The following is a 51,920-nucleotide window of genomic DNA, read 5'->3' as shown; positions in this document are numbered from 1 at the left end:
GAAGCTTGAACAGCTATACGGTGAGCACTATACGTTGCATCAGCTGTAAAACTAAACCACACATCATCATCTGCATTTCCTGGTGTAATCGCAGAACAAGCAGTAATGGCTGGTGTAGCTGTAGCATTTTTACTATTGTAAACATTACCACATACGGTTGTACATGGATCAGAACTTACACCAATTACAAAAGCACCAGCAGGATTATCATTAGCCGGAACAGTTGTTGGTGCAGTACCTCCACTGTAGGCAGCAGCCGGTACAAAACGAATTTGTGAATTACATGCCGGTGACAAACGTAAATTTGTTTGTGAAGCAGTACCAAAATTAGCACTATCCGTAAACTGTTGAATCAATCGATTAGAAGTGGTAGCCGTTGCCGGAGAAGTACCATTCATACCTACTGTATAAGTAAAGGTAGCTCCATTGGTATTTCCGTTAAACAATTGCATAGTACCATAATTAAACTCAATTGAGTTATCGCTTTCACGTAAAACAACTTGGAAATTCATATTAGGATCTCCATAAGTGAAACGTTCCATTTCAGCCCATTCTACAGTAATCACAGCAGAACCGCTTCCAAGCACACCATCCACTTTGTATTTCATGGAAGTGTCTTTGTTCGCTAAACTGTTTCCTTGAATAACTAAGTCATCCCAGAAAGGAGCCAATACATTGTTCTGACCGGTTGAAGTCAAATCGTTAATATATTGAGCAGAAGTTTGAGCTGTATTGAATGTCATCCAACCATTACTGGTTGCATAGAATCCGGTAACAGCCGCTCCATTATATTTAAATGTTGATCCTGCTAAACTCACTATATTAGTTCTTCCATCATCTGCAGATGTTAATGAACTATAAGCAGTACCGGTACTCATTACTGAATTATAAGTAATACCTGTATTTCTTGTTACGGTATAATTACAGTTATTCACTGTAACTGCTACTGTTGAAGAAGGAGTTGACAATCCTGAATTAGTACAAGTCACTAAGTTATAATACTCAGAACTTACTGTTAAAGCAGGAGTAGTGAATGTTGCTAAGTTTGCACCACCAATTGGAGCAAAAGTTCCAGCCGGTAATTCTCTGCTATACCATTGGTATGTTAAACCAAGTTCTGCCGGTACACCTGTTAAACCTAAGTTTACTGTTGAACCACTACAAACACCAGCTGAAGTAGTTGTTGCAGTAGTAGCAATAGGAGTTCCCGCACAAGAAGGAGCAGCAATGATATTTACAGTATAATCTTCAAAAGTTCCCCAAGAACCTGTATAACAAGGAGTAGATGGGCCTGAATCAGTATCAGTTCCTCCAATTCTCATTCTAGTAATTCCTGATGGAATTCCAATTGGCAATGTAATTGAACCTGAAAGCGTTGTTGGATTAGCACTTGTTGATAAACCAAGATAAACTTGCTCACCTACATCTACAAAGTCACCGTCTTTATTAAAATCAATCCAGATTTTTGTTCCATAAGTATATCCAGTTTGATAAGTAATACTGAAAGGAACAGTTCCTCCTTCATTTAAATCAGTTGACAAGTTTGTGTAGTTACCATAATTTCCAACTTCACTACCTGTAGTATTATTAATTGTACCAATAGTAACATTAGTAATACCACTTCCATCAACAGTTGATGGTGCCGGTACACAGTAATCATTTACTGTCAATAAAGCTCCAACAGAGTTTACCACACAAGTACCAGAAGTTACTTTTAATCTGTAAAATCTTCCACCACCTGTTGCAGCACCTGCAGAAGTGATAACACTTAACGATGCTGTATCAGCACCAGCGTAAGTAATTCCAACCGGTGTAGCATCCACTACCGGAGCATAAGTACCTCCTAAAGTAGTTGAAAACTCCCATTGGTAAACCGGAGCATCAGCCACCACTGTAGAAGTGAATGTAGCCGTGTTACCTCTTACGATAGTAGCGGCAGCAGGATTACTCACTGTTGGGTTATTGATTGTTAAAGAAGCCACATCAGACGTTGCGGAAGGACAAGAACCTGCACCATTTAAAACAACTTGATAGTAATAGGTACTAACAGGAGTTGAACTAGTTGTAGCTACTTGTAAAGAAGTGGCTGTTGCAGTATAAGTCGCTGCAGTTGGAGTTCCATTAGCAACAGCAGTCCAAGGACCCATCGCTGAGGTAGCATATTGCCACTCAAAACTACCTACAGTACCGCTTGATTCAATTGTAAACGTTGAAGTTCCACCAGAAGCACAATTCACCGCGTTAGACGCTTGAACCGTTACAGCAGGAGTTGAATTTACAATTAAACTAGCTGCAGAAGAGAATACAGTATTGGCAGGACCATCTACTTGCACATAATAAGAATAACCATTGTTTGCAGCAGTTATTCCACTTACTGTTAAAGAGGCTGTTCCGTCTCCTGAATAAGACAATCCACTGGTTGAAGTTGAAACCGGTTCAAAACCTAAACCTGAATCTTCATACCAAGTATACCCACCTGGGTTAACGTCACCCGAAGTAACAACAGTGAACATAGCAGAACCATTATCACATATTGTTTGAGTAGTTGGTTGTGCTGTAATCGCTGTACTTCCAACTGAAAGCACCGTACTTCCAGAAATTTCAGAACCACAAGGAGCAGCACCGGACACTTCACAATAAAACTCTGCCCCGTCAAGTGTTTCAGGGGTATTTGTAATAACTAATGTGGCTGTGTCAACATCACTAAAAGTAGCATCTGCCACAACCTCTACATACTCATCTAAATCAGCATCGTAAATAAACCATTGGTACGTTAATCCATCTCCTGTAGCCACTACAGAAATAGAAGAATTCGTACCGGTTTGAATTGATTTTGACAAAGGTGGTTGAGTAGTAATAGTTACTTCTTCTAATACATCAACGTCATACGTTTGTGTAGTAGTACAACCAAAATCAGTTATAGAAAAAGAAATAGTAACGGTACCGGAGGCAACTCCTGTTACTAAACCATTTCCATCTACTGTTGCAATTAAGTCATTAGATGAAGTCCAAGCATTTCCTGCTCCACCCGGTACTAATTGTAAAGTACCATTAGTACATACTTTAGTATCAGGTCCTGTAATAGGATTATTGGTTGGGAATGGGTTAATCGTTAAATTAACCGCACTATAAGCAGTTCCACCCGGTGTGATTACTGTAAGTAAATCAGAGGTAGCTCCTACCGGAACAACAAAGGTAATTGTTGTTGGATTAACTACGTTAAATGTAGCAGCTGTTGAACCAACTAATACGTCAGTAACACCAATAAAACCTGAACCGGTAATAGTAACCGTATCTCCGCTTTCACAAACAGAAGTTGGTGCAAAACTAGTGATGATTGGTGGTACATTTTCTACGACCACATCATCAACAAATAAAATCCAACCGTCAGCCGGTGCAGCATCTCTTACAAAAGCAAGATAAACAATTTGACCTGCAAAAGCTGACAAATCAACTGTTAATTGCGAATAAGTTGTTGAAGTTACCGGAGTTGAAGCTAAGGCTACCGTAGAAAAATCAGCAAGATTTGTTCCGGTTGTAGAAACTCTAACTGAAACTTCATCCGGTTCTCCAGCTGATTGTGCTCTTACCCAGAACGTTAAACGTTTTGGGGTAGTTCCTAAGTCTAAACGAGGTGTAATTAAATAATCATTACTTAAAGCAGTATCGAAATCAGTATTGATTGAAGCACATCTTACACCGGTTCTGGCATTTGAAGTAGATAATCCCCATGTGCTTGCATCGGCATTTCCATCAATCACACGTAAACAATTTACAGTACTTGTTTCAAAACCTTCTGTCCATGGGAAAGAAGTTACTGTATCACACAAAGTGTTAAATGTATAAGCCACAGTCCAATCACTTAAATCCCCTAATCCACAGTCCGATTGAACGTAAACAGAGTAAGTAGTGTTTCCTGATAAACCGGAAGCAATCACAAATCCTGTTGACGCAGAAGTACCGGCTTGGAATAATCCTGTTGCACCACTACCGGCAGCACCGGATGTTCTTACTTCATAGTTATACCCTACGGATGGGGCAGGAGTTGGAGCAGTCCAGTTTAAAGTGGCTGCAGAGGAAGTAACTCCTGAAGCAATAAGTGCAGTTGGAACGAAACAAGTAGGTTCGGCCAACACATTTAAAGTATAGTCTTCAAAAGAACCCCATGAACTATTGTAACATGGATTTGTAAGTGGTTCAGCATCTGTACCACCAATTCTCATGCGGTAATTTCCTAGTGGTGTACCTAATGGAATAGTAAAACTTAACGTTAAGGTAGTTGGGTTAGTAGCCAAAGAAGTAGCTTGTACTAATTGCTCACCCACATCATTAAAATCTAAGTCATTATTAAAATCTACCCAAATAGTAGTTCCATATGTAAATCCTGTTTGATAAGTTACATTCACGGTAGAAGTAACTCCTCTACGTAAACTACCTATTTGAGCAGAATAATCACCATAATTGCCAGCCTCAGTAGCTGTAGTATTATTTACTACGTTTGGAGAAACCCCAAAACTAATATTCGTAATACCTGAACCATCAACACTAGTTGGAGCAGGATTACAATAACCTGTAAAAAATGATGCAGAAGTTGCCCAAGCACTATAAACACCCGGAGCACATTCTGATCTTACATGAAGATAATAAGTAGTATTAGCCGTTAACGAAGTAGAAGCCGCAGCCGGACTTGTCACTACATCACCACTTGCCGGTGGAGTAGCAGAAGTTGTAGCAGCCCACTCATATTGTGTTGGCGTTGGTGAAGGCACATTCCATGCAAAGTTAGCACCGGTTGTTGAAGTTAACGTCGCTGTTAAACCATTTGGCTCGATACAGTTTGGTGTTTCAATCGCAAATAAGTCATCAATAGACATATCATTTGGAACACTATTATGAATTACTTCAATAAAGAAATAATAATTTGCAGTTGCCGGAGCCACATACGTACCTTGAATTTTTTGATAAGTAGTATTAGTAGCCGCTGAAACGGTAGTCAATAAAGTAGCTCCTGCTAAAGAAGCAGCCGTATTTACATATAATTTTATAGATGTCCATCCTGATATTCCATCAGTTAAATACCAAGCACCCATATCATACGATGAGGCAGCGGTTAACGCTAATGGTGCAGAATATAAATATTTTGCAACTGTTGGAGTCCATCTGATATTTTGATAAATAGAACCTGTTCTTGGTGCAGCACCGGTAGCAGTAGTTGATCTTGTTAACGGATGTGAACTACTGACCGTACATGATGCAAAATTAGGCACTACTGCCGTTTCAAAACTTTCACTGTAAGGAACTGATGCAGCACTACAAGTAGTTACTGTTAAAGCATTGGTTCCTGTAGATACATTATAATAGTAATCATAAGGACCGGATCCACAACGTATATATTCATATACTTTTACAAAATAAGAGGAAGATAACGACAAGCCTGAAATTGCAACAGAAGCAGTCGTATTATCAAACATAATTTGTTGACCTGAACCGGCATAAACAGGATTTGCCACTAAAGCAGCTGCTCCTGTAACATTCGTTGGGTCAACAATAGGTGAATCACTTAAAATAACTACACGTCTTGTTCCGTTTCCATTTGTCCATGCTAAGTTAAACCCAGACCCGGTAATGGCAGAAGCCACTGCGTTACTCACTTGAGTAACCGGATTGTTTGGAGCAGTAACTGTTGCATAAGCCGTTGGTGTAGATAATCCACTAGCCGTACAAGTGGTTAACAAGCGATAATAAACCGTAGTTCCCCCATAAACCGGAGGAGTGTAGGTAACTGCTGTTTGAGCAGGAGAAACATCTGACCAGCTTCCAGGTAAACTTGGATCTGATGGAGAAACAGCCAATTGCCATTTAAACGTTAAACCGGTAACGCCGGAAGATAAACCGGAAGCTGTAAGTGTACCTACACTAGCACCTAAACATACATTTTGTAATGCCGGAGCAACTGTACCCGCTAAAGGCGAACCCGTACAAGGAGATGGTGGTGTCCAAGTATAAGTTTGACCTGATGTAGGGAAAACAGTAGAAGAAATAGTAACTGTTGAAAACTGTGTTCCAGCAGTTGTTGTAGACCAGTTTGTGGTGGTCGTTCTGTTGCTAAAATCACTTGTAGTTGAAGTTCCTCTTAATCCAACTTGTCCTGTGTAAGAAGTATTTCTAGTACTGCTACCATAAACAATTTCAACAACATTTGTGGTTTCATACAACTTAATTTGCATGTTGAGGTTATTACCAGTACCATTATATTGAATTCTCCAGTTTGTATATTCAATAGTTAATACTTGGTTTGGTGCAGTTCCACTTAATTGTGTAAATACTCCACCTTCTGCTAAACCATCCCTTCCAAATGCAGCAATAGAATTGGTGTTAGAAGTTGTTGATATAGTGTTAGACGTTGGAGCTGCACTTCCGAGACGTATAATTCCATTAGAATTAGCTACAAATTGAGTAAAACTTGTTCCATTGAACACAAAGTTAAACCCAATATTTGTGGCAGCTGATGCACCGTCATCATTTCCTGGAGCAATTATTTGTGTGCCCCCAGTTAAAGCAGTATAAGTTCCGCTCGTTTGAGCAAAACCATAATTAGTTACCTGCGACCAAACATTGCTGCCAGTCAATACCGTTAATAAAATAAAAATACTCGTAAGCCACGACCATCGCGACTTACTGGATGTGACATTGGGCGGTTGCCCAACTACATCCGGTTCTCGGTTTTTGAGTATCGTCCCCAAACGAATCCTCAAGGAATTGTAGTTATTAATCATAAATAAAAAAATTGGTTTTAAATTAAGTGAGTGAATATAGTAATAATATTAATATCACGTTAAGTAAAAACAGACAAATCGATAAAAAACACTTTTTAACGATAAAGTGTAAAGCATGTTTTTAAGAATAAAATTAATGTAAATACACAAAAAACAACCAAACCTTATATTTTATGCATGTTTTGAATAAATATGATTTGATTTTATCAATGTTAATTTTAGTTAAAATAGCTTTAACCTTTGTCTTGTTAATTTAATGTTTGAGTGAATAGGGTGAAAGTGAGTTGAATCTTGTATTGAAATCCTTGAAGATACATTTTTACGGTCATTCGATAATGCTTCGACAGGCTCAGCAGGACAGTAGCTTTTTGAATTGCATATTTCTTTATATTTTATTCTTAGCACTTCGCTAATAAATTGCACACTGTCACACTGAGCTTGTCGAAGTGTTTTGAGGATGCTTCGACAAGCTCAGCAGGACAGCAGAAATTAGAAGTGTTTTCATCTTTATATTATATTCTTAGCACGTTTACAATTTATTGCACACTGTCACACTGAGCTTGTCGAAGTGCTTTACTTTCAAAAACAAACACTTTGTGGCTCAAAACAAAAACCCTCGAAAATTCGAGGGTTTTTTTATCTTAAGTTGAAACTAAGCCTAGTAGATTACTTTTTTAGTAATCAACTCGCCCGCTTCAGTTGTGATTTGCACTAAAAGTACTTGTTGAGCCGTATTCAAATGACTGAAATTAACATCGGTTGCATTGATGTTATTTTTCTCTGCCACTAAACGTCCTCTAATGTCAAAGATTTTTACTTCTTTCATCAAGGTTACACCTGTGTTAATAAAGATAGTTTGGTTGTTTTTATAAACCACCACACCTTCTTCATTAAAGGTTGGTACCCCTAAAGTTCCATTTTGGAATTGCAATTCAAAACGCTCTTCAAAAGTTCCGACAGCAGTAGTAAAACTATAGTTGCTTTCTCTTAAATCATGAATCACATTTAACACTTTATCTTCTAAATAAATCGCTTGACCTTGAGCAAATAATCCGTCAAAATCGGCTAATTGAATTTCAAAGGTTCCGGCTACTGTTGTTTTAAAGCCTAAAGGCACTTCATCCGTATCTGCAAACGGCAACGCTCTTCCTTGAATGGTCAATTTATCTTGATTTAAAACTGAATACAAACCAACTGTATTTCCGGCTTCTATAAATTCACCGTCAAAACGTGAATCACGGTCATTGGTTGCTCCTTCAATATACCCTACTAAGGTTTGTTTGAAAGCTCCTTGATTATTAAGCACATTTAACCATACGCGGTGTTTTTCTATACTTTGATTGGCATTTCTAAAGAACAATCCGTTATTTCCGGCTACCCGAATCGTGTTATTAAAGGTAACTGTTCCGTTACTTGATGCTTCCGCAAAGAACCCTTGACCGGATGCAATAAAACCTGTTGGTGCTGAATTATTAACACCTAGTGCTCCCGCAGCTGTTCCTGTACCCCCACTTGCATTATAAGAAGCATAATCATTAGCAAGGTAAACCTGTCCGTTACTTGGCGTATTATGCGTCCAGAAATAAAAGTTACCGGTTAAATGAGCTGAATTTTCAGACCATAACTGATCGGCATCTATGGCACTTGGATATGGATTTCCTAATAAATTTCTATTTTGTTCTATACCGGCAACCAATCCATTATCAAAAACATTAATGGAGTAAGAACCATTGCGAGGACGACCATAAAATTCTCCCGGCCATGTAGCAGGAACTGTGGTACTCATAGTTGCGGGAGCACGAATGATATACCCATTTGCCGCAGCCATAACATGTGTAATCACACTTGGTACAACTGCCCAAGCATATACACCAGGTGCACTGTTGAAGGTATAAAAACGAGCATTATTAGTGTTAGGTGAAAAGTTTTTAATGATTTGATTATCTACCGGACTTGACCAATAGGTATAATCATATTGAATGATATTTGTTGTGTTTCTAACATAACGAATAGAACCTGAATTTGCCGTATTCGAAGTTGAATTTTGAATTAAACTGGTACCGCTATCAAAAACAACAGAATTTGGTAAAGCCAATAGGTCTACCGTTAATCCGTTTTGAATGGTAACTGTAGCATTGCTGGTTACGTTCATTGTTGCGCCTAACATCACTTGAATGGAACAAGCACTGATGTTAGCATTCACCGTGTAATTACCTGTAATGATAACACGTTTGGTAATGTCAGGAGTTCCGTTAGACCACGTACTCACGCCCGATTGAATGGTTGTTGGAATAGTCACAGCAACTCCAGGTGTAAAAACATTATTACAAGACCCCGTTCCAACCACTGCTCTAAAATACCTTGTATTGTTAAACGTACCAAACTGAGCCGGTGTTAAGGTGATTGTGGTATTGGCAATTGGTGTTACTCCTAACGTAAAGGCAAGGTTATCGGCATATTCCCAACGAATTACATTTCCTACATGACCTGATAAGGTTAAATTAGTAAATGATGCAGGATTACAAAAGGTTTGACCTCCACCGGCAACTGTTCCGGCCACCACCGGTGTTACCGTTATGGTAGCAGTAGCAGAAGCACTACATCCTGCAGCATTAGTACTAGCGGTGTACAAGGTATTAGCAGCAGGCATAGCATATACTGTTCCGGATACCGTATTTAAGGTATAAGGTGTAGTAGCTGATGCATCAGTATATAATCCCGGAATAGGCGTTACAAAATCTGTTCCTACGGTTGGCGGTGTAGTATTCCAAACGATTTGAGCGTTTTTAGTTCCACGCACCGTTATGTTATCAATTGACCAATGCCAAGCCCATTGTGCATCATATTTAAATCTTAATTTTAAGTTGGTTTGCCCTAAATAAGCCGCTAAATTAATTCCTACTAAAGCAAAATTTGCGCGAGTTCCTTGTGAAATAGTATTGTAAAGAGCTAAAGGACCCGGCACCCAAGTTGTACCACCATCGGTAGAGATTTGTACTATCGCTGCACCATTAGGATACCCTTGGTAATAATGATAAAAATATAAGTTAGCATCTGAATAATTAAACAAACTAAAGGTTGGAGATACTAACGAAACACTAGTATTCGTACCGGAACCTTGTGCATCGGAATTGGCCATAATGAAAGTAGAACTATCATTGGTAGTAAACGTTCCACCGTAATTATACCCATTTGGTCTATCAATCCATGCTGCATTTGCAACAGCTCCACCGGTAGAAAGGTTTATTCTGGTCCATGCCGGAGCACCACTTTCAAAATCTTCACTTAAAGCCAAACTGTTATTGACAATTCCACCCGTAGCGGTTAATAGTTGAGCCGGACCGCTTTGACAAACAGTTGGTGTAGCAGGCGTTACCACAACAGCAGTTGGTGCCGGTGTAGCAGTATAGGTAAACTTAACGGTATTGACACTAAAAGGTGCCGAGGTTTGAACCGCCGTTAGCGTATAAACCGTAGTTGTTGTATTTGAAAATGTCCATCCTAGTGCGGCACTACCTCCAACTCCTGTTGCAGGAGACCAAGTAAAATTGTTATAAACTGGCGATGCCCCTGCTGTTAAAGTTACTACCGGTGATGCTGTATTGGCACATTGCGAACTTGACGAGGAAGAAAGTGTTAACGCCGGTGGCGGTGGCACTACTCTAAAAGTATAATCTTCAATTTCTCCTTGTTGGTCAGCACCTTGTGTGTTAATTATACAAGGGGTTGGGTTGGTTGCCCAATAATCGGTTAACACTCTCATTCGGTAAAAACCGGCAGCTACGCCCGGTACTACAAACGAACCGGTAGCCCCTGTTACATAAGCAGCTGAATTATACATGCGTTCGCCCACTTCAAAAGTGGCGTTGTTATTCCAGTCAACCCAAATAGCAATCCCTGTGTTAATCGGTGTGGTTACTCCTACTGTAAAACCAACACTTAAGCCGGGAGCCTGAGTTACAATTTGACCCGTAAAATCGCCATATCCGGATGGTGTTGACCAACCCGATAGGTTAGTAATATTGGTAATACCATTTGTCGTGGTAAAATTATTGATATACGTTGTGTTTCTGGCGCTCGAAGGAATACAATAAGGTGGCACATTCAGTGTAGTAAAAGTAATATAACTTGACCAAGCACTGAAATCAGACCCACCACATTTACTTCTAACCCATATATAATAAGTAGTGTTATTTGCTAACCCGGTTAAATTCACAAACGGAATACCGGCACCAACAGTTCCTGATGGAATTACATTGTTTCCTAAAACGATTTCAACCACCCCTGTTCCGGCAGCAGTTGTTTGAGCAGGAATAGCGTTTCCTGTTCCGGAACCAACAGCCGTGGCCACAAACTGTAGACCAATGGTATTGGATGCCGCTCCGATGGCGATGAAATTAGTTGATCCAACTGTATTAATCGTATAGGTTTGACCAATAACAAACGAACCCGCAGTTACCGGCGGTGCAGTAGCAACAAAAGTATGCCCTATGGTGTTAGAAGAGGCTCCAATGGTGGTAAAGTTGGTTGTTCCCACACTGGTAATGGTATAAGTTTGCCCCACAGCTATTAAACCTGAACTGGCATTCACCACAGGATTGGTAGTAGTTATATAATAAGGATAACCATTGGCAGGTGGTAAAGCAGGCGGTGTCCAACTCACGGTAGCAGTAGTTGAAGCAATTCCTGAGGCTGTTAACGCCGTTGGCGGAACGCAATTTGATTCATAGATTTGAATTTCTTCAACGAATAATTTCCCTTGAGCCGGTAACGAATAAGCTCTAAAACCAAAATAGAACACATCAGTTGACGGAGCTGTAAAATAGATTACATTACTAGAAGGAGATCCTTTTATATTGGTGTGGTTATCTAACGGAATGGTCATGGATGCACTTTGTGGTTGTAAACCATACTTTACTTCCATTTTATTGGTAATGGTAGACGGTACACTTGAACCTCCGTATTGATAATCCATACGGTAAGTTGTTCCGGCGGTTAAAGCAATTCCTTCGGTATAGAACCAAACGTTTGCTGCTTCAGTACCACTTTGAGAATACATCAAATGGTTATCGAAGAAACCTGAATCAGGATCTGCATTGGCTACTGTCCATAAATTTCCTGTTCCAATGTTTTGTCTGGAGGTACAAGGAGGGAGAGCAGGTGCCGAAGCACCTTCAAAATCCTGTAAATAAGGTGTTGTTACTGCATTACATAACGTGGTAAATGGCCCTACTGAAACCCAAGCCCCAAAAGAACCACCACAATTTGACCTAATATATGCTGTATAAGTTGTGTTTGCCGTTAATCCGGTAATATTAATAGAAGAGCCGGAACCTGTACCCGCCACATCATTTACTCCTAAAGCAGTGCCCGGAGCACCCGCTGTTCTAATTTCATATTGGTAGCCACTGGCTGCAACCGGTGTTGGCTCCGTGTAATTCAACGTGGCCGTATTGATTAAAACGTCAGACATAAACAAAGAGGCTGGGGAAGAACAATTATTTGGAACCCATTTGAATAACCTGAAATTAGTTGGAAGACCTCTGGTTCTAAGCGTATACGTATTTGCTCCAGCAGGTGACGCAAAAGTTTGAAAATTATTTATCCAAGTATTTGTATTATGGTAAAATAAATTCCAATCCGAATTATTTGAACCCCGCAAACCAAGTTGACCATAAGCAATTGCAGTAGCGGCAACAGTTGTATTAAATCGAACTTCAATCTCATCTGTTCCTTCATAAAGCCAAATTTGAGCATCCCATCTAGATGAAGTTTCACTACTTATTCTTCTGAATGCTCTCCATTCAATTTTTAGGATATAATTTCCAACTCCACCTGAAGTATCTAAAAAATATGAAACAGCATTATCCTGTGGTGAGCCAGAAGGAGGTCCATTCAACAATAAATTTGTTCCATAAGCGGAAATTGCACCACTATAGCCTTCCGCACTTGCCAAAGGAGCATAATTTGTAGCAGTTGGAGCACTTCCAAAGGTGATAAATCCATTTGGAGATACCCACGTAGAAGTTACAGTTGCTCCATTAAATTTAAAATCAAACCCTAGGGGAACAAAATTAATGTTTACAGCAGGCTCATCATTCCAATTTCCACTAATTAAAATTGTTTTGGTAGCACTATTTAAACTAGTGTAGCCTCCACTCAACGTAATATCGGATTGGGTTGGTGTTAAATAATTACTCGCTACCTGTGCGAAGCTGTTTTGCACAGACAACAACAAAAAAGTTGTTAAGACAACCGTTTTCATTAAAAGTGTTGGCGAGGCAGTACCCAATACTTTTTTGGTAGCATTCAATAGTAGTGTTGAATTCATAGTTTTTATTTTTGGAAATTCAGTTTTTTTAATTTTTTTATTTCAATCTCGGTTTTTTAAGGTTAAAAAAAACCTTAAAAACAGGTAAATTTAAAAATGCTTGCATTACAAACGCTTTTATTGCAAATATCGACCATCGTCAAAAATCATCGATTAATTAAAAATATAAAAATGATGTGTTTTAAATTTCTGACTAAAAACTACTATAAATCATTTCAAATCAGCCATCTAAAGCCATCATTTATTGCATTAATAGCAACAAAAATACATTTTTTTGTGAATAATAATCACTAAAAGTGACCTAATTATTAACACAACAAAATTGTTTTGTTAAAAAACCGCACAATAGTTTGTTATTCTATTACGAAAGGGTAAATCTAAGCAGAAATGTTAAGCGAAGGTTATTTTTTCGATAAAGAGCTATTAAAATCGTTGAAGGGAGATGAAAGTTGGTTATAGGTTGTTATAGGTTAGGTTTAAACTTATTTTCACTGAAAGGATGCTTTTCGAAAAACTTGATTTTTTGTTGTTGTAGCCACGTAAAGTCACCTTTGTATACCTTTACCATTTTCTAAAAAAGCATTCCTTTTTCCTTGCGAACACCACTAAAACTGTTGTTAATAGTTTGATTTACAAGGTATTTTTTGTATTTTTAAACGTAAAAAACCTAATAGTCTTGTTAAAAACTAAGGCTGATTGTGAATAAGTTTAACTTTCATTCTCCGATTCGCTGCGTTATATTTGGTTGTCAGTTAGGTCTTACTAAAAATGATAGTATAGATACTAAGACAAACAATTTTTTATTCATTTAATACCATAATCTATGAGTGTTAAATTTCAAGTGGTGCCACGGAAAAATCCGAGGGATTTAGGGGCACCGGAAAAATTCTATGCAGCTGCTATCGGAGATGGCGAGGTTGACTTAGAGGGGTTGGCAGAAATGATTGCCTACCAGTGTACCGTAACTGATTCTGACTGTTACGCGGTGTTGACTGCTTTAGAGCACAACATTGTGAACGAGTTGAAACAGGGACGCATTATTAAATTAGGTCGCTTGGGGAATTTCCAAGTGGGCCTTAGTTCGGATGGAAAAGAGACTGCCGGTGAGGTGAACTCTTCCAGTATTCGAAAAAACAGGGTGCTTTTTCGCCCGGGTAAACGTTTACGCTCGATGCTAAACAATGTATCCTACCGAAAAGAAGGCTAGAACCTGCTTTTGAGAGCTTCTTTTTAGAAGTTCGAGGGTCTCGAGTTCCCGCTCGAGGCCCTTTTTTTATGCTTTACTTTTCTAATTCGGTTTCCTTTCGTCTTGATGACCTCATCTTCTTGTCTTGACCAATCAATCTACTCCTCTTGACGAAGCAAAACGCTCGTCTTGATAAATTCAAAAAAAAGTGTATTTTGATGATTTTTTTTGTGGTTTTAAGCAAAAGACGAATATTTTGAGTGTTTTTTGCATAAAAAAGCTCAAAAACAATCGGCTAGAACCTGACTTTTTTGAGCATATTTTTACAAATTCGAGGGTCTCGAGTAGTTCCCGCTACTCGTTCAAATTGATAGGTAAATATACATATAAGCCTAAAACAAACAAACTATATTTGTTATTTTTTTTCTATTTATAAATAACTCTATTGTCATTTTAATAAAAAAAGGGCTTTACCATCTACTGAGTATTGATGGAATGAGCTTAAACTTATGATGAGTTTTAGTACAGTTATAAACAAACATTGCTTTGCCAAAACAGGCAAAGCAATGATAATAAGGGATGTTTTTATTTTATAAATAAGTTAGTAAAGGCTTATTTTTTCTTTAATAAACTATTTTTTTAGTAACTGATTTACCCTCCACATCTGTGATTTGAATTAAAATCACCTGATTGGCTATATTCAGGTTAGTCACCTTAGCGGTAGAAGCATTAATATTTTCAAGTGTAGTAATTAAGCGGCCACGCATATCAAACACCTTCACTTCTTTTAACGAAATAGTTGGAGAAGCACTAATGTCAATCGTATTTTGATTTTTAATCACGATGATATTTTGCAAGGAAACGCTAGGAATACTAAGTGTTTCGTTTTGGAATTTCAACACAAAACGATCATCTACGGTTCCGATGTCGGTGGTAAATTCATAGTTACCTTCTCGAATATTGTGTGTGTAATTGAGTACTTTGTCTTCAATATAGATAGGTAGATCAGAGGCAAATAGACCGTCAAAATCGGCTAACTGAATGGCATAGGTTCCTGCATAGGTTGTTTTATAGCCAAGTGGTATAATATCTGTTTCCGTGAAAGGTAAAGCCTTACCTTGAATGGTGAGTTTTTTATCTTCTAAAACGGAGTAAAAACTAATACTATTTCCGGCCTCAGCTATTTCGGAATCAAAATGATTGTCCATCGCATTGGTGGCATCTTGAATATATCCTGCCAATAGTTGTTTGAAAGCTCCTTGTGTATTAATTAAATTTAACCAAACTCGGTGTTTCACCCTTGTTTCTATAGTTTGACTATTTCTAAAAAAGGAAGTATTATTACCTGCCACACGAATATCATTTGAGAATGTTAAGGTGCCCGAATTTAAACCTTGCACAAAAAAGGATTGACCCGCAGCGATAAACCGAGTAGGCGGATTATTATTGATACCCGAATTAAAAGCGGCCGCTGTTCCCCCACTTTGGTTGTATACTGCATAATCATTAGCCGTATATACATTGTTTGTAATGGGTGTATTGTGTGTCCAGAAATAAAAACTTCCTTGTAATGTGCTAAGATTATTTGCCAAAAGTAAATCGGCATCAATAGCACTTGGATAGGGATTACCAATTAGGTTTCTATCTTCCACAGGATTTGGTGCGGTGTTAACTACAATTGGGAAGGTAAAATTTCCATTGTTAGGCACACCCACAAATTCACCAATAAAGGTAGCTGCTACAGAAGTACTATATGTGTTAGGAGCTCTAATAATATAACCCACAGCTGGAACCATAATAGACGTACCGGGTACAGACAACCAATTGTAAATAGAATTATCAAAACGATAATAACGCGTTGGCGAAGTTAATGGCGAAAACACATTAAGCACTTGTCCGGCAACCGGAGAAGACCAATAGGTAAAATCGTTTCGCACCATCGGTGTCGCATTTCGAAAGTAGCGAATAGACCCTGAATTAACTGCATTATTGAGTTGAATCAAGCTGGCAGTATTTTCAAAAATCAAGTTAGTGGTTCCGGGAGTACCTAAAACGGTCACTTCGTTTGAAACAGTTAGCGTATGCCCGGAAGCAATAGTAACCGTTCTCGTGGGTTGTATTTCAATAGAACAAGCCTCAATATCGCCCGTAGAGGTATAATTAGCTGCAAAAATTACTTTTTTAGTGGCATTCGGAAGACCATGACTCCAAGATATTCCATTCCAAGTTGTGGAGGGATATTCTACGGCTACCACATCAGAATAAGCCGAAGGACAAACACCACTTTGACTCACTGCTCTAAAATATTTAATGGTAGGTATGACCCCCATTTCAACGGCTGTTAAGGTATTAGTCGTATTTGCAATTGGGGTAACATTAATAGTAAAAGCGGGATTATCAGCTGATTCCCATCGAGCTACTGATGGTGAATTACCGGTTAACGTTATACTTGAAGGAGCACTACTTCCGCATAAAACCTGCGAACCGGAAAGAGTTCCTCCGATAGGCAGAGCGTCAAATCCAATATTAATAATTGATTGAGAGGTACAATTGTCTACCGTGTTAACAGTAGCTGTGTAGGTTCTATTTGCTGTTGGTTTACAATAGACCGAACCGGATGGTGTTCCAAGAACGTATGGAACGGTTGCTAAATTATCTGTAAAAAGATCTGTTGCCGGTGACCAGTTAACCGCTGTGGCAACGGTTCCATATACTCTAACGTTATCAATTGCCCAACCATAATCCCAAGTTGCTTCATAGTAAAAACGAATTTTTACCTGAGGATTTCCTAAATAAGGGTCTAAATTTACGATGGCATTATTAAAGGCAGAAGCACCTCCAACCGTACCAATATGAGAAGATAAGAAAGTCCAAGTTGCCCCATTATCAATAGAAATTTGAGTGTGAGCTTTGTTTCCAACAATCCAACGGAGGTAATGCCAAAAACTCAAGGAGGCACCAGAAAAACCTACTAAACTAAAGGCAGGAGATTCTAAGTAAGTTCGAGTCACATTACTACTGGGTGAACCTTGTGCATCTGAATTTGACATGTAAAATTGAGAGGCATCATTACTACTGGCATTAAATGTCCAAAAAGCACTGACATAACTGTATACACTATTATGAAGTTGCCAAGCTGCATTTGCAATAGTACCACCAGTAGATGAATTTGAAGTTGTCCAAGTTGGAGTATCTTCAAAATTTTCATTGATAATATTAATGGCTGATGAAGCACCAAAAGTAGCAGATAATTGCTGAATAGTTCCTTCGCATAATGTGATATCCCCGGGAAGTATAGTGATTGCTGGCGGAGAAGGATTTACATTTACTGTAAAAGTAACGCTGTCCGAACAAAAACTTCCGGAAGTTTGAGCTGCTGTAAGGGTATATACTGTTGTTTCAATCGGATTAAAAGTATATCCTGCCCCTACGCTTCCACTCACACCTGTTGCCGGACTCCAAGTAAAGGTATTATACGAACCAGCTCCTACTACGGAAACATTAAAGGTAGATTCACCACTACAAATCGTATCAGAAGCCGCACTTAATCCAATAGCCGGAGGTACTGTAACAGTAGCTGAAATAGGAGTCATGGTAGATAAACAAGTTGTAGTAAACTTCCAATTATAGAAATAAAGGTAATAGGAATTATCAAAATTGTTTCCGGTGATGTTGGCCACTGAGTTACTATAAGGATAAACAACGTTTTCTATATTACTCATTAAACCGGAAGTTGGTACGGTTGACATGGCAATTGTATAATTACCGGGCACAAAATTATAATTGATAGGGATAGTTTGCGGAGTACTTCCTCCAACTACTGAAGTAGTAAAAGGAATCGAAGCTACTGCTACCGATAATGAATTTCTGATAACCAGCAAGCCATTTTGTCCGGAAGAAATTGGAAAAATATCAAACCCTACTAATTGTGTAGCGGTAGTAATGGTTAAGTTTACTGCAGCAACGACGTTATAAATACTTTTAGCACCGGGTATATTATTTGGATTAGTTGCCCCTAGTGTGGCAATTGCCCCGGCTGCTTTTGCCTGAGCATAATAAGTAGTAGAAGCAGACAAAGACGGAGTAACATAAGAATTGCCTGTAGCTAGTAACGTTCCTCCAACCGGTAAATTATACCATTCAGTTACAGAACCTGTGTTAGGTATAGCAGTTAGCGTGACCGAACCTAAACCACAACGTATACCTGGTGTAATTGTTGTAAAAGTTGGCGGATTACAATCCGTACTAAAATCAAGAATTTGGCTCCATATACTTACATTTCCCGGTCCACAATTACCACGAATCCATAGGTAATATTGTGAGGAGGCCGTGAGTCCAACTAAATTCAATGAAGTAGAACCAAAAGGTAAAGACCCTGTGGGCGTAGTAGCTCCTGAAGGTACTGTTGGTAAATTAGACAGAAAATAGTCATATCCTTGTGAAGGAACGGTTAGGGGTGGATCAAAACTAATAGTTGACGTTGTAATACCGGAAATAGCTAAAGCTAAGTTTTCGGGTTCAAAACAAGTAGGAGCAACTTTTATGTTGATATCGTCAATAACCAAATAACTTTGATTGGCAAAACTGTATCCTTGAAAACCGTAATAATACACATCCGTAGTAACTGGAGTGAAATCGACAGTTGCTAATTGGTAAACCGTATTAATAATATTGGGTAAATCTAAGATTGTCACATTCATTTGGGCCACAGAAGGACCATCGCCAATTCTAACTCTTAATTTTTCTGTAAAAGTTCCATTGGCTAACGAATTATATCGAAAGGTAAGTCGATAGGTAGTTCCACCAGTTAATTTAATCCCGGGTAGAAAAAACCAATCATCCATGTTTACTGCAGGATTCTTATTAAGGTATAATGCCCTTGGTGTTGATGCCGGGTTAATTGCTTGAGTTGACCATTGAAAAGCATCGGCATTATCATTTACTACAGTGGTGCAAGTTGGAATTGCATTAACCGCTGTTGAATCAAAGTTTTGAGTATAGGGAACAAAATAATAACCACAAGTAAGTGACAAGTTAGCTAAACCAAAACTACTGTTAATGGCACAACCTAACCCAACAGCTCTTACTCTATAATAGTATAAAGTCATTGGAGGCAAATCAACTATCGAATAGGTTGTTAATCCACCCGAAGAAATACCAATAAAACCAGGAACTAATGCTGTAAATGTTGAATTTGTTGAAACATCAATCAAATAATCTGTTGCTCCCACTACGGGATTCCAATTTGCTGTGAAACCGTTTCCTGTAACTCCGGTAGTTGCTAATAATGCCGGTGCCGGAATACACGTAGTTTGATTGGCAGAAATCAAATTTGCTAAATTGTAAAAAGGGGCACCAAGACATATTCCATTAAAAGGAACAACCCAATAATAATAAGTGGTATTAGGGGTTAAACCGGTTTGAACAAATGAACTAGTACTGTTATTACTAACCACAAAATAGGTTCCTGCAATTGTTGAACCATTAGCATAAAAAACACCATCTGTCAATATCGATCCATCTGGCGGTGTATTGACTGTACTTCTTAAAACCATATATTGAACAACCGGCGAAGCAACCGGAATAAAAGAGTTGCCTACAAAAGCTGAAGTAGTAATGCTTGATGAACCAATTAACAAATTAGCTGGAGCTCCCGCTACGGGAAGGCTACTACAGGCAGGTGGTGGTGTATATGTATAAACCAATCCATTGTCAGGAAACTCAGCAATGCTGGTTCTCATCGTATTATTATTTGCTGTTCCTGTCACACTTTTTCCAAACCAAGCATTATTAACATTGGCTCCGGTTTGGAGTCTGTTATTCACATGGCCTTGTAAAAAAATATTAGAAGGACCTCTAAGCCCAACTTGAGGAGTTATCGGTGCAGTATCATCCGGGAAACAAAAACCATAATGAAGTTCAATTACGTTGGTTGTTTCATATAATCTAATTTGGAAATTGAAAACACCGGTCATCGCTTTACGTTCAACATTTTTCCATTGAACAACAAAAACACGATTTGGAGAAGACCCTTCCGTGGTGTAAGTAATGGATTGAGCGCCTGCTCCAGAAATCAAATCGATGCCTAAAGGACAAACAACACCATTAAAAGCAGTTACATTTGAAAGAGGTCCATACAAAGTATTCCCGGGCTGAATAGCTCCAAAAGTAATAAACCCGTTTGGGCTAATATAACATTCAGTTACTGGCGTTGGGTTTCCGTTATAAATAAAATCAAAACCAAAAGAAGCTAAATGTGCACTTCCTGTGGTATGATTATCCCAAGGGGCAGCATAAGCCGTTGTTCCTACTGTAATTTCATTGTAAAGTTCTAATTGCTCATTAAAAGAATAGGTACTTACTTGTGCCGAAGAGAGATGACCTGTGAACAGAAACACACACCCTAAAACCAATTTAATAAAACGTTCAAATTTAAATGCTCTTAGCTGGTGATGCACTTTATGATTAGTAAAATTATCGTAAACCATATACTCTTATGTTTAACTCCATTAGAGAGTTATTAATCCAAATGAAATATTTTCGATTAAATAGATTTTGGAATGGATAAAAACTTAACTATCAGTTTTATCCACGCTAAAAATACATCAAATCAACAAACTAACTATTATTTTAAAATTAAAAAATTAACAATTCGATAAGTTACACAAATCATCGATGAAATGAATGATTTTTGAAATCTATATCTTGTAATTCTTATGTTTTAATATATTTATGCTTTATTATCAGCAATTAAATATCGTAAAGATTCTTAAAAATAAAAAACCCCAAGAAATCGAGGGGTTTTAAACGGGTTTCTAATTGATTGTTTAGTATGTTAACAGCATACTAAACCGTTGCGTTTACATAACCATCAGCTTTTTTCATGATAGAACGAATCAAAATAGTTTTTGTAGAAAAACCTGATTTTAAATACTGCTCTTTTTTAGAAATTAAAGAAGAACGGTTAATGGTAGTTGATTCTTTAACTGAAGTTAGATTATTTTCTTGTTTTGCCCCTGCAAACCAATTTGATATTTCGATAGAACTCATTTCAACAGTATTTGTTTGAATCATCTCTTGAGCTTGTTCTTCTGTTACGAATGAACTTTTTTCGTTAGTTAAAGTAGATTGTGAAAAAGCTACTGTTGAAAAAGCTACTAAAAGAATGGTTAAAAAAAATCTGTTTGTTAATGTTTTCATATTATGTGTAAATCGTTTTTGTTTTAATTCTGGAGTTAAAGTATCGGGTTAGCTACTCGAAACCTTATATTTTCGATAACACGTATAAAAACTCGATGAAGTCACTCGTCGATGAAAGAGAGAAGTGTTTTTGTGTCGTTCGTCGATAAACATTTAAATAATAAGGCTTTCCAATGGTCGGAGAAATGTGCCGTTTGTCTGATAAGACTAAAAAAAGCAAAAAAACATCAAAGAAATTGGAGGTTTAGTAGTGTTTGAATATTCTTTAGATTGTTCCCTAAAGATTTCTGATACGAATTAAAGGTAATTGTACTACCTACTCTGTTTGTAACAAAAAAGCACAAATTAATTTGTAAAAATTAAAGTTGAAAACAAAAAAGAAGCCGTCTCAATTATGAGACGGCTTTCTATAGTATTGTAAATAATGTATTTCTTAGTGAACTACTTTTCTGGAAACAATTTGTCCGTTAGCAGCTGTAATTTGAACAATTAATACCTGATTAGCTACTTGTGCTAATGGAATTGTTGTTGTCATTGCATTAACATTGTTTTTTTCAGTCAATAAACGACCTCTCACATCAATTACTTTTACAGTTGCCATTGCTTCCGCTCCGGTATTGATATTGATCTCTTGATTTTTAGAATAAACTACAACGCCATTTCCGAAAACCGGATTTTCAACCGATAATGGAGCTTGGTAAACAATTTCAAAACGGCTAGCAAAAACACCTGCTTCTGAAGCAAAAGCATACGACGCTGTTTTTAAGTTAGTAATGGTATTATTTAGGTTATCTTTTAGATAAATTGCTTGGTTAGTCGAATCAAACAAGCCCGCTAAACCTGTGATGGAAATGGTGTAATTTCCAGCTGTATTGGTTTTAAAGAGCAATGGCACAACATCTGAATCTTCGAATGGCGCACGATGTTGAATTATTAATTCGGCAGTATCAACTAAAGAAACTAAAGCCAACGGACTATCATTGATGTACAAACCATCAAAATCAGCATCATAGCCGTTTGTTGCTTCGTCTTTATAACCAATTACCATTGAGCCAACTTCATTTTGTTCGTTTGCTAAGCCAATCCACATTCTACTTACTCCATCAGATAATGTTGTTCTATAAAACAAACCATTATCGGTTGTTCTTTGTAAATTATTGAATTCAATTGCCGTTGCTCCCGTAGTTGCTTTTACAATAAAACCTTGACCAGATTGAATTTGATCGCTTGTATTTGATGCATCACTAAACACACCACCTGAATAAGTTACATAAGCAGAGCCTGCTGCATTATTTGTTTTTCTCCAAAAGTACAAATCAGAGGTAATAGAAGCAGTATTGTCTGTTAAGAAGTCTGAAATTGTAATTGGAGATGGATACGGATTTCCCACTGCATTGAATCCTTGTCCTGCGTCAGAAATAGCGGCACTGATTGTTCCGTTATTAGGCACACCGTTGAATGTTCCGCTCCAAAGGGTTGCGGTGGTTGGATGATTGTCTGGCATGCGAATTAAATAGCCTGTAGCCTCTGCAAAATCATTTGTAGAAGGCACAATAGCACTATAATTATTATTTAATGGACTATATGTATAAAAGCGATTCGCGACGGTATCTGGCGAAAAATCCAATAGGTTTTGATTGGCTACTGGGCTTGACCAAATAACATAATCTAATCGCATTAAGGAACTCGTTTCTCTTTGAATTATAATTTCACCTGAATTGGTGTTAGTAGTTTCGTTTTGAACTAAATTAGCATTATGTTCTAATGTAAATGTACTTCCAGTATTAACTACTAGACTGGCGTTTAAGGTTACTGAATTACCGCTAGAAATGATTACAGCAGCATTATTAGATACAGTTAAAGAACAAGCAATTAAATTAGCTATGCTTGTAAAATCATATTCAATAATTGCCGCGGTTGTAGCCGTTGGAGCACCGTTAGTCCAACTTCCGCCATTGGCAGCTGTCCATGATGTAGAAGCAATTGTTATTTCTACTACGTTTGATTCTGCTGCATTTGTCCAATCTGTTTGACAAGTAACTTTAGCCAAACGTTTAAACCAAGTTGTTTGGGTTATTCCAGCAGGTGCATCATATACATTAGTTGTTGCACCTAAAATATCGCTAAAACCTGCGGATGAACTTGTTGTTGAAAATTGCCATTTATATTCTATGGTTCCGGTTTGTCCAGATGGGCTAGTGATGCTGGTAAATGCTGCTGGGTCACTGCCCGCACAGATAGATTGGTTCCCATCGATCGTTCCGCCATTTGTAGGGTTTTCACAACGAGGAACTAACTCTCCAGTCGATAATAATTGTGCTCCACTTGGAAAACCTGAAAAATTAATTTTATTTAATTGGGCAACTGTTAGGCCAGTAGTATTGCTTCCAAAAAAAATTCTCCCAACAGTTCCAGCTTGTCCAGCAGTACCATTCCACCCTGAAATAGTTAAAGTAGTTCCAGCCCATGAAACACTGCTGCTGTTTGCGAAAGTTAAAGAATGGCTAACTGCTGCTAAAGCAAGTGTTGCTGTTCCCGAATTTAATTGTAAGGTAGCATTTGAACCAGAAGATGTTATCGTACGATTGGTAGCTACTCCAGTAGTAGCAAAAACGGCGCCATTTTCAAGTCGGAAAGGAGTTGATAACGTTAAATTGGCCGATGGATTGAATCGCAATTCGCCAGCAGAAACAGTTGTTAAACCGCTATATGTAACCGAACCGCTCGAAATAAGCAACAAACCAGTTCCTGCTTTAGTAATGCCACCAATTCCAGAAATAGTATTGGATACAACTGCTCCGTTATTTGTATTTGGATTAGTAATTGTTACTGTTCGTTCAAGAGCCACTGCTCCTGAGATAGTTGCCGACGTTGAAGAAGGGTGTGTAAAGTTTATGTTTCGATTTCCTCCTGTGTTATTAAAATTTTTGACTGTAATCGACTTTGAGATTGTGGTTCCACCGTTCTCGATTTCTAGGATTGCATTAAGCGGTGATGAAGCGGCTAAACCGCCACCGATTTCTATAACATTCGAAGCTAAATTTCGCCCTACTCTTACAGTTCCTTCATCAATAAAAATGCTTCCACTAAAATCAGCACTAGCAGTAAAATTGACAGTTCCGCCATTCTGTTTTACAAAACTACCGCCTTGTGGCACAGCTCCAGTAAAGGTAATTGTTCCCGTATTACCGTTACTATTTCTTAGGAAGACAAGATTATTATTTGTAAAAACACTTCCATTAAATGTTAAATTTCCTCCAGTTGCATTACTTAAAATAATTTCTGAATTATTGCCATCAATCCCGACAGGCGTATTGAATATATGCGTTGCGGTTGAGGCATTGATTAACGACCTACTGAACGAAAAACCACCACCAGCAGTATTATTTAATGTTCTCGCAGAGCTTGCACCCGATTGAAAGGTGAAATCGCGATGAATATAAAATCGTCCGTTTAACGTCATCGTGGTGTTGTTATTGTGTCCAATAAAAACGTCATTACGGGTATTATTACCGTTATCGGGATCACCTTGACTATTGTTTGAAGTTTGGTAAAACCAGGGTAAATTACCACTGCCCCAATCGCCAGTATTGGCGTTATCGCGATGAAACACATTTTGTTGGGCGAACGACATGCCAAAAAATAGCAAAAAAAATACGCGTATAACTCTTTTCATATTTTAAACGTTTTGTATGTATTTAGTTATTAAAAATAACTATTTATTAATTATTTAAAAAAAATTAGCTACTAAGATAGTAAAATAATTATATTTATTACAGTTTTTATTTTTTCATGAAGTATACTAAAACGTTTTCGTATTGATAAACAAGATTTATATTAGGTATTTTCATACAAAAAAACCAACCCATTATTTGGGTTGGTTTCAGCCATTTTTTAATAATTTAAAATGTTTAAAAAATAAGTTTTTTAGTAACTAAATTATTTTGATCGTCATTAATTTGAATTAGCAAAACTTGATTTGATTTTTTAATTGATTCAATTTTAACAGTGGATGTATTCAACTGACTTACTTCAAGTAATTTTCTACCTTGCATATCAAATATAGTTATTCCAGTCATTACTATATTTCCACCTTCGACGCCAATTGTATTTTCTTTCGTAGTTACTACAATCGCTTTTTCTAAATTTGGATTTGAAAGGTCTAAGGTTTCGTTTGTGAAACGCAGTTCAAAACGTTCGTTGTGTATTCCACTTTCAGCTGCAAAAACATAAGCAGTTTCTTTTAAATTATGAATAGTTTGTGCAACAGCATCATATAAATAGATATTTTGCTCTCCCAAAAATAAACCATCAAAATCTTTTAAAGTAATTGTATATTGACCTGAAACAGTAACTTTAAATCCTAAAGGTATTGCATCCTGATCATTAAAAGGCAATGCCTTTGCTTGAATAGTATATTCTTTATTATCAATTAATGAGGTCAGTGCAACATCAGAATCTTTGATAAATTCACCATCAAAGCGATTGTCTAAGCCGTCTGAAGCACCTTCAGCATAACCCACAAGTAATTGACTGTGTACTCCAGCCTCATTTGTTAAATTAAGCCAAATTCGATGTTTTTCTATCTGGTTTATAATTGAATTGTTTCTAAAAAATTGATTATCAAAATTTTCAAATTCACGCATTGAATTATCAAAAACAACGGCTGTTGCGGCTGGTTTTGCTTTTACTAAAAAACCTTGGCCAACTTGAATAAAACCATTAGGAGCATCACTCGTATCAGATGCCTCACTAGAACTTGTTCCTCCTAAACTAGTGTAGGTAGCATAAAAGCTTCCGCTATCACCTGTTCCGGCAGTATTGTTTCGTCTTCTCCAAAAGTAGATAGTCCCTTCAATATTATCTTCGTTATTGGAAACAAAATCTTCTGCACTAATCACGGATGGATATGGATTTCCAATTAAGTTGTATCCATTTCCTGCTGTTGACAAAGGAATACTTATTATCCCATTATTTGGCGTACCAACAAAAGAACCTTGCCAAATTGCAGGAACACTTGTCTGATCTACATAAGGAACATGGTTATTTGCAATACGAATCAAATAGCCAATTCCTGCGTCAAAAGATTTTATTTCGGGATTAGCTATAGTTGTATATAAATCAGTTGCAGTTGTATACGTATAGAAACGATTATTTGTTGTTCCTGGTGAAAACGCTTTTAATGTTTGCGGATTATTTGTAGCAATATCCGACGTTGGTGAGGACCACATGGTGTAATCCAAACGGAATAAGGCAGAACTATTTCTTTTTACTGTTATTTCACCAACATTAACTGCCGTATCATTAAGTTGTACGAAGCTAGCATTATTTTCTATAATAAAACCATTTGGGCCCGCATTGTTAACCACTTCATTTAAAAGCATTAAACTTGAAAGTTCTCCCAATATGAATTGTGAACCTGAATTGATAATTAACGATTTTGCTTCAAAAAAAGGATAATTTTCAGCATCAATACTTGTATCATAATCTGCATCAATAATTACATCTAAATCGATGTTTGGTTCGATATCTGGAGCCCAACCGTTTCCAGTCCAAACAATAAATGTTGACGCTGCTGCGAGAGTTGTTATCATGATTACATTAGAATTTGGACTTGTTTCAAGACCAATTCCACCTGTAGCCTGAGCTCTAACTCGGTAATAGTAATTTGTACTTGGCAGTAAATCAAGCACTAATTTTTGGTTCGGAATAACGATAATATCTTCATACCCTACTAGAAAACTAGAAAAATCGCTAACTTCACTCACATCAAGTCTGTAATTTGTTACCCCTGTCATAGGAATCCAAGAAGCGGTAAAAAACTCATCTGAAACGTAAATTCCTGGATTAGCAACAGGTGTTCCTAACGTAGGTGTTGTAAAACTAACGGCAGTTGTCCATGCACTAAACGTATTTGGAGCAGACGTACATTGGTATCGCAAATAAAGATTATAGCTCGTACTAATATTCAACTCGGATATATATGCATATAATTGACTAACGGGAAGTTCTCCACTTTGTGCTAATCCAGTTGCACCACTTCCAGGAGCACCCGATGTTCTAATTTCATAGCGATAATGAATTCCGGGTGTTGTAATTGAAGCTGTCCAACTAATTGTTGCTGTTGTCGAAGTTAGGTCAGATACCGTAACTGCTGTAGGCATCTCACATTGACCGGTAGCCAGCTGACTAATAAAGATCAGACTAAGTGCGATAGTAGATTTAATTGAGGTAATAAAAGTTTTCATGAAATATAAGATTTTGGTATACAGTATTAAATAAATTAAAAGATGATGTTTTTAGTAAATTCACCACCGCTTTCTGTCTTTACTTTTACAATCCAAAACTGTTGTAAAGGTTTAAAGTTAGTTAACGTAACAACTTCATTTTGCAAATTTGCTTCCGTATAAACTATTCGTCCACTTAAATCATAAATTGTAACATTTTCAATGATTTCATTAGCCACTTTTAATTTCATATCATTGCTAACAGCAATTTGCAAGCTTGTAAAATTTGAAGTAAAATCGTCAACGCTAAAGTTCGCAAGAACTACGATTACATAATCTTCAGCTTCTCCATTTTGGATTGGGTCGCATGGTGTAGGCAAGTCATTTGAAGCTGATTGACTAGTTCTAACACGCATAATGGTACTTCCTAGTGGAGCGTTTGTTGGTACTGTTATCGATGCAACTGCACCTGAATTTACGTTTGTTCCACCAGTTACATTTCCAAGCTCATATAATTCTGAAGCTTCAAATTCTGCATTTTGATTCCAATCAATCCAAGCACGTGTATAATTTGTTCCGCCTTCTGTATTGACATTAACAGTGAGATTATAGGTTACTTGTCTTTCTAGTTCTGTTTGAATATTTGTAAAACTTGAATAAGCAGCTGAAGTATCAGAAGTATTATTAATACTTTGTAAAGACACATTTGTTATACCTACTTCGTTTTCATTGACAACTAAAGCAGTACAATAACAGCCATCACCTCCTACCAACAAGGCCTGATCGTTGATTGTTAATTGTGTTTCAATACAAGTTGTTGTTCTGCGGTACCACGTAGAAATTGATTGTGAAGTTGAATAAGTTGTATTGTTTGCTCCCGATATATCTGTCCACGGACCATTATCGTTTGGAGACGATTGCCATTGATAAAAGAGACCTGATTCAATTGATCCGCCTTGAATTGAGAGTGTAAATTCTTCTCCCGAGCAATATTGGCCGGCAGTTACTACCGTTACACCAGCAGAAGGTAAATCCACACAAGGTGAAGTCATTTCTACTTGTAAATTTGGTCGTCTTCTTCTGTTGATGTTCACCATCGGCGTAGCTCCTGATAGGCTACATCCATTTTGATTTAATTCATTTGTATACAAACCTGTAGTTCTATAATCATTTTCAAAAAATTGGGTAGCTTGAATTTCATAACTTGATCCAAATGTTTGATTTGTGCGACAAACTTCAACAATAATATTGCTATATCCATTCCATTCAAACGGCGTTTGCAAAGTAAACTTGTACCATCCAGTTGCATTTATATTTTCTGTTGTCGATTCATAATAAACAGGAAGGTTCGGAATTAAAGTGGTTGGCAGTACAAATAAAGAGGTCATAGCCATTTTAATTTTAAGATTCTCTGGTTTTAATGACAAAGGCTGTCCAAGTTGCGAAACAAAAAATGAAATAGAAATAATATTACCAGAAATGGCATCTAATTCAAGTAATTCTTGTCCATAATATAAATACTGACTTCTACTACTTCTGTTAATTGTAGAAAATGGATTAATTCCTAAAGTAGAATAGGATGTGGTACCTGTTCCCAATGTATAGGTTTCCTGTGCTTTCATTTCTAATGAAAAAAGGTTTAATAAGAGAAATGCAAGAATTGAAACTATTCCGCTTTTTTGTGCGACAGTGCAAAAACGAGTAGCGTGATTCTTTTTAACGTAGATTTTTTCCATAATTTTAGATTAATTTAAGGCAATTTTAGTAAATAATTTTAAATGTAGATTTTAATCCATCTTCGTTTGTTACTTGAACAAGTAGAAGTTGGTTTTGTTGAGCAATGGTCTCTATAGCTAAAGAAGCAGCGTTCAAAGTATTGTTTTGAAATACTATCCGTCCACTCACATCAGACACGACCACTTTTTTTAGGGTTTGATTTGTTGTTTTTACATTAATAATTTGATTTTTAACGTAACATAAAATTGTTTCTGAATTTGAATCAACAGAGGGTATGCTTAACGTTTCATTTGCAAATCGAATTATGAATCGATCATCAAACACACCAGCTACAGATTGAAATGAGAATATACCTTCTTTCAAATCATGAATTGTGTTTGTATAGGTATCTTCCACAAAAACAACTTGGTTTGTAAACAATCCATCAAATTGATATAAATTCAGATCAAAATTTCCAGCTAGAGTTGTTGAAAATCCTAAAGGAATTGAATCTGTATCTGAAAAAGGCAATCCTTTTCCTTGAATAATTAAATTTTGTTCTTCTGCCTTCGTATAAATTAATACAGGAGAAGTTTCTAACATTTTTCCGTCAAAACCCCAATCTAATCCGTTGGTAGCTCCTTCAACATAACCTACTAGGGTTTGTTTAAATGCTCCTTCTTCATGTCTCATTTCTAACCAGATTCTATTTTTCTCAATCGTTTCTATCACATTTGCGTTTTTAAAAAATGTTTTATTTTCACCTACTACTCGCATCGAATTAGAAAATTTAACGGTTCCTTCACCGGAAGTTGGTCCGCCAGCCACCATAAAACTTTGTCCAGCAGCAATATAACGTCCGGGAACAGTTGTGTTTGCAACATACCCCGGATCATTTGGGTCTGTAATAGATCCTGCAGGACCAGTCACGCCACCAACGTACCCTGTTAAGTTGTAGGTTGCATAGTCATTGGAATTATAATTTAACGCTTGATTTCCGGGATATATTCCACTTGGTGCTGAATTGTGTGTCCAAAATTTAATTGTACCGTCAATACGACTGCTATTGGATATCAAAAATGCATCAGCATCTAATGCAGAAGGATATGGATTTCCAATTAAGTTCCAATACACTGGTGCTAGTAAGTCGATAGAAGGATTTTTACCTTGTGTTGCTAAAGTAATGTCACCATTGTGCGGAACACCTGCAAATTCGCCGCTAAAAACTTGACCAGAACCTGAATTTGGGTAGCCATTAGGAGCACGAATGATGTATCCTTTTCCAGCAATCATTGGGATGTTATGAACACCACTATTCCAGTTTTGTACACTTACTAAATGATTCCAGTGATAAATTCTATTATTTGGTGTCCCTACTGAGAATGCATTTGGTGTTTGTCCGCTAACAGGCGATGACCAATAGGTGTAATCAAGCAAACGAACAGGTTGCGAGTTTCGACGGTATTTAATTTGACCTTCGTTAGCCACGTTGTTTTCCTGCACTAAACTGGCATTATTTTCAAAAACCACGTTGGCAGTTGCTGCTACTTTAAGCTTATCTTTAATTTTGAGGGTGTGTTCACTTCTAAAGATAACATTACCAGACAAAACTTCGACTGAGCAAGCCTCTAAAACGCCACCGTGGAGTGCGGAATCAAAATCTCCGTCAATTCGAACAGGTTCAGCAAGAATAGGAGAATTAACCATGCTCCAGTTTGTTCCATTCCAAGTATTAACTCCTATTACTTTAACCGGTTGCGAAAAAATTCTACCATTATCTGGTGTATCGTCGCTGCAACCTGTTGCCCGTAAATAGTAATAATCAATCTCCTTTCTTTCAACAACCAATTCAGCATTATATTCGCCTGGCATGTCATAAAAGTCGATATTGTTATCAGATGACAACCATTGGTAATCTAATCCTGAGGAACGTTCACCATTGATAACATCTAATTCTACAGACTCACCTAAGCAATAATTATTATTTAATTTAACAGAAGCTTGGCCAGGAGAAGTGTTCCCATTACATTTGAATGTAAAGCGAATATTTGGTCGTGCACGTCTATTAGTTGTTAAGTAGTTAGCAACATTAAAAGGATTATTTGCTGCAATCATTTCACATCCATTTGGACTAGGGTTTGCATTAATGTTATTAACTAACGCCCATGATCTGAAAAAAGTACCACTACTTTGGGTAGTTGTTGCTACTGTAACATTCTTAGGAAGAGGAATGACATCAGCATTGGTTTTACAAACTTCGACAATCAAATTTGATGTGCCGTTCCATGCGAAAGGCGTATCAAATTCTATTTCAAACCAACCCAACTCCGTAATTTTTAAAACAGCAATTGATTTAACTAAGACAGAACCTGGTATAGGATTCATATTGTTAGCCAAATTGTTATTTAATGTTTGAGCGATAGAGATGTTATAATCTGTCAACGCTTCATTAGAACCTAGTTCGATAACATTAAAAGCTAAAGAGCTTATTACACGAGGCGTGGCGGATGCACCTTCCATATGTAATTCACTGGCTAAATACAAATACCGGCTGCGAGCTGCTTTTCGATCAAGCACAAAAGGAGTTAAACCTTTGTCCTTTGACTCGGCTGCCGTTGTATATTGACCTACATTGGATGTATGATCTAAAACATATTGCCCATGTTGAGCAACGCCTGCTAGCGAAGAAAATAAAAGAAGAGCAATGAACAAACTGTTCAAGGTATTTTTAATAGACGGGAAAATAATTTTTGATTTCATAATCAAGGGTTGTATTAAAAATTCCGAGCTATATTTATTTTTCATTTACTTTCATTACATATTTGCTGAGACACGAAGACTCACGCGCTTTTTTCAGGGTTTTAGGGTTGTGGTATTTTGATTAGGAGAAAGCTAGCTAATTTTCGTATTTATGATAGCATATTAAGACTTTGACATTTCCTTAATTTTTTTCACTTACTCTTTTACTTTTATTATTACTTAAATTAATTCTAATTTCTTGTAATCTAATAATTTAGTTTTTTTTGGTTTATGATTTTGGTAATCAAATTATTTTATTACAAATATAGAGTAGTTTACACTGAAGATGAATATTAAACGATAAAATACCTAAATAATCGACGAACGGTAACTTTGTTGCTATAAAACGATTTAAAGGGTAGTTTATAGAGTTGATTTATAAAAAAATGATGATTCCCGGAAACGATATAGCTAATTATAAGTGTTTTTAAGGATTTCTTGAAATAGCAATAAGGCATAAAAAAAGCCTTTCGAATGAATGAACGAAAGGCTTCTAATTTAAAACATCAAATTTTTATGCTTGACCGGCGGTTCCAAAGTTTAAAGGAATCTGCGGTTGGTCGGTATCTTTAATCTCACCATACGAACTTTCAAAACGATGAATGTTTTCATTAATTGCTTTGAGTAAGCGTTTGGCATGTTGTGGCGTTAGAATGATTCTTGATTTTACCTTTGCTTTAGGCACGCCAGGCATTAAGGTAACAAAATCCAACACAAATTCAGAAGCAGAATGATTGATAATGGCTAGATTAGAATAAATTCCATCGGCTACTTTTTCATCTAATTCAATGTTTATTTGATTTTGTTGTTGATTGTTATCACTCATTTTTTTATTTTTAATAGTTATATTCTTCTTTAGCTGCCATTATCTCGTTGTAATCTTCTTTCGAACCTACAATGTTGTTGTCATATTCTCTCATACCGGTTCCGGCAGGAATTCTGTGACCCACGATAACGTTTTCTTTCAAGCCTTCTAAGAAATCAACTTTACCAGCTACTGCCGCTTCGTTTAATACCTTAGTTGTTTCTTGGAAGGATGCCGCAGAGATAAATGATTTCGTTTGTAATGATGCTCTTGTAATCCCTTGAAGAACCGGAGTAGCAGTAGCCGTAATGACATCACGAGCTGACACTAGTTGTTTATCTTGTCGTTTCAATAAAGAATTTTCATCACGAAGCTGTCTTGGCGTAATCATTTGACCCGGTTTTAGGTTTTGAGAATCATTGGCATCTTCTACCACTTTCATTCCGAATAATTTATCGTTTTCAACGATGAAATCTTTCGTATGAACTAATTGTTCTTCTAAGAACAAGGTGTCTCCTGGGTCTTCTACACGTACTTTACGCATCATTTGACGAATAACCACCTCAAAGTGTTTGTCGTTGATTTTTACTCCTTGTAGACGGTAAACCTCTTGAATTTCATTTACCAAATACTGTTGAACAGCCGATGGTCCTTGAATTCTTAAAATATCTTCCGGTGTAATGGCTCCGTCTGACAAAGACATTCCTGCTTTTACGAAGTCATTCTCTTGTACCAAAATTTGGTTAGACAATTTCACTAGGTATTTTTTCACTTCACCAAATTTTGATTCGATGATTATTTCGCGGTTACCTCTTTTAATTTTACCAAACGATACAACCCCATCAATTTCAGAAACTACTGCTGGGTTGGATGGATTACGAGCTTCTAAAAGTTCAGTAATTCTTGGCAAACCTCCCGTGATATCTCCTGTTTTAGAGGAACGTCTTGGGATTTTAACTAAAATTTTACCGGCTTTAATTTTCTCGCCATCATCTACCATTAAGTGAGCTCCAACAGGAAGGTTGTAGGAACGAATCAATTCGCCATCTTTACCATAAATTAATAAAGTTGGGATTAATTTTTTGTTTCTTCCTTCAGAAATTACTTTTTCCTGGAATCCGGTTTGCTCATCGATTTCAACTTGGAATGATTGTCCTTGTTCTAAATCTTCGTAAGCAATTTTTCCGGTAAATTCAGAAATAATAACTCCGTTATATGGATCCCATTTACAAATGATTGTTCCTTTATCAACGATTTGACCATCTTTAACATAAATGGTTGAACCATAAGGAATATTGTGTGTGTTTAATACAATACCTGTATTTTCATCCACTAATTTTAATTCTGTAGAACGAGAAATCACGATGTCAATTGCTTTTCCATCAGCATCTTCTCCTTTAACAGTTTTTAAATCGTCTAATTCTAATCTACCTTTGAAACGGGTTATGATATTTGATTCTTCAGACATACCACCCGCAACCCCACCAACGTGGAATGTACGAAGCGTTAACTGAGTTCCGGGCTCACCAATAGACTGAGCTGCAATTACTCCAACCGCTTCCCCTTTTTGAGTCATACGACCGGTTGCTAAGTTTCTACCGTAACATTTTGCACAAATACCTTTAGTTGCTTCACAAGTCAATGGTGAACGCACTTCCACTCTTTCAATTGGAGATGCTTCAATCGCTCTCATTACTGATTCGGTAATTTCTAGACCACCTTCAATCAATACTTCTAAATTCAACGGATTGATAATATCTTGAAGAGCTACACGACCTAAAATTCTTTCTCCTAACGATTCAACGATTTCTTCATTCTTTTTCAAGGCAGAAACTTCGATTCCTCTTAATGTTCCACAATCATCTGTATTCACAATTACATCTTGTGATACATCGTGTAATCTTCTGGTTAAGTAACCGGCATCAGCCGTTTTCAGAGCCGTATCCGCAAGACCTTTACGAGCACCGTGCGTAGAGATAAAATATTCTAAAATTGAAAGACCTTCTTTAAAGTTAGAAAGAATTGGGTTTTCAATAATTTCACCACCACCAGCAGTTGATTTTTTTGGCTTAGCCATCAAACCACGCATACCGGTTAACTGACGAATTTGTTCTTTAGAACCTCTAGCTCCGGAATCAAGCATCATATACACCGAGTTGAACCCTTGTTGGTCTTCTCTAATGTTTTTCATTGCTAACTCTGTCAATAATGCATTTTTAGAAGTCCAAACGTCAATTACTTGATTATATCTTTCATTGTTTGTGATTAATCCCATGTTATAATTCATGGTGATTGCCTCTACTTCTTCTCTTGCATCTGCTATTAATTCTTGTTTTTGGTGAGGAATAATAATATCTCCTAAACTGAATGACAATCCTCCTTTAAAGGCGAATTTATACCCCATGTCTTTCATATTATCTAAGAAAGCCGCAGTTGTTGGTACATTCGTGACCGAAAGAATTCGACCAATAATATCTCTTAACGATTTTTTCGTTAAAACCTCATTGATATAACCCGCTGCTTCAGGTACTACTTCATTAAATAATACTCTACCTGCAGTAGTCTGAATTAATTTATAAACTAATTCTCCTTTTTCGTTAAAATCTTTTGCACGAATTTTCACTCTTGCATTCAATTCTAATTTTCCTTCGTTTAGTGCAATATTTACTTCCTCCGCAGAATAGAATACTAAACCTTCGCCTAAAATTTTCTTTTCTGGAGTTGATAAACGTTCTTTGGTCATATAGTAAAGACCCAAAACCATATCCTGAGAAGGAACGGTAATTGGAGCTCCGTTTGCTGGATTCAAGATATTGTGCGAAGCCAACATTAATAATTGTGCTTCCAAAATAGCTTCCGGTCCAAGTGGCAAGTGAACTGCCATCTGGTCACCATCAAAATCAGCGTTAAACGCCGTACACACTAATGGGTGTAATTGAATTGCTTTTCCTTCAATTAATTTTGGTTGGAATGCTTGAATACCCAAACGGTGTAAGGTAGGAGCACGATTCAGTAATACTGGGTGTCCTTTGATAACATTTTCAAGGATATCCCATACAACAGGCTCTTTTTTATCTATAATTTTCTTAGCCGATTTAACTGTTTTTACAATTCCTCTTTCAATCAATTTACGAATAACAAAAGGTTTGTAAAGTTCAGCTGCCATATCTTTAGGGATACCACATTCGAACAATTTCAATTCAGGTCCAACGACAATAACGGAACGAGCAGAATAATCCACACGTTTACCTAATAAGTTTTGACGGAAACGACCTTGTTTTCCTTTTAAGGAATCCGAAAGTGATTTTAATGGTCTGTTTGATTCAGTTTTAACTGCTGATGCTTTTCTTGTATTATCAAATAAAGAGTCAACTGCTTCCTGCAACATACGTTTTTCGTTTCTCAAGATAACTTCCGGAGCTTTAATCTCCATCAATCTTTTCAAACGGTTATTACGGATGATTACACGACGGTATAAATCATTTAAATCGGATGTTGCAAAACGACCACCATCCAATGGCACTAGCGGGCGTAATTCCGGCGGAATAACCGGTATAACTTTTAAAATCATCCATTGTGGCAAGTTTTCTCGGTTAAGATTTGCTTCACGGAAAGATTCCACTACATTAAGACGCTTTAACGATTCTGTTTTTCTTTGTTTTGATGTTTCATGATTAGCAGCATGACGCAAATCATAGGACAATTGGTCTAGATTTGTTCTGGCTAATAAATCCATAATACATTCCGCACCCATTTTGGCGATGAATTTATTTGGATCATTATCATCTAAATATTGGTTTTCCATCGGAAGGGTATCTAAAATATTTAAATACTCTTCTTCGGTTAAAAAGTCTAATCTTGATAAAGAATCTCCTTCTGCATTTTGGGCTATACCTGCTTGAATTACTACATATCTTTCGTAGTAAATAATCATATCTAATTTCTTAGAAGGTAAACCTAAAATATAACCAATTTTGTTTGGAAGTGAACGGAAATACCAAATATGAGCGATTGGCACTACCAAATTGATATGTCCAACACGATCACGTCGTACTTTCTTCTCGGTTACTTCCACCCCACAACGGTCACAAACGATACCTTTATAGCGAATTCTTTTATATTTACCACAAGCACATTCGTAATCTTTTACAGGGCCGAAAATTCGTTCACAGAAAAGACCATCTCGTTCCGGTTTATGGGTTCTATAATTAATGGTTTCCGGTTTAAGCACTTCCCCTCTTGACTCAGCCAACATTGATTCTGGGGAAGCCAATCCGATGGAAATTTTATTAAACCGCTTAATTGGGTTTTTATCTTTATTATTTCTATTATTCATCATAGTCAATAAAATTTGTTTATTATGTTTCAAGTTTTAAGTTTCAGGTCACTAAACATGTAACCTGAAACTTGAAACAACAATATTATTCTTCTAATCGGATATCTAAACCAAGACCTTTCAATTCATGCATTAATACATTGAATGATTCTGGTAATCCCGGTTCTGGCATTGGTTCACCCTTAACGATTGCTTCGTAAGTTTTAGCTCTACCGATAACGTCATCTGATTTTACAGTCAAGATTTCTCTTAAAGTACTTGAAGCCCCATAAGCCTCAAGAGCCCAAACCTCCATCTCTCCAAAACGCTGACCTCCAAATTGAGCTTTACCTCCTAATGGTTGCTGCGTGATTAATGAGTATGGTCCGATAGAACGTGCGTGCATTTTATCGTCAATCATGTGTCCTAATTTCAACATATAGATTACTCCAACGGTTGCTGCTTGGTGGAAACGTTCTCCGGTTCCTCCATCATATAAATAGGTATGACCAAATCTTGGAATTCCTGCTTCGTCTGTCAATTCATTTATTTGGTCAATTGTAGCTCCGTCAAAAATTGGTGTAGCATACTTTCTTCCTAAATTCTTTCCAGCCCATCCTAAAACGGTTTCATAAATCTGACCAATGTTCATACGAGAAGGTACACCAAGTGGATTCAATACGATATCAACAGGAGTTCCATCTTCAAGGAAAGGCATATCTTCGTCTCTTACGATACGAGCTACAATACCTTTATTTCCGTGACGACCCGCCATTTTATCACCCACTTTAAGTTTACGTTTCTTTGCGATATAAACTTTAGCTAATTTTAAAATTCCGGCTGGTAATTCATCTCCAACAGTAATGGTAAACTTCTCTCTTCGTAAAGCTCCTTGAAGGTCATTTAATTTGATTTTATAATTGTGAATCAAATCATTTACCATGAAATTAGTTTCATCATCAGAAACCCACTGACCTTTTGTTAAGTGAGCGAAATCTTCCACAGCATTTAACATTTTTTGCGTATATTTTTTTCCTTTTGGTAAAACTTCTTCGCCTAAGTCATTCATTACTCCTTGCGAAGTTTTTCCGTTTACGATGTAGAATAATTTATCAACTAATTTTTCTTTTAATTCGTTGAATTTTACTTCAAACTCCATTTCTAATGAAGCCAAATCATCTTTATCTTTTGTACGTTTGCGTTTGTCTTTAACGGATCTTGCAAATAATTTTTTATCAAGAACGACACCGTGTAATGACGGAGAAGCTTTTAAAGAAGCGTCTTTTACATCACCTGCTTTGTCACCAAAGATTGCCCGCAATAATTTTTCTTCCGGTGTTGGATCTGATTCCCCTTTAGGTGTAATTTTCCCGATAAGAATATCACCTGGTTTTACTTCAGCCCCAATTCTAATCATTCCATTTTCATCCAAATCTTTAGTAGCTTCTTCAGAAACATTAGGAATATCATTGGTTAATTCTTCGTTACCCAATTTAGTATCACGAACTTCCAATGAATAATCATCGATATGAATAGAGGTAAAAATATCATCACGAACCACTTTTTCAGAAATTACAATTGCATCCTCGAAATTGTACCCTTTCCATGGCATAAAGGCCACTTTCAAGTTTCTTCCAAGAGCTAATTCTCCTTTTTGAGTGGCATAACCTTCACAAAGAACCTGTCCCTTAACAACTCTGTCTCCTTTTCTAACGATAGGTTTCAAGTTGATACAAGTACTTTGGTTTGTTTTTTGGAATTTAATTAATTGGTATGTTTTTTCATCTTCTTCAAAACTTACCATTCTTTCTTGCTCTGTTCTGTCGTATTTGATGGTGATTTTTTCAGCATCGACATATTCAACCACACCATTTCCTTCCGCATTAATTAATACTCTGGAATCAGAAGCAACTTGTCTTTCCAAACCAGTTCCTACAATTGGAGCTTCAGGACGTAATAATGGTACGGCTTGACGCATCATGTTAGATCCCATCAAGGCACGGTTCGCATCATCATGCTCTAAGAAAGGAATTAAAGAAGCTGAAATCGAAGCAATTTGATTTGGAGCAACGTCTGTATAATGAACGGCTGAAGGATCTACAACTGGGAAGTCACCTTCCTCACGGGCAATAACTTTATCCGCTAATATTTTTCCTTTTCCATCCATTTCAATGTTTGCCTGAGCAATCATTTTACCTTCTTCTTCTTCCGCACTTAAATAAACAGGTTCAGAAATCAAATCTACCACCCCATTCGTAACTTTACGATAAGGCGTTTCAATGAATCCCATACCATTTACTTTAGCATAAACACCTAGGGAAGAAATCAAACCAATGTTTGGTCCCTCAGGCGTTTCAATTGGGCAAAGACGACCATAGTGTGTATAGTGAACGTCACGTACCTCAAATCCGGCTCTTTCTCTCGAAAGTCCACCAGGTCCAAGGGCAGATAGTCTTCTTTTGTGTGTAATCTCACCTAATGGATTTGTTTGATCCATGAATTGAGAAAGTTGGTTTGTTCCAAAGAAAGAATTAATAACCGAAGACAATGTTTTCGCATTAATCAAATCAATTGGTGTAAACACCTCATTATCTCTTACATTCATTCTTTCGCGGATTGTTCTGGCCATACGAGCCAAACCAACACCAAATTGTGCAGAAAGTTGTTCTCCAACTGTTCTAACACGACGGTTTGATAAGTGATCAATATCATCAATCTCAGCTTTTGAGTTGATTAATTCAATCAAATATTTCACAATAGTGATAATATCCTCTTTGGTCAACACTTGTTTTTCCATTGGGATATCCAAACCTAATTTTTTGTTCATTCTGTAACGACCTACTTCACCTAAGTTGTAACGTTGGTCAGAGAAAAACAATTTATCAATAATACCACGAGCAGTATCTTCATCAGGCGGTTCTGCATTACGCAATTGACGATAGATGTGTTCTACGGCTTCTTTTTCAGAGTTAGTTGGGTCTTTTTGTAACGTATTATGAATGATTGTATAATCTGCTTGATTATTATCTTCTTTATGTAATAAAATAGATTTCACATTAGAATCGATAATTTCTTCTACATTGTCTTTATCAATTATAGTATCACGATCTAATATGATTTCGTTTCTTTCGATAGAAACTACTTCACCGGTATCTTCATCAACGAAATCTTCATGCCAAGTGTTTAAAACACGAGCTGCTAATTTACGTCCGATGTATTTTTTAAGTCCTGTTTTAGATACTTTAATTTCTTCCGCTAGGTCGAATATTTCAAGAATATCTTTATCTCTTTCAAAACCGATGGCTCTGAATAAAGTAGTTACAGGTAATTTTTTCTTTCTATCGATATACGCATACATCACATTATTGATATCGGTAGCAAATTCTATCCATGAACCTTTGAAAGGAATTACACGAGCAGAATATAATTTGGTTCCATTAGCATGGAAGGATTGTCCAAAGAAAACACCGGGTGAACGGTGTAACTGAGACACAACTACTCTTTCAGCACCATTGATTACAAAAGTACCGCTAGGGGTCATATAAGGAATAGTACCTAAATAGACATCTTGTACTATTGTTTCAAAATCTTCGTGTTCAGGATCTGTACAATAAAGTTTTAGTCTTGCTTTTAATGGCACACTATAGGTTAAACCTCTTTCAATACATTCTGAAATAGAATAACGAGGAGGATCGACAAAATAGTCTAAAAATTCAAGTACAAAATTGTTTCTTGTATCGGTGATTGGAAAATTTTCCATGAAGGTGTTGTATAGACCTTCGTTGCCTCTTTCGTCAGATTTAGTTTCCAATTGGAAGAAATCCTTAAAAGATTTTACCTGAATATCCAGAAAATCGGGATATTGTGGTATATTTTTAGTTGAGGCAAAATTCAATCTTTCAGTCTGATTAGTTATCATCTATGGACAAAATTTTGATTAAAAAAAGTAATTATTTTTGTGTAAAACACTGTTTAACTAATACTTTCTTTTTGCAATCAATACATCTTTAAAAATTTTTCAGATTGCTCTGTCTTAATTTTCTTTCTTCGTAGTGATCAAAAATAATAGGGTATTTTAAACTAATTGATAATAAAATAATGAATAATTTTATTATACGAAAAATGGTTTAGGTCGTTGGAGGTTATTCCATGACCTAAACCTAGTTCTTAAACCTAAGTTAGCTTATTTAAGCTCTACTACAGCTCCAGCTTCTTCTAAAGATTTTTTAAGACCTTCAGCCTCATCTTTAGTCACACCTTCTTTAACATTAGAAGGAGCAGCATCTACTAAATCTTTTGCTTCTTTAAGACCTAAACCGGTTAATTCTTTAACCGCTTTAACTACAGCCAATTTAGATGCACCAGCTTCTTTCAATACTACAGTGAATTCTGTTTGCTCTTCTACTACAGCAGCGTCTCCGCCACCAACAGCTGGTCCGGCAACCACAGCAGCTGCTGCAGGCTCGATACCATATTCATCTTTTAAAATTGTTGCTAATTCATTAACTTCTTTAACGGTTAAGTTAACCAATTGTTCTGCGAATTGTTTCAAATCTGCCATTTTTTCTATCGATTTAAATAGTTTGTAAAATATAATTTATTAAGTGCGTTCTCGCGGGTTTCTTATCTTTCGGATAAGGTTTTAACAATTCCTGCAATTTTTCCACCACCTGATTTAAGAGCGGATATAACATTTTTAGCAGGAGATTGTAGAAGTCCGATGATTTCTCCGACAACTTCTTCTTTTGATTTAAGAGATACTAAGGCGTCTAATTGGTTGTCACCAATAAAGATAGCCTGATGAATGTAAGCTCCTTTTAAAAGAGGTCTATCCGATTTTTTACGGAATTCTTTAATGATTTTTGCGGGAGCGTTTCCGTTCTCCGCAATCATTATTGAAGTATTTCCTTTTAATACTGAAGGTAAATCTCCATAATCGTTAGCAGAAGCTTCCATCGCTTTTTCCAACAAAGTGTTTTTCACAACATTTAATTGGATACCGGCTTTGAAACAGGCTCTTCTAAGATTTGAAGTTGTTTCAGCATTAAGATTTGAAATATCTGCAATGTAGACAACATTACTATCAGCCAACTGTGCAGTTAAATCTTCAATAACTCTTGATTTTTCTTCTCTAGTCATACTATTATTATTTAACTACCAATTAAACTGCTTTAGGATCTAAAGCAATAGCTGGGCTCATTGTACTAGACAAGTGAATAGACTTGATATAAGTACCTTTGGCTGCTGTTGGTTTCATTTTGATTAATGTTTGAATAATTTCGTGAGCATTATCTACAATCATGTCTGCATTGAAAGAAATTCTTCCAATTCCGGCATGAACAATACCCGTTTTATCAACTTTAAAGTCGATTTTACCGGCTTTCACTTCTTGAACTGCTTTTGCAACATCCATCGTAACCGTACCTGTTTTAGGATTAGGCATCAAACCTCTAGGTCCTAAAATACGACCTAATGGACCTAATTTACCCATTACAGCAGGCATCGTGATAATTACATCAACATCTGTCCAACCGTCTTTAATTTTTTGTAGATAATCATCTAAACCTACGTAATCTGCACCAGCAGCTTTAGCTTCCGCTTCTTTATCTGGAGTAACTAATGCTAAAACTCTAACATCTTTACCAGTTCCATGAGGCAATGCTACCACACCTCTTACCATTTGATTTGCTTTTCGAGGATCAACTCCTAAACGAACTGCAATGTCTACAGACTCATCAAATTTTGCAGAAGCAACATCTTTTAATAATGCAGAAGCATCTTTTAAAGAATATAATTTGCTTTTTTCAATTTTTGATGCAGCCTCTTTTTGCTTTTTTGTCAATTTTGCCATGTCTTTCTTTTAATTAAAAAGGAGCAACTCCTGAAACTGTTATACCCATAGAACGTGCTGTTCCAGCTATCATACTCATAGCAGCCTCGATAGTAAATGCATTTAAATCTACCATTTTGTCTTCAGCGATTGTTCTAATTTGATCCCAAGTAACGCTAGCTACTTTTTTACGATTTGGTTGACCTGAACCTGACTTTAGCTTTGTTGCATCCATTAACTGAATAGCAGCAGGTGGAGTTTTTACAACAAAATCAAATGATTTGTCTTTGTATACAGTAATCTGTACTGGTAAAACTTTACCGGGTTTATCTTGAGTTCTCGCATTGAATTGCTTACAGAATTCCATGATATTAACTCCAGCAGCTCCCAAAGCAGGTCCAACCGGTGGCGAAGGATTCGCGGCACCTCCCTTAACTTGTAGTTTAACTACTTTACTAATTTCTTTAGCCATTGTTTAAAAAAAAATTTAGCACATCCCAATTGGAAGCAAGATGCGGTTTATAATAATGTAACAAATTATACTTTTTCAACTTGCATAAACCCTAGTTCTAAAGGTGTTTTTCTTCCGAAAATTTTCACCATCACTTCAAGTTTACGCTTATCTTCATTAATTTTCTCAACAGTTCCATTGAAACCGTTGAAAGGTCCATCAATAACTTTTATGGTTTCACCAATGTTGAACGGAATATTTTGAGAATCGATATTAATTGCCAACTCATCTACTTTGCCTAACATTCTGTTTACTTCGGATAAACGTAAAGGAACAGGATCTCCGCCTTTTACTTCTCCTAAGAAACCAATAACACCTGTAATAGATTTAATGATATGTGGTATTTCTCCGGTCAAATTTGCTTCAATCATGACATAACCCGGAAAATAAACTTTATCCTTTGCTATTTTTTTACCATCGCGTACTTGCACTACTTTTTCAGTTGGCACCAATACCTGGGAAATAAAATCGCTTAAATGAAGTCGATTAATTTCGTTATCGATATAAGTTTTAACCTTATTTTCTTGGCCACTTACAGCTCTAACGACATACCATTTTTTTAAACTACTATCAGCCATAACAGAAATTATCCTTTTATCAAATTAAAAAATCCTGATATTGCTTTTCTAAAAACTTCGTCAACACCCCAAGTAGCTAGAGAAAATACAATAGTAAAAATAGCCACTATGATTGTTAGACGTTGTACTTCGGACCAAGGCAACCAAGTTACATTAGACTTCAATTCTTCGAAAGCATCTGTTATGTAATTAACAACTTTTGTCATTCTTATTTGTTTTTGCACGGGTGGAGAGATTCGAACTCCCATCAACGGTTTTGGAGACCGCTATTCTACCCTTGAACTACACCCGTTTGTTAAAAGCCAGTAATATTCATAAGAATAGTAACTGGCTTTATATATTTATTGAATTAATCAAGAATCTCAGTAACCTGACCAGCACCTACTGTTCTACCACCTTCACGGATAGCGAAACGTAAACCTACGTTCAAAGCAATTGCACTTAATAATGTTACTTCAATAGTTAAGTTATCACCTGGCATTACCATTTCAACTCCTGCTGGTAAAGAAATAGTACCAGTTACGTCAGTTGTTCTAACATAGAACTGTGGACGATAGTTGTTATGAAATGGTGTGTGACGACCACCTTCTTCTTTTTTCAAGATGTAAACCTCTGCTTTAAATTTAGCATGTGGTTTAACAGAACCTGGTTTACAAATAACCATTCCTCTTTTGATATCTTCTTTAGCAACACCTCTTAACAAGATACCTGCATTATCTCCAGCCTCACCTCTATCAAGGATTTGACGGAACATTTCGATACCAGTAACTGTAGAAGTTAATTTCTCAGCACCCATTCCAATGATTTCAACTGGATCTCCAGTATTACAAATTCCAGTTTCGATACGACCTGTAGCTACAGTTCCACGACCAGTAATTGTAAATACATCTTCAACAGGCATTAAGAAAGGTTTTGCAATATCTCTTTCCGGCTCTTGAATCCAACTATCAACAGCTTCCATCAATTCAATAATTTTTGGAGTCCAAACTGGGTCATTATTTAATCCACCCAAAGCTGAACCTTGTATAACAGGACTATTATCTCCATCATAATCATAGAATGATAATAAATCTCTGATTTCCATTTCAACTAATTCTAATAATTCCGCATCATCAACCATATCCACTTTATTCATGAACACAACGATTCTTGGAATACCTACTTGACGTCCTAAAAGGATGTGCTCACGTGTTTGTGGCATAGGACCATCTGTAGCAGCAACTACTAAGATAGCACCGTCCATTTGGGCAGCACCTGTAACCATGTTTTTTACGTAATCCGCGTGACCTGGACAGTCAACGTGTGCGTAATGACGATTAGCAGTTTCATACTCAACGTGAGATGTATTGATAGTAATACCTCTTTCTTTTTCTTCAGGAGCATTATCAATTTGATCAAATGATTTTGCCTGACAGTAACCTGCATCAGATAATACTTTAGTAATAGCTGCAGTTAATGTAGTTTTTCCATGATCCACATGCCCAATAGTTCCAATATTAAGGTGTGGCTTGTTACGATTAAAATTTTCTTTTGCCATTTTAATTAATTTAAATCTTAGTTATATAATAGTGTTAAATCTTACAATTTAGAGCCAATGACGGGAATTGAACCCGTGACCTCTTCCTTACCAAGGAAGCACTCTACCCCTGAGCTACACCGGCGGTTTCCTTGGCTATTAACCATTTTTGACAATCAAATTTTTGAAAAATCCTTTAGCATATATTGATATACATTCGCTCGAAAGCAAGCTTTTCAGGATTATCTCATTCTTCGATGATCCGTAAGAGGTGAACCCTTACTTAATCTTTTGAAACGCATTCACTCGAAAGCAAGCTTTCAGTGAATGCTTATTCAAAAGATTGGTGGGGAGAGCAGGATTCGAACCTGCGAAGGTTTCCCAACGGATTTACAGTCCGTCCTCGTTGGCCGCTTGAGTATCTCCCCTGACCTAATAACATCAAAAAAAACAATGAACTTAACTATTTCAGAATCTTATTCTTACGAAATAATTTAATTGTTTATTCCTTATTGAGCCGATAGAGGGACTCGAACCCACGACCTGCTGATTACAAATCAGCTGCTCTAGCCAGCTGAGCTACATCGGCAGTACTCAATAAAAAAAGTCCGCTATTTCTAACGGACTGCAAATGTATAGATTTTATTTGTCAATCAAAAACATTTTTTAAAAAAATATTTTTAGATGTGTGTTCTAATTTTTTCTTTTCTTTTTAGCAACAATCTTTCTAAAGCTTCGCTAGAAGAATCAACTGCTTCTTCAAAAGTTTTACATTGTTTTTTAACTATTAAATCATCTCCCGGTACATGAACTTTAATCTCCACTATTTTATTTTCCTTTTCACTAGTTGCTTCAACTTTCAGAAAAACGTCTACCACAACAACTTTGTCGTAATATTTTTCCAATTTATCCATGCGCTCTGTCACAAAATCTACTAGCTTTCTGTCAACATTAAAGTTAACTGCGTTAACATTTACCTTCATAATCAAATTTTTAAAGTTTAACAATAAGAATTACTTCTGATTTCTGGGATGTGCTTCTGAATATACTTTCTTAAGTTCAGACAAACTGCTGTGTGTATATACTTGTGTTGAAGCCAAACTAGAATGTCCTAACAATTCTTTCACTGAATTTAAATCGGCTCCGTTATTCAAAAGATGCGTAGCAAACGTGTGACGCAAAATGTGAGGGCTTTTCTTTACCTTCTCGGAGATAGTACTAAAGTACGTATTTATTAATCGATATACAAGAGAGTCATTTAATTTAACACCTTTTTGTGTCATAAACAATTGCTCAGTTTTTTTAATATCTTGAATAGCATTGCGTTGTATAATATACATTTTTATCTGACTAATTATGATGGGTAATAAAGGCAAAATTCGTTCTTTATTCCTTTTTCCAATGACCTTCAGTGTATTACTTTTAAGATCAATCGAACTCAGTTTTAAATTAATTAATTCTGCTCTTCTGATACCCGTTGTATAGAACATATCTATAATGAGTTTATCTCGAATCCCTTCAAAACCATCCGGATAAATAATTTGATTCAACACTAAGTCTACTTCTTTTTCAGAAAAAGGAATCTGGATTTTCTTGGGTGTTTTAAGAGCTTTATGCTTCAACAAAGGACTTTGCTCAATTTGTTTTATTCTTAATAAGAATTTGTAATAACTTTTTAAAGAAGAAATTTTACGGTTTACTGATGATGCAGAAATATTACTATCTACTAATGATACAATCCAACTTCGAATTTGAGGATAACCAACTATATCAATTGAATCTTGTTCAAAATGAATTTTATTAAAAGAATCAAACTCTTCTATATCTTTTACATAAGCTTTAACGGTATGCAAGGAATAGTTTTTTTGCATTTGTAAATAATCCTTAAAAGCTTGTTGATTTGATTGCATAAAAAAAACCGTTAGCCTCAAAGTTACAAAACTTCTCAAACTAACAGTTTAATTTTATAAAAAAAGCAATTACATTTCTACACTATCTCGCAATGTTTGAATGTACTGAGCTTTTTGAACTTGTGCTCTTTTAACAACAGATGGTTTAATAAAAGCCTGACGTGCTCTAAGTTGACGAACAGTTCCAGTTTTATCAAATTTTCTTTTGTAGCGTTTTAACGCTCTGTCGATATTTTCTCCGTCTTTAATGGGTATAATTAACATAATCTAGACACCTCCTCTCATTTAGTGGCGCAAAAGTAATAATAATTTTTAAAGAACAAAGTAAAAAGAGGAAAGAATAAAGACATTAACAATAAAGAGCCAAAAAACATCTTGCTTCTTGGCTCTATTTTCTATTCTCTATTTTCTCAATTCTATTTCACCGCCGGCTGATAGTTCTGCTTATCAATAATCATTTTAGACAAAATCTCTCTAAGAATTTCTGAAGTTCCACCGCCTATTGGTCCCAATCTACTATCGCGTAACAAACGTGCCAAAGGATATTCTTCCATATAGCCGTAACCTCCAAGCATTTGCAAACAACTATAAATGGCTTCATCCGCTACTTTGGTTGATTTTAGTTTCGCCATAGTGGCTTCTTTTACCACATATTCTCCTTTGTCTAATCTGGCTACTGCGGCATAATTAAATATCTTACAATGCTCTACTTCGGTAGCATGATCAACCATGGTATGTCGTAATGCTTGAAACTTGTTGATGGTGGTACCAAAAGCTTCACGTTGCGACATATAATCGATTGTATAATCGATGGCATATTCGGCTCTTGCATGTGCATTAATTGCCATGATTAATCGTTCTAAAGCAAAATGTTGCATGATGTAAGGAAATCCTTTATCAGCTTCACCCATAAGGTTTTCTTCTGGAATTTCAACATTATCAAAGGCAATCTCAGCAGTATCGGAAGCTCTCCATCCTAATTTGTCTAACTTAGTTGCAGAAACACCTTTTAGATTAGTATCCATTAAAAAAATACTAATTCCTTTATTTCCTAGTTCGGGACTTGTTTTTGCGGCTACAATGTAGTAATCGGCATAAACACCATTGGTTATGAATGTTTTTGAGCCATTAATACTGTATTTATTCCCATTTTTAATAGCCGTAGTTTTCATACCGGCCACATCACTTCCTCCAAAGGGTTCGGAAATGCACAATGCTCCAATTTTTTTTCCAGCAATACTTGGTGCTAAATAGTCTCGTTTGATTCGCTCATCGCCTTCGGCATTGAGATGCGTCATGGCTAAATAGGCATGCGCCCACATGGCTGCAGCAAAACCTGAGGATTTTATTTTTTGCAATTCTTCCAAAAAGATAACTGTGTAAAACAAATCCAGATCCATTCCGCCATAAGCTTCGGGATACGCTATCCCAAAAAAACCCATTTCACCAAACTTCTCCCAAATAAAACGATCTATAGTTCCCGTTTTTTCCCATTTTTCAATGTGAGGCACAACTTCTTTGTGTAAAAAATCGCGTAATGTTACCCTAAATAATTGATGCTCTTCGGTAAAATAAATAGAATTCATAGATAAATAAAAGATGGTTTTTTACTGTATTTTTTTAGAATTCCAAATATAAGGCAATTATTTTGATTTTTTCATTAGGCATTCCCTTAATTTTTGTTAAATCCTCAATAGAATGAATGCCATTATTCATGCTTCTGTAAGTAACAATTTCTTTAGCTATGGTATAGTTAAAATAGGGAAACTTCGCTAATTCTTTTACAGACAAATTATTAATATCAATTTTATTTACTGTTGGAATTGTCGTAACCTGAAAATATTTATTCAAATTTTCAATTACTTCCGGACTTAATCCCCAAATGGATTCCATTTGTTCCATTGTTACAAAACCACCCAGAACATCTTTTTGTTTTAAAATTCTTTCAGACAATGCAGGTCCGATTCCGTAAATCTTGATCAAATCATCTTGTGTTGCCTCATTGATATCTTTTCGAATAATACTTTTTTTATTTTCATACGTATTTTTATCGAAAGATGAAAATGCTTTTTTAGGTTGATTTACCCAATCAGGAAATTTAAAATAAGGCGAAATCGCTAGTAGCAAACTATCCGAAACACCAGTAACTTGTTGAAATTCTAGAGCCGAATTAACATATTTGTTTTGCTTTCTAAATTCAAATAGTTTATTTATTTCTGTTAAAGACATCCCTAACTGATACCCTTTATAGTCAGTAATAAAATTTGGATTAAAAGGATATATCTTTCCTTCAGAAGAAGATTGACTTATCTTTAAACTATCTATAACCGATTGCATGGCTAACCAACTTTTATTGGAATTTGATGGGCTTGTTGATTTGCTTGAAGACCAATAAAAATAACTCAATTGAATAATAACGATAAGAAGTAATAAAGAAAGCACACCTCTTCGTTGTTCATTTGTAAACTGGAAGTAGGATTTAATCTTCATGAAAAAATGTTTAAAAATTATTCGAATTTTTTAATCTCTCCGGATTTAAGCTTTCTAAAATATTCTTTCAAATCAGCTTTTACCTCACTGGAGAGAAAATATAACCCCAGAATATTTGGAAAAGCCATCCCTAAAATCATCATGTCAGAAAAATCAATTACAGCACCTAAACTGGCGGAAGAACCAACAACAACAAATACTAAAAACAAAACTTTATAGACATTCTCCATTTTTTTAGTATTTCCGAAAAGATAAGTCCAAGATTTCATTCCATAATAAGACCAAGAAATCATAGTAGAGAAGGCAAATAATATAATAGCTACGAGCAATACATATTTAAACCAAGGTAACACACTGCTAAAAGCTGCGGAAGTTAAAGCAGAACCGGTTAATCCTTGTGTATCTTGAGCATATCCTGAAAATATTAGTACCAAAGCGGTCATTGTACAAACTACAATAGTATCCACAAATGGTTCCAATAAAGAAACGATTCCTTCACTCACCGGCTCATCTGTTTTTACCGCGGAATGTGCAATTGCGGCGGAACCAACACCTGCTTCATTTGAAAAAGCAGCTCGTTGAAAACCGACGACTAAAACACCTATTACACCTCCCGATATTCCATCAGCTGTAAATGCTCCGTAATAAATTTCGGAAAAAGCATCTCCGATATGAGCAAAATTAACAAATATAATTATTAAAGAGGTAATCACATATAATCCCACCATGAACGGTACAATTTTATCTGTTACACTGGCAATTTTCTTAATTCCCCCAATAATTACAATTCCTACAAAAAAAGCAACAACTAAACCATACCAAAAACCATTTCCTACAAAAACCGGAAACACATTAGCTAATTGGGCAAAAGATTGGTTGGCTTGAAACATATTTCCCCCTCCAAAAGAGCCTCCGATTGCAAGTACAGCAAATACAACCGCTAATACTTTGCCTAAACCGGCATATCCTTTTCTGCTTAAACCTTCAGAAAGATAGTACATGGGTCCGCCAGAAACTTCACCTAAATCATTTAATCTTCTATATTTTACACCTAATGTACACTCGACAAACTTAGACGACATGCCTAAAAATCCGGCAAGAATCATCCAAAAAGTAGCTCCGGCTCCTCCAATGGAAATGGCTACTGCCACACCCGCAATATTTCCTAAACCAACTGTTCCTGAAAGAGCAGTTACTAATGCTTGAAAGTGGGAAACTTCTCCTGCATCTCCTGGTTTATCATAATCTCCACGAATTAACTGATAAGCGTGCTTAATTCCTTTTAAATTGATAAAGCCCATGTAAATGGTAAAAAAAGTAGCTCCAACAACAAGCCAAAGTACAACCAAGGGCATATCAAATCCGAAGGAAGCAAAAGGTTTATAGAAAAAAACACTTGCCATAGCATCTACAGCCGGTTTTATCACATCATTTATTTTTTCATCTAATCCTTTTTCCTGACTAAAAGTTAAAATAGGTAGTAAAAGAGCAAAAAGCGAGAATAACTTCTTCATAAAATTAATTTAAGTTTAATTTAGTTCAGCAAGATGCAAAAAAAATTGCTTTAAAAAAAAAGTATAAGGAATTTTTTAAAAAAACTCGATTACAAATCAAACACAGAACTTCGTTTGGTGTAGATCATATCCTTTAAACGAAGCCAAAAAGCAATCGTTAAATAGACGCCAAACCAAAGTCCGACCGTAACAAAAGAAATGTAAATAAAAAACAGA

25 protein-coding genes, 4 tRNA genes and 1 pseudogene are annotated in these 51,920 nt (G+C 36.4%); 1 reads left to right on the top strand and 29 read right to left on the bottom strand.

Annotation, left to right across the window (positions count from 1 at the left end; translation table 11 throughout):
• Positions 1-6,776, bottom strand: a 6,776-nt coding sequence (locus ACIQ2Z_RS04940) for a GEVED domain-containing protein (RefSeq protein ID WP_396183043.1), incomplete at its 3' end; no start/stop codon positions are given.
• A gap of 658 nt (positions 6,777-7,434) precedes the next feature.
• Positions 7,435-13,107: a T9SS sorting signal type C domain-containing protein gene (locus tag ACIQ2Z_RS04935; RefSeq protein ID WP_396183042.1), complete on the bottom strand. Its 5,673-nt coding sequence runs from the start codon at positions 13,105-13,107 to the stop codon at positions 7,435-7,437.
• Between the two features lie 823 nt (positions 13,108-13,930).
• Here ACIQ2Z_RS04935 and ACIQ2Z_RS04930 point away from each other — a divergent pair.
• The gene (locus tag ACIQ2Z_RS04930; RefSeq protein WP_396183041.1) at positions 13,931-14,314 is read left to right on the top strand and encodes an HU family DNA-binding protein; all 384 of its coding nucleotides are present in this window, start codon (positions 13,931-13,933) and stop codon (positions 14,312-14,314) included.
• Positions 14,315-14,916: 602 nt separating this feature from the next.
• On the opposite strand, the gene ACIQ2Z_RS04925 is transcribed toward ACIQ2Z_RS04930, so the two are convergent.
• The 27 genes and pseudogenes from ACIQ2Z_RS04925 to ACIQ2Z_RS04795 form a co-directional block, all read right to left on the bottom strand.
• Positions 14,917-20,781, bottom strand: coding sequence for a choice-of-anchor J domain-containing protein (locus ACIQ2Z_RS04925; protein ID WP_396183040.1), 5,865 nt, complete (start codon positions 20,779-20,781; stop codon positions 14,917-14,919).
• Positions 20,782-21,139: 358 nt separating this feature from the next.
• Entirely contained in the window at positions 21,140-21,493 is a 354-nt protein-coding gene (locus ACIQ2Z_RS04920; protein ID WP_396183039.1) for a hypothetical protein, read from the bottom strand.
• A 433-nt stretch (positions 21,494-21,926) separates the two neighbouring features.
• The gene (locus ACIQ2Z_RS04915) at positions 21,927-25,169 is read right to left on the bottom strand and encodes a T9SS sorting signal type C domain-containing protein (RefSeq protein ID WP_396183038.1); all 3,243 of its coding nucleotides are present in this window, start codon (positions 25,167-25,169) and stop codon (positions 21,927-21,929) included.
• A gap of 235 nt (positions 25,170-25,404) precedes the next feature.
• Positions 25,405-27,741, bottom strand: a complete 2,337-nt coding sequence (locus ACIQ2Z_RS04910; protein ID WP_396183037.1) for a T9SS sorting signal type C domain-containing protein — start codon at positions 27,739-27,741, stop codon at positions 25,405-25,407.
• Between the two features lie 35 nt (positions 27,742-27,776).
• Complete coding sequence (locus tag ACIQ2Z_RS04905; RefSeq protein ID WP_396183036.1) at positions 27,777-29,456, bottom strand: GEVED domain-containing protein; 1,680 nt, start codon at positions 29,454-29,456, stop codon at positions 27,777-27,779.
• A gap of 25 nt (positions 29,457-29,481) precedes the next feature.
• The gene (locus ACIQ2Z_RS04900; RefSeq protein WP_396183035.1) at positions 29,482-32,196 is read right to left on the bottom strand and encodes a hypothetical protein; all 2,715 of its coding nucleotides are present in this window, start codon (positions 32,194-32,196) and stop codon (positions 29,482-29,484) included.
• A 553-nt stretch (positions 32,197-32,749) separates the two neighbouring features.
• Positions 32,750-33,061 carry a DUF3467 domain-containing protein gene (locus ACIQ2Z_RS04895; RefSeq protein ID WP_396183034.1) on the bottom strand — a complete coding sequence of 104 codons (312 nt, stop codon included), beginning with the start codon at positions 33,059-33,061 and terminating at the stop codon, positions 32,750-32,752.
• A gap of 10 nt (positions 33,062-33,071) precedes the next feature.
• A complete protein-coding gene (rpoC, locus tag ACIQ2Z_RS04890) occupies positions 33,072-37,379 on the bottom strand; it encodes a DNA-directed RNA polymerase subunit beta' (RefSeq protein WP_396183044.1) in 4,308 nt (1,435 codons plus the stop codon).
• An 82-nt stretch (positions 37,380-37,461) separates the two neighbouring features.
• Positions 37,462-41,274 carry a DNA-directed RNA polymerase subunit beta gene (rpoB, locus tag ACIQ2Z_RS04885; RefSeq protein ID WP_396183033.1) on the bottom strand — a complete coding sequence of 1,271 codons (3,813 nt, stop codon included), beginning with the start codon at positions 41,272-41,274 and terminating at the stop codon, positions 37,462-37,464.
• A 264-nt stretch (positions 41,275-41,538) separates the two neighbouring features.
• A complete protein-coding gene (rplL, locus tag ACIQ2Z_RS04880) occupies positions 41,539-41,916 on the bottom strand; it encodes a 50S ribosomal protein L7/L12 (RefSeq protein WP_396183032.1) in 378 nt (125 codons plus the stop codon).
• Positions 41,917-41,978: 62 nt separating this feature from the next.
• Positions 41,979-42,494: a 50S ribosomal protein L10 gene (rplJ, locus tag ACIQ2Z_RS04875; RefSeq protein WP_396183031.1), complete on the bottom strand. Its 516-nt coding sequence runs from the start codon at positions 42,492-42,494 to the stop codon at positions 41,979-41,981.
• Between the two features lie 22 nt (positions 42,495-42,516).
• Positions 42,517-43,206, bottom strand: a complete 690-nt coding sequence (gene rplA, locus ACIQ2Z_RS04870; protein ID WP_396183030.1) for a 50S ribosomal protein L1 — start codon at positions 43,204-43,206, stop codon at positions 42,517-42,519.
• Between the two features lie 13 nt (positions 43,207-43,219).
• Complete coding sequence (gene rplK, locus ACIQ2Z_RS04865) at positions 43,220-43,657, bottom strand: 50S ribosomal protein L11 (protein WP_290859485.1); 438 nt, start codon at positions 43,655-43,657, stop codon at positions 43,220-43,222.
• Between the two features lie 65 nt (positions 43,658-43,722).
• Positions 43,723-44,274 (bottom strand): transcription termination/antitermination protein NusG, encoded by a 552-nt coding sequence (nusG, locus tag ACIQ2Z_RS04860; RefSeq protein ID WP_396183029.1) that lies wholly within the window; start codon positions 44,272-44,274, stop codon positions 43,723-43,725.
• Between the two features lie 8 nt (positions 44,275-44,282).
• Positions 44,283-44,480 (bottom strand): preprotein translocase subunit SecE, encoded by a 198-nt coding sequence (gene secE, locus ACIQ2Z_RS04855; protein WP_396183028.1) that lies wholly within the window; start codon positions 44,478-44,480, stop codon positions 44,283-44,285.
• A 15-nt stretch (positions 44,481-44,495) separates the two neighbouring features.
• Positions 44,496-44,566: transfer RNA gene (locus ACIQ2Z_RS04850), tRNA-Trp, on the bottom strand.
• Positions 44,567-44,623: 57 nt separating this feature from the next.
• Positions 44,624-45,811 (bottom strand): elongation factor Tu, encoded by a 1,188-nt coding sequence (gene tuf / locus ACIQ2Z_RS04845; RefSeq protein WP_396183027.1) that lies wholly within the window; start codon positions 45,809-45,811, stop codon positions 44,624-44,626.
• Positions 45,812-45,863: 52 nt separating this feature from the next.
• Positions 45,864-45,935 (bottom strand) — tRNA-Thr (locus ACIQ2Z_RS04840).
• Positions 45,936-46,134: 199 nt separating this feature from the next.
• Positions 46,135-46,218 (bottom strand) — tRNA-Tyr (locus ACIQ2Z_RS04835).
• A gap of 87 nt (positions 46,219-46,305) precedes the next feature.
• Positions 46,306-46,379: transfer RNA gene (locus tag ACIQ2Z_RS04830), tRNA-Thr, on the bottom strand.
• A gap of 91 nt (positions 46,380-46,470) precedes the next feature.
• Entirely contained in the window at positions 46,471-46,773 is a 303-nt protein-coding gene (hpf, locus tag ACIQ2Z_RS04825) for a ribosome hibernation-promoting factor, HPF/YfiA family (protein WP_290859490.1), read from the bottom strand.
• A 30-nt stretch (positions 46,774-46,803) separates the two neighbouring features.
• Positions 46,804-47,700 carry a tyrosine-type recombinase/integrase gene (locus tag ACIQ2Z_RS04820; protein ID WP_396183026.1) on the bottom strand — a complete coding sequence of 299 codons (897 nt, stop codon included), beginning with the start codon at positions 47,698-47,700 and terminating at the stop codon, positions 46,804-46,806.
• 69 nt (positions 47,701-47,769) lie between these two features.
• Complete coding sequence (gene rpsU / locus ACIQ2Z_RS04815) at positions 47,770-47,964, bottom strand: 30S ribosomal protein S21 (protein WP_290859494.1); 195 nt, start codon at positions 47,962-47,964, stop codon at positions 47,770-47,772.
• 152 nt (positions 47,965-48,116) lie between these two features.
• Positions 48,117-49,286: an acyl-CoA dehydrogenase family protein gene (locus ACIQ2Z_RS04810; RefSeq protein ID WP_396183025.1), complete on the bottom strand. Its 1,170-nt coding sequence runs from the start codon at positions 49,284-49,286 to the stop codon at positions 48,117-48,119.
• Positions 49,287-49,320: 34 nt separating this feature from the next.
• Positions 49,321-50,190, bottom strand: coding sequence for a ComEA family DNA-binding protein (locus ACIQ2Z_RS04805; RefSeq protein WP_396183024.1), 870 nt, complete (start codon positions 50,188-50,190; stop codon positions 49,321-49,323).
• Between the two features lie 17 nt (positions 50,191-50,207).
• Entirely contained in the window at positions 50,208-51,704 is a 1,497-nt protein-coding gene (locus ACIQ2Z_RS04800; RefSeq protein WP_396183023.1) for an alanine/glycine:cation symporter family protein, read from the bottom strand.
• An 89-nt stretch (positions 51,705-51,793) separates the two neighbouring features.
• Positions 51,794-51,920 (bottom strand): annotated as a pseudogene (locus tag ACIQ2Z_RS04795) (PspC domain-containing protein); the annotation flags it as partial.

The organism is Flavobacterium sp. (assembly GCF_044361015.1).
In the GTDB taxonomy this organism is placed as follows: Bacteria; Bacteroidota; Bacteroidia; order Flavobacteriales; family Flavobacteriaceae; genus Flavobacterium.
This window is presented reverse-complemented; position numbering and strand designations above follow the sequence as displayed.

Coding starts and splice junctions, on each gene's coding strand:
- ACIQ2Z_RS04935 (WP_396183042.1), bottom strand. CDS start 13,107: ATGAATTCAACACTACTATTGAATGCTACCAAAAAAGTATTGGGTACT.
- ACIQ2Z_RS04930 (WP_396183041.1), top strand. CDS start 13,931: ATGAGTGTTAAATTTCAAGTGGTGCCACGGAAAAATCCGAGGGATTTA.
- ACIQ2Z_RS04925 (WP_396183040.1), bottom strand. CDS start 20,781: ATGGTTTACGATAATTTTACTAATCATAAAGTGCATCACCAGCTAAGA.
- ACIQ2Z_RS04920 (WP_396183039.1), bottom strand. CDS start 21,493: ATGAAAACATTAACAAACAGATTTTTTTTAACCATTCTTTTAGTAGCT.
- ACIQ2Z_RS04915 (WP_396183038.1), bottom strand. CDS start 25,169: ATGAAAAGAGTTATACGCGTATTTTTTTTGCTATTTTTTGGCATGTCG.
- ACIQ2Z_RS04910 (WP_396183037.1), bottom strand. CDS start 27,741: ATGAAAACTTTTATTACCTCAATTAAATCTACTATCGCACTTAGTCTG.
- ACIQ2Z_RS04905 (WP_396183036.1), bottom strand. CDS start 29,456: ATGGAAAAAATCTACGTTAAAAAGAATCACGCTACTCGTTTTTGCACT.
- ACIQ2Z_RS04900 (WP_396183035.1), bottom strand. CDS start 32,196: ATGAAATCAAAAATTATTTTCCCGTCTATTAAAAATACCTTGAACAGT.
- ACIQ2Z_RS04895 (WP_396183034.1), bottom strand. CDS start 33,061: ATGAGTGATAACAATCAACAACAAAATCAAATAAACATTGAATTAGAT.
- rpoC (WP_396183044.1), bottom strand. CDS start 37,379: ATGATGAATAATAGAAATAATAAAGATAAAAACCCAATTAAGCGGTTT.
- rpoB (WP_396183033.1), bottom strand. CDS start 41,274: ATGATAACTAATCAGACTGAAAGATTGAATTTTGCCTCAACTAAAAAT.
- rplL (WP_396183032.1), bottom strand. CDS start 41,916: ATGGCAGATTTGAAACAATTCGCAGAACAATTGGTTAACTTAACCGTT.
- rplJ (WP_396183031.1), bottom strand. CDS start 42,494: ATGACTAGAGAAGAAAAATCAAGAGTTATTGAAGATTTAACTGCACAG.
- rplA (WP_396183030.1), bottom strand. CDS start 43,206: ATGGCAAAATTGACAAAAAAGCAAAAAGAGGCTGCATCAAAAATTGAA.
- rplK (WP_290859485.1), bottom strand. CDS start 43,657: ATGGCTAAAGAAATTAGTAAAGTAGTTAAACTACAAGTTAAGGGAGGT.
- nusG (WP_396183029.1), bottom strand. CDS start 44,274: ATGGCTGATAGTAGTTTAAAAAAATGGTATGTCGTTAGAGCTGTAAGT.
- secE (WP_396183028.1), bottom strand. CDS start 44,480: ATGACAAAAGTTGTTAATTACATAACAGATGCTTTCGAAGAATTGAAG.
- tuf (WP_396183027.1), bottom strand. CDS start 45,811: ATGGCAAAAGAAAATTTTAATCGTAACAAGCCACACCTTAATATTGGA.
- hpf (WP_290859490.1), bottom strand. CDS start 46,773: ATGAAGGTAAATGTTAACGCAGTTAACTTTAATGTTGACAGAAAGCTA.
- ACIQ2Z_RS04820 (WP_396183026.1), bottom strand. CDS start 47,700: ATGCAATCAAATCAACAAGCTTTTAAGGATTATTTACAAATGCAAAAA.
- rpsU (WP_290859494.1), bottom strand. CDS start 47,964: ATGTTAATTATACCCATTAAAGACGGAGAAAATATCGACAGAGCGTTA.
- ACIQ2Z_RS04810 (WP_396183025.1), bottom strand. CDS start 49,286: ATGAATTCTATTTATTTTACCGAAGAGCATCAATTATTTAGGGTAACA.
- ACIQ2Z_RS04805 (WP_396183024.1), bottom strand. CDS start 50,190: ATGAAGATTAAATCCTACTTCCAGTTTACAAATGAACAACGAAGAGGT.
- ACIQ2Z_RS04800 (WP_396183023.1), bottom strand. CDS start 51,704: ATGAAGAAGTTATTCTCGCTTTTTGCTCTTTTACTACCTATTTTAACT.